At 72.0% G+C, this 55,953-nt stretch carries 49 protein-coding genes, 4 pseudogenes and 1 riboswitch (2 of these 54 running past the window's edge); of the genes and pseudogenes, 20 read left to right on the top strand and 33 right to left on the bottom strand.

Annotated features, from left to right (window positions below):
- From ACFV5H_RS07945 to ACFV5H_RS07920, 6 genes are all read right to left on the bottom strand, one after another.
- On the bottom strand, positions 1-199 hold the beginning of the coding sequence (locus tag ACFV5H_RS07945) for a hypothetical protein (protein WP_385193602.1). The gene continues 800 nt to the left of window position 1, outside the view; the window shows 199 of its 999 coding nt (coding positions 1-199); the start codon lies at positions 197-199; its stop codon lies off the left edge, out of view.
- 296 nt (positions 200-495) lie between these two features.
- Complete coding sequence (locus ACFV5H_RS07940; protein WP_385193421.1) at positions 496-1,767, bottom strand: ABC transporter substrate-binding protein; 1,272 nt, start codon at positions 1,765-1,767, stop codon at positions 496-498.
- Complete coding sequence (locus tag ACFV5H_RS07935; RefSeq protein WP_385052945.1) at positions 1,764-2,783, bottom strand: hypothetical protein; 1,020 nt, start codon at positions 2,781-2,783, stop codon at positions 1,764-1,766. The genes ACFV5H_RS07940 and ACFV5H_RS07935 overlap by 4 nt, the downstream gene beginning before the upstream one ends.
- Positions 2,780-4,174 (bottom strand): hypothetical protein, encoded by a 1,395-nt coding sequence (locus ACFV5H_RS07930; RefSeq protein ID WP_385193418.1) that lies wholly within the window; start codon positions 4,172-4,174, stop codon positions 2,780-2,782. Before ACFV5H_RS07930 ends, ACFV5H_RS07935 begins: the two co-directional genes overlap by 4 nt.
- Positions 4,175-4,243: 69 nt before the next feature.
- Positions 4,244-6,553, bottom strand: a complete 2,310-nt coding sequence (locus tag ACFV5H_RS07925) for a tetratricopeptide repeat protein (protein ID WP_385193415.1) — start codon at positions 6,551-6,553, stop codon at positions 4,244-4,246.
- 46 nt (positions 6,554-6,599) lie between these two features.
- Positions 6,600-7,922, bottom strand: coding sequence for a serine protease (locus tag ACFV5H_RS07920; protein ID WP_385052937.1), 1,323 nt, complete (start codon positions 7,920-7,922; stop codon positions 6,600-6,602).
- Positions 7,923-8,013: 91 nt separating this feature from the next.
- Between ACFV5H_RS07920 and ACFV5H_RS07915 the strand changes: the two genes are divergently transcribed.
- Positions 8,014-8,367, top strand: a complete 354-nt coding sequence (locus ACFV5H_RS07915) for a trypco2 family protein (protein ID WP_385052934.1) — start codon at positions 8,014-8,016, stop codon at positions 8,365-8,367.
- A 37-nt stretch (positions 8,368-8,404) separates the two neighbouring features.
- On the opposite strand, the gene ACFV5H_RS07910 is transcribed toward ACFV5H_RS07915, so the two are convergent.
- The 3 genes and pseudogenes from ACFV5H_RS07910 to ACFV5H_RS07900 all read right to left on the bottom strand — a co-directional run.
- Positions 8,405-8,710: a hypothetical protein gene (locus tag ACFV5H_RS07910; protein ID WP_385193412.1), complete on the bottom strand. Its 306-nt coding sequence runs from the start codon at positions 8,708-8,710 to the stop codon at positions 8,405-8,407.
- A 261-nt stretch (positions 8,711-8,971) separates the two neighbouring features.
- Positions 8,972-9,427, bottom strand: coding sequence for a hypothetical protein (locus ACFV5H_RS07905; RefSeq protein ID WP_385193409.1), 456 nt, complete (start codon positions 9,425-9,427; stop codon positions 8,972-8,974).
- A gap of 436 nt (positions 9,428-9,863) precedes the next feature.
- Positions 9,864-10,294: pseudogene (locus tag ACFV5H_RS07900) on the bottom strand (ATP-binding protein); the annotation flags it as partial.
- A gap of 242 nt (positions 10,295-10,536) precedes the next feature.
- On the opposite strand from ACFV5H_RS07900, the gene ACFV5H_RS07895 reads away from it, so the two are divergent.
- Together ACFV5H_RS07895 and ACFV5H_RS07890 are read left to right on the top strand one after the other, a co-directional pair.
- Positions 10,537-11,046: a DinB family protein gene (locus tag ACFV5H_RS07895; protein WP_385193406.1), complete on the top strand. Its 510-nt coding sequence runs from the start codon at positions 10,537-10,539 to the stop codon at positions 11,044-11,046.
- A gap of 166 nt (positions 11,047-11,212) precedes the next feature.
- Complete coding sequence (locus ACFV5H_RS07890; RefSeq protein ID WP_385052923.1) at positions 11,213-12,283, top strand: hypothetical protein; 1,071 nt, start codon at positions 11,213-11,215, stop codon at positions 12,281-12,283.
- 350 nt (positions 12,284-12,633) lie between these two features.
- Here the strand turns inward: ACFV5H_RS07890 and ACFV5H_RS07885 are convergent.
- Together ACFV5H_RS07885 and ACFV5H_RS07880 are read right to left on the bottom strand one after the other, a co-directional pair.
- A pseudogene (locus tag ACFV5H_RS07885) lies at positions 12,634-12,843 on the bottom strand (DUF397 domain-containing protein); the annotation flags it as partial.
- Between the two features lie 507 nt (positions 12,844-13,350).
- A complete protein-coding gene (locus ACFV5H_RS07880; protein WP_385052920.1) occupies positions 13,351-13,983 on the bottom strand; it encodes a TetR/AcrR family transcriptional regulator in 633 nt (210 codons plus the stop codon).
- A gap of 128 nt (positions 13,984-14,111) precedes the next feature.
- Between ACFV5H_RS07880 and ACFV5H_RS07875 the strand changes: the two genes are divergently transcribed.
- The 3 genes from ACFV5H_RS07875 to ACFV5H_RS07865 all read left to right on the top strand — a co-directional run bounded on the left by ACFV5H_RS07875 (position 14,112) and on the right by ACFV5H_RS07865 (position 16,215).
- Positions 14,112-14,780: a hemerythrin domain-containing protein gene (locus ACFV5H_RS07875; protein ID WP_385052918.1), complete on the top strand. Its 669-nt coding sequence runs from the start codon at positions 14,112-14,114 to the stop codon at positions 14,778-14,780.
- Positions 14,777-15,757 (top strand): hypothetical protein, encoded by a 981-nt coding sequence (locus ACFV5H_RS07870; RefSeq protein ID WP_385193403.1) that lies wholly within the window; start codon positions 14,777-14,779, stop codon positions 15,755-15,757. The genes ACFV5H_RS07875 and ACFV5H_RS07870 overlap by 4 nt, the downstream gene beginning before the upstream one ends.
- A gap of 170 nt (positions 15,758-15,927) precedes the next feature.
- Entirely contained in the window at positions 15,928-16,215 is a 288-nt protein-coding gene (locus tag ACFV5H_RS07865; protein ID WP_385052912.1) for a hypothetical protein, read from the top strand.
- Positions 16,216-16,384: 169 nt separating this feature from the next.
- Here the strand turns inward: ACFV5H_RS07865 and ACFV5H_RS07860 are convergent, their stop codons facing one another.
- Positions 16,385-18,292, bottom strand: a complete 1,908-nt coding sequence (locus ACFV5H_RS07860) for an SMI1/KNR4 family protein (RefSeq protein ID WP_385193401.1) — start codon at positions 18,290-18,292, stop codon at positions 16,385-16,387.
- 158 nt (positions 18,293-18,450) lie between these two features.
- Here ACFV5H_RS07860 and ACFV5H_RS07855 point away from each other — a divergent pair, with 158 nt between their 5' ends.
- Positions 18,451-19,515, top strand: coding sequence for a tellurite resistance/C4-dicarboxylate transporter family protein (locus tag ACFV5H_RS07855; protein ID WP_385193398.1), 1,065 nt, complete (start codon positions 18,451-18,453; stop codon positions 19,513-19,515).
- A gap of 90 nt (positions 19,516-19,605) precedes the next feature.
- Here the strand turns inward: ACFV5H_RS07855 and ACFV5H_RS07850 are convergent, their stop codons facing one another.
- The 6 genes and pseudogenes from ACFV5H_RS07850 to ACFV5H_RS07825 form a co-directional block, all read right to left on the bottom strand.
- Positions 19,606-20,214 carry a dihydrofolate reductase family protein gene (locus ACFV5H_RS07850; protein WP_385193395.1) on the bottom strand — a complete coding sequence of 203 codons (609 nt, stop codon included), beginning with the start codon at positions 20,212-20,214 and terminating at the stop codon, positions 19,606-19,608.
- An 82-nt stretch (positions 20,215-20,296) separates the two neighbouring features.
- Complete coding sequence (locus ACFV5H_RS07845) at positions 20,297-21,877, bottom strand: transporter (protein WP_385193392.1); 1,581 nt, start codon at positions 21,875-21,877, stop codon at positions 20,297-20,299.
- Positions 21,874-22,212, bottom strand: a complete 339-nt coding sequence (locus ACFV5H_RS07840) for a hypothetical protein (protein ID WP_385193390.1) — start codon at positions 22,210-22,212, stop codon at positions 21,874-21,876. Before ACFV5H_RS07840 ends, ACFV5H_RS07845 begins: the two co-directional genes overlap by 4 nt.
- Before the next feature lie 539 nt (positions 22,213-22,751).
- A pseudogene (locus ACFV5H_RS07835) lies at positions 22,752-22,942 on the bottom strand (hypothetical protein); the annotation flags it as partial.
- Positions 22,878-23,384: a DUF4357 domain-containing protein gene (locus ACFV5H_RS07830; RefSeq protein WP_385052998.1), complete on the bottom strand. Its 507-nt coding sequence runs from the start codon at positions 23,382-23,384 to the stop codon at positions 22,878-22,880. The pseudogene ACFV5H_RS07835 and the gene ACFV5H_RS07830, both read right to left, overlap by 65 nt.
- Positions 23,381-23,647 (bottom strand): hypothetical protein, encoded by a 267-nt coding sequence (locus tag ACFV5H_RS07825; protein WP_385052895.1) that lies wholly within the window; start codon positions 23,645-23,647, stop codon positions 23,381-23,383. Before ACFV5H_RS07825 ends, ACFV5H_RS07830 begins: the two co-directional genes overlap by 4 nt.
- A 164-nt stretch (positions 23,648-23,811) precedes the next feature.
- Between ACFV5H_RS07825 and ACFV5H_RS07820 the strand changes: the two genes are divergently transcribed.
- The 3 genes from ACFV5H_RS07820 (at position 23,812) to ACFV5H_RS07810 (ending at position 27,101) form a co-directional block, all read left to right on the top strand.
- Entirely contained in the window at positions 23,812-25,002 is a 1,191-nt protein-coding gene (locus ACFV5H_RS07820) for a helix-turn-helix domain-containing protein (protein ID WP_385052892.1), read from the top strand.
- Complete coding sequence (locus ACFV5H_RS07815; RefSeq protein ID WP_385193387.1) at positions 24,999-25,565, top strand: hypothetical protein; 567 nt, start codon at positions 24,999-25,001, stop codon at positions 25,563-25,565. Before ACFV5H_RS07820 ends, ACFV5H_RS07815 begins: the two co-directional genes overlap by 4 nt.
- A 219-nt stretch (positions 25,566-25,784) precedes the next feature.
- A complete protein-coding gene (locus ACFV5H_RS07810) occupies positions 25,785-27,101 on the top strand; it encodes a hypothetical protein (RefSeq protein ID WP_385052886.1) in 1,317 nt (438 codons plus the stop codon).
- A gap of 34 nt (positions 27,102-27,135) precedes the next feature.
- On the opposite strand, the gene ACFV5H_RS07805 is transcribed toward ACFV5H_RS07810, so the two are convergent.
- The 4 genes from ACFV5H_RS07805 to ACFV5H_RS07790 form a co-directional block, all read right to left on the bottom strand.
- Positions 27,136-27,588: an ATP-binding protein gene (locus ACFV5H_RS07805; protein ID WP_385193384.1), complete on the bottom strand. Its 453-nt coding sequence runs from the start codon at positions 27,586-27,588 to the stop codon at positions 27,136-27,138.
- 187 nt (positions 27,589-27,775) lie between these two features.
- Complete coding sequence (locus tag ACFV5H_RS07800; protein ID WP_385052876.1) at positions 27,776-28,771, bottom strand: hypothetical protein; 996 nt, start codon at positions 28,769-28,771, stop codon at positions 27,776-27,778.
- A 127-nt stretch (positions 28,772-28,898) separates the two neighbouring features.
- Positions 28,899-29,366, bottom strand: coding sequence for a hypothetical protein (locus ACFV5H_RS07795; RefSeq protein WP_385052873.1), 468 nt, complete (start codon positions 29,364-29,366; stop codon positions 28,899-28,901).
- Positions 29,367-29,434: 68 nt separating this feature from the next.
- Positions 29,435-29,659, bottom strand: a complete 225-nt coding sequence (locus ACFV5H_RS07790) for a DUF397 domain-containing protein (RefSeq protein WP_385052871.1) — start codon at positions 29,657-29,659, stop codon at positions 29,435-29,437.
- A gap of 279 nt (positions 29,660-29,938) precedes the next feature.
- Between ACFV5H_RS07790 and ACFV5H_RS07785 the strand changes: the two genes are divergently transcribed.
- Positions 29,939-30,829, top strand: coding sequence for a Scr1 family TA system antitoxin-like transcriptional regulator (locus tag ACFV5H_RS07785; RefSeq protein WP_385052868.1), 891 nt, complete (start codon positions 29,939-29,941; stop codon positions 30,827-30,829).
- Positions 30,826-31,017, top strand: coding sequence for a DUF397 domain-containing protein (locus ACFV5H_RS07780; protein WP_385052865.1), 192 nt, complete (start codon positions 30,826-30,828; stop codon positions 31,015-31,017). The genes ACFV5H_RS07785 and ACFV5H_RS07780 overlap by 4 nt, the downstream gene beginning before the upstream one ends.
- Before the next feature lie 81 nt (positions 31,018-31,098).
- Here ACFV5H_RS07780 and ACFV5H_RS07775 read toward each other — a convergent pair.
- The 4 genes and pseudogenes from ACFV5H_RS07775 to tsaD all read right to left on the bottom strand — a co-directional run.
- Positions 31,099-31,908, bottom strand: a pseudogene (locus ACFV5H_RS07775) (serine/threonine-protein kinase); the annotation flags it as partial.
- A 698-nt stretch (positions 31,909-32,606) separates the two neighbouring features.
- A complete protein-coding gene (gene alaS, locus ACFV5H_RS07770) occupies positions 32,607-35,249 on the bottom strand; it encodes an alanine--tRNA ligase (RefSeq protein ID WP_385058170.1) in 2,643 nt (880 codons plus the stop codon).
- A 17-nt stretch (positions 35,250-35,266) separates the two neighbouring features.
- The gene (locus ACFV5H_RS07765) at positions 35,267-35,839 is read right to left on the bottom strand and encodes a GNAT family N-acetyltransferase (RefSeq protein ID WP_385058172.1); all 573 of its coding nucleotides are present in this window, start codon (positions 35,837-35,839) and stop codon (positions 35,267-35,269) included.
- Positions 35,836-36,891 carry a tRNA (adenosine(37)-N6)-threonylcarbamoyltransferase complex transferase subunit TsaD gene (gene tsaD / locus ACFV5H_RS07760; protein WP_385058174.1) on the bottom strand — a complete coding sequence of 352 codons (1,056 nt, stop codon included), beginning with the start codon at positions 36,889-36,891 and terminating at the stop codon, positions 35,836-35,838. The genes ACFV5H_RS07765 and tsaD overlap by 4 nt, the downstream gene beginning before the upstream one ends.
- Positions 36,892-37,044: 153 nt before the next feature.
- On the opposite strand from tsaD, the gene cbiE reads away from it, so the two are divergent.
- The 3 genes from cbiE to ACFV5H_RS07745 are packed head-to-tail and all read left to right on the top strand — an operon-like array spanning position 37,045 to position 39,388.
- Positions 37,045-38,301, top strand: a complete 1,257-nt coding sequence (gene cbiE, locus ACFV5H_RS07755) for a precorrin-6y C5,15-methyltransferase (decarboxylating) subunit CbiE (RefSeq protein ID WP_385058187.1) — start codon at positions 37,045-37,047, stop codon at positions 38,299-38,301.
- Positions 38,298-39,047, top strand: a complete 750-nt coding sequence (gene cobM, locus ACFV5H_RS07750) for a precorrin-4 C(11)-methyltransferase (RefSeq protein ID WP_385058175.1) — start codon at positions 38,298-38,300, stop codon at positions 39,045-39,047. The genes cbiE and cobM overlap by 4 nt, the downstream gene beginning before the upstream one ends.
- Positions 39,044-39,388 carry a glyoxalase superfamily protein gene (locus tag ACFV5H_RS07745; protein ID WP_385058189.1) on the top strand — a complete coding sequence of 115 codons (345 nt, stop codon included), beginning with the start codon at positions 39,044-39,046 and terminating at the stop codon, positions 39,386-39,388. The genes cobM and ACFV5H_RS07745 overlap by 4 nt, the downstream gene beginning before the upstream one ends.
- Positions 39,389-39,401: 13 nt before the next feature.
- On the opposite strand, the gene ACFV5H_RS07740 is transcribed toward ACFV5H_RS07745, so the two are convergent.
- Complete coding sequence (locus ACFV5H_RS07740; protein ID WP_385058177.1) at positions 39,402-40,520, bottom strand: cobalt-precorrin-5B (C(1))-methyltransferase; 1,119 nt, start codon at positions 40,518-40,520, stop codon at positions 39,402-39,404.
- 38 nt (positions 40,521-40,558) lie between these two features.
- Between ACFV5H_RS07740 and ACFV5H_RS07735 the strand changes: the two genes are divergently transcribed.
- Complete coding sequence (locus ACFV5H_RS07735; protein WP_385058179.1) at positions 40,559-41,347, top strand: cobalt-precorrin-6A reductase; 789 nt, start codon at positions 40,559-40,561, stop codon at positions 41,345-41,347.
- Here ACFV5H_RS07735 and ACFV5H_RS07730 read toward each other — a convergent pair.
- From ACFV5H_RS07730 to cobG, 3 genes are read right to left on the bottom strand one after another with little or no spacing between them, the layout of a single operon-like run.
- Positions 41,332-42,828 (bottom strand): precorrin-2 C(20)-methyltransferase, encoded by a 1,497-nt coding sequence (locus ACFV5H_RS07730; protein ID WP_385058180.1) that lies wholly within the window; start codon positions 42,826-42,828, stop codon positions 41,332-41,334. The genes ACFV5H_RS07735 and ACFV5H_RS07730 overlap by 16 nt on opposite strands.
- The gene (locus tag ACFV5H_RS07725) at positions 42,825-43,499 is read right to left on the bottom strand and encodes a precorrin-8X methylmutase (RefSeq protein WP_385058182.1); all 675 of its coding nucleotides are present in this window, start codon (positions 43,497-43,499) and stop codon (positions 42,825-42,827) included. Before ACFV5H_RS07725 ends, ACFV5H_RS07730 begins: the two co-directional genes overlap by 4 nt.
- Positions 43,496-44,791, bottom strand: a complete 1,296-nt coding sequence (gene cobG / locus ACFV5H_RS07720; RefSeq protein WP_385058190.1) for a precorrin-3B synthase — start codon at positions 44,789-44,791, stop codon at positions 43,496-43,498. Before cobG ends, ACFV5H_RS07725 begins: the two co-directional genes overlap by 4 nt.
- 102 nt (positions 44,792-44,893) lie before the next feature.
- A riboswitch (cobalamin riboswitch) is annotated at positions 44,894-44,971 on the top strand.
- 52 nt (positions 44,972-45,023) lie between these two features.
- On the opposite strand from cobG, the gene cobN reads away from it, so the two are divergent.
- Positions 45,024-48,650: a cobaltochelatase subunit CobN gene (cobN, locus tag ACFV5H_RS07715; RefSeq protein ID WP_385058184.1), complete on the top strand. Its 3,627-nt coding sequence runs from the start codon at positions 45,024-45,026 to the stop codon at positions 48,648-48,650.
- A 4-nt stretch (positions 48,651-48,654) separates the two neighbouring features.
- Here the strand turns inward: cobN and ACFV5H_RS07710 are convergent, their stop codons facing one another.
- A complete protein-coding gene (locus ACFV5H_RS07710; protein ID WP_385058185.1) occupies positions 48,655-49,074 on the bottom strand; it encodes a Fur family transcriptional regulator in 420 nt (139 codons plus the stop codon).
- Positions 49,075-49,347: 273 nt separating this feature from the next.
- Between ACFV5H_RS07710 and ACFV5H_RS07705 the strand changes: the two genes are divergently transcribed.
- Complete coding sequence (locus ACFV5H_RS07705; protein WP_385193381.1) at positions 49,348-49,989, top strand: superoxide dismutase; 642 nt, start codon at positions 49,348-49,350, stop codon at positions 49,987-49,989.
- 687 nt (positions 49,990-50,676) lie between these two features.
- Here ACFV5H_RS07705 and ACFV5H_RS07700 read toward each other — a convergent pair.
- Positions 50,677-52,206, bottom strand: a complete 1,530-nt coding sequence (locus ACFV5H_RS07700; protein ID WP_073930877.1) for a UDP-N-acetylglucosamine 1-carboxyvinyltransferase — start codon at positions 52,204-52,206, stop codon at positions 50,677-50,679.
- 75 nt (positions 52,207-52,281) lie between these two features.
- Positions 52,282-52,488 (bottom strand): DUF4236 domain-containing protein, encoded by a 207-nt coding sequence (locus tag ACFV5H_RS07695; RefSeq protein WP_385048520.1) that lies wholly within the window; start codon positions 52,486-52,488, stop codon positions 52,282-52,284.
- Positions 52,489-52,818: 330 nt separating this feature from the next.
- On the opposite strand from ACFV5H_RS07695, the gene acnA reads away from it, so the two are divergent.
- Positions 52,819-55,536 (top strand): aconitate hydratase AcnA, encoded by a 2,718-nt coding sequence (gene acnA / locus ACFV5H_RS07690; RefSeq protein ID WP_385048524.1) that lies wholly within the window; start codon positions 52,819-52,821, stop codon positions 55,534-55,536.
- A gap of 123 nt (positions 55,537-55,659) precedes the next feature.
- Positions 55,660-55,953, top strand: partial view of a hypothetical protein gene (locus ACFV5H_RS07685; RefSeq protein WP_385048527.1) — the 5' portion only. Its footprint extends 93 nt past the window's final position; 294 of the gene's 387 nt are visible here — the first part of the coding sequence; the start codon lies at positions 55,660-55,662; its stop codon lies off the right edge, out of view.

Here is a 55,953-nt window from a genome sequence, read left to right as displayed (position 1 = left end):
GCACCGACAGGGAGATCCGCGCGTCGCTGAGCAGTTCGGCGATCTCTTCGGGCATCGCGTCCTCGGGCGCCGACCCGGCGTCCAGCGCCTTCAGCGACGCGGCGTCGGTGTCCAGGTCCAGCTCGAAGGAGAGCGAGCGCTCCTTGCCGAGCTTCTCGAAGGCCTGGTCGAGCTTCTGTCCCGCGGACAGGTTCTCCACGGTGCCGCAGGCGGCGGAACCCGCCAGGACCGCGGTGGCGACGGCGGTGGCGGTGAGGGTCTTGCGTATGGCGGAAATGACGGTCTCCTCGTGAACGCGACCGAAGTGGTCGCTGAGAAGACGGGCCAACGCCCCAAAAGGTTGTACCGGTCGAGGGTATGGCTGTCGTCACATCTTCGAAGAAGGCAGGGGCTGTTCGGCGGCTGCCGGGATCCACGCGGACGAGATCACCCGGATCCCGGCGGGTCCTCGTCCGCGGGGGAGCCCACCACGTCCTCCCGCCGGGCCCCGACCGGTCACCGCGTACTGCACACCGTCCTCGGAGCCGCCCTGCCGCCGGCCCCCGGCGTGGACTGCGCGTCCTGCACCCGCTGCACGTCCTGGAGGAGGCCCGGAACGTCGGGGTCCTGGCCGCCGGCGGCCCGTGCGATGGTCAGCAGCACGGCCTCGTAGAAGGCGTCCCGCACGGCGGGTGCCATGACGTCCGAGGCGTCCAGACAGCGGGGCCCTTCCCGGAGCCGCCGGGCGATCTCGCCCTTGACCGCGTCGCCCTGCGGCTTCACCTGACGGTTCGCCGAGAAGACGCCCGCCCGGTCGGCCCATTCCCGCTGGCCCTCCTTCGAAGCCAGCCGTTCGATCAGTTCCTGCGCCTCGGGGCGGTCACTGAACAGCGCCGCGAAGTCGCCGGTCACCTCGTGGGCCCGGACCCGGCCGCCGCCGTCGGGCAGGAGCGGAGCGGAGTCCGCCAGGCGCGCGTGCTTCGCGTCGGACCGGTAGAAGGAGAGCGCGAAGGAGCCCTGGTGCTCCAGGGCGCACCTGCCTTGAGGGCCGTCGAACAGCAGGCCGTGGCCGTCCGGGTCGCCGCGGTGATCGGTGAGCAGAGCCTCCTTGGCCGCGTGCTCGTCCTGCCGCAGCAGACCGGCCCAGGCCTCCCAGGCGGTGCGCACCGGATCACTTCGCCACCACTTCACCTCGCCCGTGCCCAGCGCCCACTTCTCGTAGACCTCCGGGCCCTCCCGTTGCAGCACGAGGTCCTCGATCCAGTCGGTGCCGGGCCAGCCGGAGGCGCCGTCGTCCCCCATGCCGATGCACCAACTCCTCAGCGGAGCGGGTGAATCACCCGGCTCCTCACCCTCGCGGTACCAGACGATGCTCTTCAGGTCCGCCTTGACCGGCACCCAGTACACATGCCCGGAGGACGAACCGGCCGTCATCCAGGGAGCGCCGTACTCCTGCGGCTCGTAGAACTCGTCCAGCGGCTCCAGGAGGCGGCCCTCGGCGTACTCGGCGAGTTCGCCGAGGCCCGGCATGATCACGATGTCCGGGGGCTCACCCGACTGCACCTTGGAGAGCAGTACCTCCCGCTGGGCCGCGGTGCCCTGGTAGCGGAAGGGGATGCCGAAACCCCGCAGCACGTCCTCGAACTGCTCCGCCTGCTCGGCCGTCCACGTCCCGAGGATGGTCACCGGCTCCTCGTCGTCGTGCTGCGCCCAGACCACCACCATGCCGCCGGCCGCGATCAGCAGCATGACCACGCCGAACACCAGCATCCTGAACCGCCGGGTCACCGTCGCCTCCAGTAGTCGTGGTCGAGCCGCAGACCGAGCCCCAGCGCGGGCAGGACGACGGCCAGCAGGCTCCCGACGAGAGCACCCCGGTACACCGACTCGGTCCACGCGCCGTCGGCCAGTCGCAGCCGGACCTCCTCCGACATCCCCGTGACCTTCTGCTGCGCTTCGTCCGGCGGGCCGTTCCCCCAGGACTCCTCGGTGATCCGCCGCAGATCCGCGAGCGCCCCGGCGAGATCGTCCTGGGTGGAGTACGCCGTCATCAGCGGGAACACCGCGAGCAGCACGGTGAGGACGAAGGCCGCGAGCAGATACGGATTCCAGTCACGGCCGCAGCGGTCGCGCAGCACGAACAGCGCCGAGAGGAGGGTCAAGGCCACCGCGACCAGCGCGAGTTCGGCGATCCACCACCCGGCGCGCTGCCACCACCCCATGGCGGCCGTGGACTCGGCGTGCTCCAACTGGGTGCGCTGCAGGACCTTCAGACGTGGTGCGACTCCCACCGTGTCGCGGGTGAGCAGCGACTGGGCCTCCTTGAGCCGCAGCTCCCGCATGAGGGGCTGGTCACGGTAGAGGGAGGTGCCGAGGGCGAGGGAGTCGCTGTAGGTGGCGAGCAGACCCTTGACCGTGCCGAGGTCCTGGTCCGTGCGGTCGGCGATCCGGGACAGGCCCTGGTCGGCGGCCGAGAGCTGGGACCGGTAGACCTCGCCCGAGCCCACGACGCCGATGAGGTTCCTCTCCACCAGGTGGTCGACCTCCTCCTGGGCACGCAGGGCCGCGAGCCGGCTGGCGGCGAGCCCCTGCACGGCCGGCGCCTCGCGGGACGCCAGTGCCTCGGCACCGTGCTGGACCTGACGGCTGGAGAGGAACAGGGCGGTCGACGCCACGGCCGTGAGCAGGAACAGCACCAGCAGATGCGCCTCCAGCAGCCGGCGGGTCCGCCAGGAGCCCAGGCGCCCGCGCCAGAAGGCGGCGGGGGAGTACCGGCGTCGGGAGGCGGCGCGTCCGGCCGTCACAGCAGCCTCTTCCCGCACGCGATGCAGTAACGGGCCTCGCTCCCCGCCGGGGCACCGCAGTCGCCGCAGCCCGGACCCGGCCGGGAGCCGACGGCGTCGGCCAGGGGGCCGCCGGGACGGGACCCGGCGCGCAGGATCATCGGGCCGAGAGTGCCGGCGTCGACGGTGCGCAGCCGGACCCGCCCCCCGGCCGCGTCCTCGATGTGGGCGACCGCGCGGATCTCTTCCAGCACCCAGTCCGTGCCGAACCGCACCGCCAGCCGGGCGGCCTGCCCCAGACGGTCCTCCGCGGTGTCGCGCCGGTGTTCCCGCAGAGCCACGAGCCCTTGGCGCAGGGCGCTCCGCATCCTGGCGGTGGCGTTGAGGGTGCGTACGCTGTCGGCGCCCGCCGGGGCGTGCGGCGGTGACTGCTCGGGGAGGTGCCAGCGGGCGGTGACGGGCGCGTGGACGTCACCGATGGAGACCATGGCGAACTGCAGCTCGGTCTCCAGCGGGTCGCCGTCGGAGTCGGCGACCAGGGTGAGCAGGTAGTCACGTCCGCCCTGCTCCCACTGGTAGGTCGGGAAGCTCCAGCAGTGCGGCCGGCCGGGCTCGGGCAGACCGCCGAGACGGTGCGGCCGGGGCGCCTTCTCGCTGAGCGAGACCTGGCGCACGGAGGGCCGTACGGTCACCTCGATCGGCAGCTGGGGAGTGTGCACCCGGCGCAGCCGCTGGATGGCGGCGGTGATCGCACGGCCGAGCCCGTCGTCCACGAACTCGGCTGTCCCGTGCAGCCGTTCGGCGAGGACGAGCAGGGGATCGGGGGTCCAGTCCGAGCCCACGGCGAACACATCGCACGTGAACTGCCCCGCGCAGGCGTCCAGTTCCTCCTCCAGCCGGTCCTCGGCGGTGGCGGCGGCACTGCTGCCGTCGGTGATCAGCACCAGATGGCGTACGGACACCGGCCGGCCGGCGAGCAGGGAGCGCGCCCCGGCCACCCAGGCGGCGTACCCCGCGGGACGCGGCCCCTCCCGGTGCAGCGGGAGCGAACCCGCGACGAAGGCGGCCCGGCGTCTTGCGCCCTGGTCGGCGACGGCCCACTCGTCGTCGCCCCGCGGATAGCAGCGGACCGGCTCGGGGCCGCTGCCGAGCACGGCGAAGGAGATCCGGTCGGGCAGGGCGCGCAGCGCCGCCGGCAGGGCGTGCCGGACGGCCTCCCGGTTGGACTCGGCGACGTCCACCGCGATGATCACCGCGAGCTGGACCGCGGGCAGGTCGGTGGGGGCGCCGCCGGCGGCCACGTTGACCCGCAGATGCGCCTCGATCTTCGCGCTGCGGTGCGGACGCGGATCACCGCCGAGGTCGACGTGGAGTCGGATGCCCGGCTGCGGCGGCCGGGTGGGGCTGCTCATGTCGTACGTCACCGCTCCTTTTCTTCACCTTCGTCGCCGGGTGCTGTTCCGTTCCGTCGTGCCGTGCGCTCAGAACACGGTCTGCGGCCGTACCGCGTGCATGAGGTCCACCAGGTGCTCGTGGGCGGCGGCCGGCTCCTGGTGATGTGCCGCCAGGCGCCGGTAGAGCGACTCCAGCCGCTCGCGCGACGCGCGCTCCGGCGCGCTCAGACGGCGCAGGGCGCGGGCGGTGAGCCGTCCGGCGCCCCCTCCCGGGGAACCGGGACGGTCGCTGAGGCCGTGCACCGCGTCCAGTTTCCACTCGTGGAGTTCGGTGCGCAGGCGCAGCGCCTCGTCCTCGGACAGGCTCGGCTCCCCGTCACCCGGACGCCGGCCCACCAGACCGTGCAGTTCGGCCAGCGCCGCGTCGACCTCGGTGGGCAGGGGCAGCGGATCACCGTCTCCGGGCAGCCGGGCCGCGCGGATGCGCAGGGCGGCGATCCGGGCGACGGTGTGGTCCAGGGTGCCCTGCCGGACCCGGCCGAGCACGTCGATGGCGGTCCGGCGGTCGCGCGCGCGGAGCGCGAGCCTGGCCAGGCCGAGGGCGGCGCCGCCGTGCGCGGGGTTGCGGGCGAACACCGCCTCGTACAGTTCCTTGGCCGTGGGTCCGGCGGTGTCGTCGCCGAGCCACTCCGCACAGTGGGCGAGGGCCAGTTTGGGCGCGTACTCACCGGGCAGCTCGAGGTGGACCTGGGTGAAGTGGTGGCGGGCCTCGGCGACCTGCCGGGGGTCGTCGTCGAGTTCGGCGCTGCACAGCGCGAGCAGGGCGCGGTGCCACTCCAGCCGCCACCGGCGCACGGCGGACGGCCCCGGGACGGAGTCGGCCGTGTCGAGTTCCTCCTCGGCCCGCCGCAGGTCGTCGAGGGTGTTCCGGCCCAGGAGGACGCGCACGTTGTGCAGGCGGATCTCCACCGAGGGCGGCTTCTCGTCCTCCTGCTCCAGGAGCCGACCCGGGTCGTAGCCGCTGCTCACCTCGAACCGCGTGGCCTGCGGATCGCCCGGATAGGGCCTGGGCACCGGCAGACAGGCGGCGATCTCGGTGGGGGTGGGTGTGCCGAGGTCGAGGACAGGTGCCACGGGCGGCTGGTACCGGTCGCGGCGGGGCCGGTCCAGCCAGTGCCCGATGTCCGGCACCGTGCCGAGCCGGGCGCCCGGCAGCCGGGTGGACGGCCGGAAGTGGTCGGAGGGCTCCGGCGGATCGTTCTTGCCGCGCAGCGCGCGGATCTCCCGCAGGGCGCCGCGCAGTTGGCCGACCATCTCGCGGGCGTCGGAGAAGCGGCGGTACGGGTCGGTCCGTACGGCACGGTCGACTACCCGGTCGAAGGCGGCGGTGCCGAGACCGGGTACGTCGGCGACGGCCCAGCGGGCGAGTTCCCGCAGGGTGACGCCGACGGTGTGCAGGTCGTGGGCGACGGTGGGCACGGCGGACGTCCCGGTCTCGGGCGCCATGTAGTCGGGTGTGACATGGGCGGGCGGCAGGCTCTGCCCCTGTTCGCGCATGCCGCCGAGGTCGATGACCTTGATGCCGTTCCGGTGGTGCACCACGTTGGAGGGCTTCATGTCCCCGTACACGAAGACCCGTTCGCCGTCGGCGTGCAGATGGACGAAGGCTTCGAGGATCTGGCAGCCGTACGCCGCGACGTGCTCGATGTCGAGGACGGACTCCCCGCGCCGGACCTCCTCGGCGACCTTCGCGAGGGTGCCGTCACCGACGTCGTCCATGACGATGTAGCCGCCGGTGACCTGACCGGTGTCGTCCCGGCGGGCGACGAAGTCGCGGATCTGGACGATGCGGGGGTGACGGATGGCGACGAGGTTGCGGCGTTCGACGTCGGCGAGGCGGGCGCCGTCGTGCTCGTACCGGTTGAGCAGTCCCTTGACGGCGACGACGTCACCGAGGTGGGTGTCCTCGGCGAGGTAGACCCAGCCCTGGCCGCCGTGCGCGATGGGTCCCATGACCCGGTACTGGTCGCGCAGCAGGTCGCCCTCGACGAGTTCGGGCCGGTACGAGTAGCGCTCGCCGCACGCCGGACAGAACCCCTCGATCGGCACCGGGCCCTCGGTGTAGGGCGGGGCGAAGGTGATGCCGCAGTCGGCGGACGAGCAGCTCATGCGGATGCGCGGCAGTGCCTCGGGCCGGACGAGGCGCTCCTCGGCGGGGCGCGGCTCGCGCTCGGGGAGCGCGAGGAGTTCGCGGGGGCCGAGTTCGCGGGGGTCCTCCGGCAGTACGGGCAGCCCGGGGCCGTCCTGCGCGCGACCGCAGACGGCGCAGTAGCCGGTGGGCAGTACGGCGCCGCCGCAGGGGGCCCCGGTGAAACGCCGGTGCGGGCAGGTCGTCATCCTCTCGTGCTCCTCCTTCCCTGCCCGGCCCGGACGGTGCACGGCGTCACCGGTCCCCGCAGCGTCTCAGGTCGGCGCGCAGGGTCCTGATCAGCGCGCGCAGCCGGGTGAGTTGCTGTTGCGGGTCCCGTACGTCGTCGAGCAGGCGGCGGGTGGCGCGGTGCCGGTCGGCGGTCTCGGTCACGGAGCTCAGGGAGGCGCTGTCGACGATGTCGCGGCGTATCGCCCGGCTGAACTCCGCGCGCTGCAAGCGGTCGAGCAGGGTGTCCGCGTGGTGGAGGAGCGCGGGTCGCAGGAGGAGGTCACGGGACGCGGCCCAGCCGGGCCCGCCCTCGTGGCGGAAGACGATCAGCAACCGGAAGCCGAACGCCCGTAATCGGGCCAGGATCTCGATGAGGGGACCCGGCTGCGGCTCCTCGTCGAGCCCGTCGACGAGGACCGTGACCGGCCGTACGGGCACGCGGTCGGCCGCCCGCGCGGGCCGGGCCTTGGCGCCGCGCAGCCAGTCCCAGTACGCCAGGTACTCACCGGCCGGGAAAGTGACCTGGTCCAGGGCGTGGTCGATGAGATCGGGTCTGCTGGCGCCGCCACGATGGACGACATGGGCACGGTGCAGCAGATGGCGCAGCGACCGGTCCTTGCCACTTCCCGGAGGCACCACGGTGATCTTCACCGGGTCCTCGTCCGGATCGCCGAACCACCGGGACAACCGCTCCTCGAAGCCGTGATCCCAGGCGCCCGGACTGCTCAACTCCTTGATGACCGGCGAGAGTTCGGCGATACGTCCGACGGGGATCAGATACGAGAAGGAGAGCCGGTTGTCCTCGGGCAGAGCCGCTCCCAGGTCCCCGCGCCAGCTGACGACGAGGCCCACCACCCGGGCGGGCCGGCCCTCCTCGGGCCGGGTGCACACACCGGCGCCGCTGAACCCGGCACGCACCACCTCCGACCTGGTGACGGCGTCGAGCTGCACCCGCTCACCGCTGGCGCCGCCGATCCGCCCCCACAGGCTCATGCCGTCGTCGAAGCCCTCCGCGTAACCGGTCGCGTACACCTCCATGCCGCCCCACAGCCCGGTCTCCAGCGGAGCACGGCGCGCCTGCGGACGAGGACTGTCCAGCCGCAGCACGGCGACGTCCTCACCACCGGCGCCCTCCGCCAGCCAGCCGCCGGGCATGACCCGCGCGGCGACCGGTTCGAGCCCGCCGTTCTCGGCGAACTCCAGCCACATGACGGCGTCCGGCCGGCGCACCACGTGCGCGCAGGTCAGCGCCGTGTACTGGTCGACGAGCACGCCGGCGCCGCAGACGGGGCCGTGCGCGTCCTCGCGTCGCAGCCTGAGTCTCCAGTCCGCACGCAGTTCCCCCATGCCGTCTCACACTACGTGCAAAGGGTGGGGCGTCCCTAGACTTGTGAGCAGGGTGGATCGGTCAATCAGCCGAAAGTGGCGGTGTGTTGATATGGCGAATGCGGAACCGATCGGTCTGGCGGAGGCCATCGGCACGGTGCGCGCGGAGCTGGCGCGGGCCCAGGCGGAAGGCGCGGAGAGCGACTGGCGGTTCCACGTGGAGCAGGTCAGCCTGGAGTTCTCGGTCCAGTTCCACCGGGCCGGCGAGGGCGGCGCGGGCCTGCGCCTGGGCGTCGTCGAGGCCCGCCTGGGCGCCTCGGTGAGCCACGACTCCACCCACCGCATCGAGGTGTCCCTCAAACCCCTTCCCCGCCCCGACGGCCGCCACCACGAGGTCGGCCGCGAGGACACCGCCGCCCGCCGTCTGCCGGGACCGCACGACGGCTCCCTCCTGCGGGACCGGTGACCCGAGCCGGGGTTCCGGGCCTTCCGGTGGCCACCGGTCAGCCCGTCCCGGGAGGGCCGAGCGTCCCGCGACCGACGGACCCCCGATCGCATACGGTGCCGGAGTGCCCGGCCGCGTACACCGGGTGCGCCTCGCGCGGACCGGGCACGGTGGTGCGCGCGAGTGCCCGGTACAGGCCGGTGCTGAGGGGACCGTCGGCCTTCCCGGTCTTGTGCCCGGCGTCGACGACGGCGAGCGGACCGGCCGCCGGCGGCTGGTGGTCCGGTGAGGAACGGTGCAGGACGGCCCCGGCGAACCGCAGCGCGGGCTGGTGGCGGGAGCCGATGCGGGACGGCCGGCTCACCGTGATCCGAACAGTCGCGGCGGCCTCGGCAGTCGCTGTTCGTCCGTGGACCGCTCCGGTGCCACTCGCACGGCCGTCGCCGGCCTCGTGCCCGGGCACACCCGGGCCGACCACGTGCGTCGTCTTCGCCGGGCGTCCGGAGCTTTGAGCTACCGCGCAACGTTTCTCAAGTGTCGGAGGACCGCTCGGTGCGAGAGGTGACGGGCGGCCGGCGTGGTGGATCCCGCCGGCCGCACACCGCGCCTGTCGTCCCGCCCCGGGCTACCGTCGGTTGATTCCGGGCAGGCGAACGTCGGCGTCGTCGAGCATCAGCAGGGTACGTGCCCGGGTCCGCTCCTTCATGTAGGGCCAGGCGGCCTCCACCAGACCGCTGTCGAGAAGGAGTTGATCCAGTACCTCGAAGTAGACGGCACCGCCGACGTGCTGCGTGGAGTGGTCCACGATGCGCTCCACGAAGTCCCAGCACCGGGTGAGCAGCTGTGTGTCCGGGCTGTCGCTCCTCAGCTGCGGCATCAGCACCGGCGTGGTGAAGCATCCGGCCAGCAGTTCGTACAGCATCACGGTCGCGTCCGTGGTCAGGACGGCCGCTTCCGCGGGTTCGTGGAACATCTCGGCGATGGGGCCGGCGGATTCGGGGATCATGCGCAACAGCAGCGAGGGGATCTCCTCGAACGGGATCTCCTCGACCGGACCGTCCCCGGTGGGGGTGTCGCTCATATCTTCCTCAGCAGGTGTGTGTCGTTCGTGCTCATGGGCTCGGGGCCCGTCGTGCGAGGTGCACGACGGGCCCCGCCCTCATCGTCCGGTACGGCGTGCCGGACTCACCGTCAGGCGCAGTTCTCGGGAGGGCACGCGCCTCCGCCCGTCTGCGGTGGCTCCACGGCCTCGTGGAACCCGAACGGGTCGGGGCGGTGAAGCCGGGAGCCGGGTCCTAGTCCCCGCGGATGGCGCGGGGCCCTCACCGGAGAAGGACACCCGGACGAGGGCCCCGCATGGGTCCGCGGTGTGTGGTCGGTTCAGACGGCGTACGGCAGGAACGGGCTCGGAACTCCGCTCCACGTCACGCTCAGGGCTTCGCGGGCGCGGGTGCAGGCGACGAAGAGGAGGCAGCGTTCCCGCAGCAGGTCGGCTTCGTGCTGCAGGGGGTCCGCCTCAGCACCGCCCGGACGGTCTTGCCGCTGGGCGGGTGGGGGACGCAGTCCCAGTGGTCGGCGAGGGCGGCCACGAGGGTCAGGCCGCGTCCGCCGGTGGGGAGGGGGCCGGGCGCGGTGTCCGTGGGCGGCGGGGGTGCGGGCGGAGGTTTCCGCGGGCGTCGCTGACCTCGACGCGGAGACGGTCGGCGGCCGGGTCGAGGACGAGGGTGAGCCGGAAGCAGCGGCCGGGTACGCGGCCGTGCAGGACGGCGTTGGCGGCGAGCTCCGCGACGACGGGTTCGGCGCGCTCGGTGAGGTCGTGCGAGGCGCCCCGGGAGCGCAGTTCGGTCACCGCGAGGAGCCGGGCGAGACGGGCGCCGCGCCGGGTGGACGACAGCAGCTGGGTGAAGGTGTGAACGGGCGCACCGACGTGGGGTGTTGCGTGGTTCATGGCGTCAGAGTGGCGGCCGGACGCGGGCGGGGGCGAGTGCCGCGCCCCGTACGGGGAGCAGGCGTACGGACGGAGGAGGCGGGCGGTACGCCGGATCCCTGCGACGCTGTGTGAGGAACGCGGGAAGGCGGCGAAGGGTTCCCGTGTTCGGCGGCCTCCGGGGGAGCAGTCAGGTCCGGTTGACGGCCGACGGGAGTGGATACTGGCCCCTCGACGCAGGCACGCACGAGGGGATACGACCGGTGACCGGCGACAACCGCGCAGGACCGCCCAGTTTCGGCAGCGAACGCGACATGCTGCGGGCTTTCCTCGACTACCACCGCGCGACCCTCGCCATGAAGTGCGAAGGGCTCACCGACGAGGAGCTGCGACGGCAGTCGATGCCGCCGTCCACGCTTTCGCTGCTCGGTCTGGTGCGGCACATGGCGGAGGTGGAACGTGCTTGGTTCCGCCGGGTGTTCGAGGACCACGACGCACCCATGGTCTGGTCCGACGAGGTCGACTTCCAGGCGGCGTACGACGCGAGCGCGTCGACCAGGGACGAGGCGTTCGCGGCCTGGGAGGCCGAGGTGGAGAACTCACGCCGTGTCGAGCGGGAGGCGGAGTCCCTGGACCGGGCCGGGTATCAGCCACGGTGGGGCGAGGAGGTGTCGCTGCGGATGGTGATGGTGCACGTGCTCCTGGAGTACGGCCGCCACAACGGGCATGCGGACTTCCTGCGAGAGGGTGTCGACGGGACCGTGGGCGCCTGAGCCCGCGAGTGCCGTACGCCCTGTGCCGGCGCCTTGACGCCGGCGGGTGGAAGGCGGGCGACGGGCTTCCGGGAACCGTGGCCGTCGCTGCCGAGTGCGACATGGGCCGTTTCGCCACCGATCGGGGTGGCAGGGACTGTCGGTGGCGGGTGGCAGGATCACCGGCATGGTTTTCGTACGGACGACTCCACCGCGGCCCGTCGAGGTGACCGCGGTCTTTCCCGAACTGGCTTCCCTGGCGCGTCCCGCGATACGGCTGCACCCTCGTCCCGGGGCGCCTTCGGCCAAGGACAGCTCGGTCGGGGGCCCGCTGCTGTGGCCGGCCGACGAACCCTGGCCGCACTGCGAGGACTCGCACCTGCACGGTGACAGCGGGTTCCGCGAGTCGCCGGCGGAAGTGCGGCTCAACAGGTACAGCCGGGCCCAGCGGTACGAGGCCCCCCACGGTCCCTCGTTCACTCCCGAGGAGGAGGCGGCCCTGCACCAGAAGGCCGAGAGGGCCGCGGAGCGACTCGAGGCCGGCCCTCCCTGGCCCGCGGAGTGCCCGGTTCCCCTGTTGCCCGTGGCCCAGCTGTATCTGCGCGACGTACCCCTGCTGCGGCCGCCCGGAGGGGCCGATCTGCTCCAGGTCCTCTGGTGTCCCTACGACCACGAGCCGGACTGGAAGCCCGCGACCGCGGTGTTCTGGCGGTCCGCCGCCTCGGTCGTCGACGTCCTCACCACGCCACCGGAACCGGATGAGGCCAACTACTCGGGCTACGTGCCGGAGCCGTGTCTGCTGGCACCGGAAGCGATCACCGAGTATCCCGACAGCCTCGATCTGAGCCCGGAGTTGAGGCAGGTGGTGGGGGACTGGAGCAGATGGCAGGCAGCCGGCGCGGACGTGGACGGCTCGTATGCGGACTACCCGGCGGAGTTCTACGACGGCAATCTGGCCAACGCCCCCGGTTGGAAGGTCGGCGGCTGGCCGCCGTGGGGCCGCACCGACCCGTACCGCCGGTACTGCGCCGTCTGTGAGGCGCAGATGGTCCCGCTGCTGACCATCGCCTCCTTCGAATGGGACAGCAACAGGCACGGCTGGGTGCCGTACGAGGACCGGGCCGCCTGCGCCGCCGGTAATCGTGCCGGCCTGTACCCCGCGCAGCCGACGAGGGTGGAAGTGGGCAGCACCGACAACATGCAGCTCTACGTCTGCCCGACCTCCCCCGAGCACCCGCACACCGACCTGATCCAATGAACCGTCGGCTCCGGGGCGGGCGGGCGCAGAAGGGCCGGTCACTGAGACGTTGCCCAGGAGCATCGAGGTGAAGGAGGCCCGCAGGGTGTCACGCGGCTCCATGTGGAGCACGCCGAGGGCGGGCTCCTCCGCGTGGGCGGGCGTCGCCCACGACGGTGCCTCGCCCGAGGGTGAAGAGGGTTTCCATCAGGTTCCTCCAGATCTTCCGGGCGTGTTCGCTGCCCAAGCCGCGTGCGGGGCAGGGTGGGGCAGGTGTCGGGTCTGCTCTACGCGCACGGGCAGGCCAGTTCCGGCCTGCTTCCGGGCGGTGGCGCGTCGGGGTGCGGGGGCCGTCGCAGGGCCTCGTCGTCGAAGCGCGCCGGGTCGATACCGGCCGCGTCCAGCTCCTCCGTGGTGAACCGCAGCGGCTGCGCGTCCGGCCGCTTGCTGTCGCCCAGCGCCCAGGCGTCCTCACCGATCCGGGCCAGGGTCACGCAGCCCTCCGTGCAGGGGCCGCCGCGCGCCTTCGTGAACGAGGCCCCGCTGATGTCGAGCGCGTAGAGGTCGGTTCCGTTCCGCATGACTGCACCTTCCGGTTCGTCCGATGCGGCCGGGTCCGGCCGCCGCCGCCCGTGGTGGGCGGGAGGGAGACGGGCGCCCGGTCGTTTCCGCAGGTGAGCGGTGGACGCGGACGGTTTCTCCTGGCTCGCCGTGACCTCAGGGTGGCGGTCGGACGGGGGCGGGGACGAGTGTGGCACCCCGTACGGTGAGTAAGCGTACGGACGCGAAGAGTAGACGGTGCGTCTGATGATCCGTCAGGCTGGAGGTGGGCACGGGCGGTGCGAGGAGCCGTCATGGTGCGCGGACCGTCGCCGACGTGCCGGTGGGCGACCGCCGGGTGGTGGTCCGTGTGCGGGTGCGGCGTCCGGTGTGTCCCCCCACGCGGCTGCCGACAGGCCTTCCGTGGGCGGACGCCCGGGGGCTGGACCGAACATGGGGCAGGGCCGCTCGTTCGACGGGCCCCCGGCCGGCCCGGACTGCCGTCCATGCCGCGTGGTGGCGGCGCGAGAAGGGAACGCCCGCCTCGCCTATGCCGGGACAGGGTCCTCGAGCATGTTCAGCGCCTGGCGGGAGAGCAGGTGCTCCGCGGCGTCGTAGCTCCAGCCGCAGTCGACGACAAGCGATCGCCATGCCGACAGCCCGAAGCACAGCCACAGACGGTCCGCCGCACCGTTCACGTCAAGATGCGGAGCCACTGCGCCGATGGAGACCAGGTGCTCCGCGGCTTCGCGAAGCGCCTGGCGGTACTGCGTGACGACGTAGTCCCACACCTCCCGCGCTTTGGCGTCGCTCGCCATGGAGGAGTAGAGCAGGTCGATGGACGAAGCGAAGCGTTCGGTGTTGTTGCGGACACCGTGCGCCAGGCATGCGACCGCCGAGGCGAGGTCCTCGCTCCGGAACACCTCCTCGTGGATCCCGGTGGTCCGCGAGTCCGCCACGTCCGTGGCCAGGAGGGCATGCAGGAGCTCCGTCTTGGTCCCCACGCTCGCGTACAGCGTCTTGGTCGCGACGCCGGCCGCGCGAGCGATGTGCCCCATCGTCACCTGTGCGTAGCCCTGCGCGATGAAGAGCTCGCGCGCGGCCGCCAGGATGTCCTGCCGGGTCTGAGCCGCGCCCCGCTCGCGCCGTGGCGATCGATAACTCCGGGTCGGTGCGGACATGCTCCCACCTTACCCCGAGGTAAGGGCAAGCGTATTCATTGCAGATGCTGTAACTTCAAAATGGGACTTCCCTTCCGGACGGGAAGGCCCTGCACCATGCACCCCTCAACCCGAAGGTTTCGCACCCCATGGACATGAACGCCGGGCGTGACTCACAAGCCGTCGTGGAAACGCGGCTCACCCATGAGACACACAGACTGGCCACCGGGCTGCTCGTGGACGCCGCCGGGCACCCCTCCGTGCCTGGCGAAGCGCTCGCGCAGTTACGGGACTTCCTCGTGGTGAACCTGCGTCACCACCACGAGACCGAAGACGAATGGCTGTGGCCGCTCGTCCTGACCGCGGCGCCCGAGGCGAAGCGCGCACTCGACGACCTGAGCGAAGAACACGAACGTCTGGACGTCGCGCTCGACCGCCTCGCCGACATCGGCCTCACCGGCGCGAAGGACCATGACGGCGAGAATCCGAACGAAGACGACCGGCACGCACTGCGCGAGGCGGCCGTCGCGGTGCGCGACAGCGTGCGCGACCACCTGGCCCACGAGGAACCGGTTCTGTTCCCCGCCCTGCGGGCGCACATCACGCCCGCGCAGTGGGCGGAGTTCGCCCAACGAGTCATCGCCACCACGCCCCCGGTGGCCGGGCATCTGATGATCGGCCTCCTCGACGAGGTGGGCACACCGGCAGAGGTGGAATCGATATTCGTGAACATGCCGCCGCCGATGAAGTCGCTGCTGCCCGCCCTGCGCGACCAGGCCGCCGCCGACCTGCGGGTGCTGCGAGGTATCGGCTCGTGACGGACACACACCTCCGCTGGCCGGACACGGCGTACGAGGCGATCACGGGCGACCTGACCGTCGCGGTCGCCTACCTCACCCCCGCCGGAGGCGCGGTGGTCACCAGCGTCTCACCGGTGGGGCTCGCGAACCGGGCGGCCAACCAGGTCAGCTTCACCACCTCGCTGGGCTTCCCGAAGAAACTGGAACGCATCCTGAACAACCCCCGCGTCGCCCTCGCCTATCACACGCGCACGCACGGATTCGCCGCCCACAGTCACTACGTCCTCGCCCAGGGCAAGGCATCGGTGGACCTTCAGCCCTCGGCACAGCGGCTGGCAGAGCTGATGGACGCCACGGAGCCGTTCTTCGGGAAGACCAAGCACGGAAGAGTGTGGGACTGGCTGCTGCGCGAGTACCACCAAGAGCGCGTCTTCGTCGACGTCGGCCTGGAACGCATCAGCACCTGGCCCCACCTCTCGGCACACGGACCGGCAACCGTGACCGGCCCGTCCTGGCCACGGCATCCCGCCGAACAGCGCCCCCCGAAGAACGGCACGACACCCCGGATACCCGTCTCCCAGCTCGCCCGGCGGATCGCCGCCCTCCCGCATCGTCTGCTGGCGTACGAGGGGGCCGACGGCAATCCCGTCATCCTCCCGGTGACGGTCACCGGACACGACGGGACCGGGCTGCGCCTCGGCGCACCGCCCGAACTCCTGCCACCAGGCGGACGCCGAGCGGGATTCCTCGCCCACGCGTTCCGACCGCAGTGCGTCGGCGTGAGCATGCGCACCGCCACCGGCTGGCTGACCGTCGACGACGGAGAGGCGTTGTACGCCCCCCACACATCGGTCGGCATGACAGCGCCACCCAGCAGGACGGTCATGACCGTGGCCAACGGCCTGCTGGCCAAACAGGGACTGCGCCGCGCACGACGCAACGGCACCACCGCGCACCTGCACGACCTCGCAGCCGGCGTCCGCCCCGGCGCGTAGCCCGGATTCCGGAGCGACCCGGGATGACGAGACTCCCGGCGGCCCCGGGCGGGGGTGAGCCGGCGTGGTCCTGAACGTGAGGACGCCGCCATGCCGACGGGGACGCCCGCCCCGGGGACCCGACAGCGACGCGGGCGTACGGGTTGACGGCTGGGACCACGTCTTCCCGGGTGAGTACCTGCCAGTCCGGAATCACCAGCGCCCGGGCCACGGGCGGCCCGGTCTGCAACATCAAGGTCCTCTTCTTCTGCAACGACTCCGAGGACCTGGTGGAGGCGGAGCAGATGAACGGCCAGACAGTGGCCCGGAGCGGTGACAGCGGCGGCCCGGTGTACACCGCCTCGGCCGCCGGCGGCGCGATAGCCAAGGGCACGCTGACCCGTAGCGCGGGGTCACGCCTGGGCTTCCAGGACTTCTACACGGCCACGCGGGACTTCGGAATCTGGATCAACAAGTAGGTCCGTCCTCGCGGCCCGTGCCGCGGCGCGCTCGGCGTCCTCCCGGCCGTGAAGGCCCGGGAGGACGCCGACTCCCGTCGCGGCAGTCCCGGCAGCCGCCGCCCCCACGGACCTCGAAGCCGGGGCGAGTCCCGGCGACCGGGGACGTGCTGGGCGGCGTGCGTCCTCGTCACCGCCCCAAGCGGACCGTGACGTACCCGTAGAACTCGCCCTCCCGCGGCGCGCGGTTCCAGGACCGGGTGGTCAGGTGCGGCAGGACGCCCTCGGCCAGGGCGTGCCGGGGCAGGGAGAGGCCGAACTCGTCGTGTACGGCGGCCAGCAGGCACCGCTCGCGGTCCGCGTCGTCGACGCCGCGCAGGACGTGGTCCGGGTCGAGGGCCTCGGGCACCGGGCCCGTGCGTTCGACGTCCGTGCCGCGCAGGGTGTACGCGTACAGCTCCTCGCCCCGCTCGGCGACCGAGAGGTGGAACACCGCCGGGGTGTCGTCGCGACCGCGGCGTACCCACAGCACCACCGCGCGTCCGTCGTACGAGGCGGCGGCGGCCGGGGAGACGAAGAAGTTCCCGGGTTCCGACGGCCGCGGGGCCGTGTCGAAGCCGAACGCCCATCCGGAGCCCGTCCGGCCCACCGCCAGCACGGCCCGGTCCTCCCACGGCGCCGAGTCGTCACGCTTCCTGACGTCGTAGGGGAACCATCCGGCAGGACGGACGGGCGGCGCGGTCAGGCCCGCGCCCCCGTCCTCCCCGATCAGACCCGGCAGCGCCTCCGGCTCCGCGCCCTCCACCCACAGGCACCGGTAGGAGCCGTGCGGGGCGTTCCACCGCTGGGTCTCCGCCAGCCAGCACAGCCCCGGCGGATCCAGGTCCGGCACCGGATCGGGCACCGGGCCCTCCCGGCCGGCCCGAGGCGTGGCCAGCAGCTCCAGGCCGCGCTCCCGCGTCACCACCGGGCCTAGCACGGGGTCCCCCAGCAGACCGAGCGGTGCCAGCAGGTCCGGCCCCGGCGGCGACCACGACGGCAGCGCGGCACGGATCACCCGCCACGCCGTGTCCGTGTCACCCCGCCTCGCCGACTCCCACGCCTCGGCCACCGCCCGGCCGAAGGCACCGCCCGGCGCGTAGCGGTGGGTGCGGTCGAGTACCTGGGCGAGGATCGCGTCCGCGGCCGACGTGACACCGTCGTCGGTCTCGGTGCCCAGCACGAACCGGCGGGGAGAAGCGCCGGGGCGGTGGTCCCACAGGTGCGCGACGGCCATCACGGGCACCAGCTCGCCCGTGTAGCGCGGATCGGCGACGAGCTCACCGAATCCGTGGTACCCGTGCCCGACACCGTGCGACAGCGCGTCCAGCTGTTGCCGCATGCCCCGGGCGCGGGGCCGTCCGTAGCGCTCCGCCTCGGTGAGCAGCTCCCGGGCGGTCTCCCACCTCCCGCCCAGGGCCTCCTCCCGCGCACGCTCCACGTCGGCGTCCAGGGCACGGGTGGTGTCGTTCACGAAGTCGGGATCGCGCGCCCGGCCGGAGTGGAAGTCCTGGTACATCCGCTGCATATAGGCGCGGAACGACGGATACCGGTCCGGGAACTCGCCGCTCCACCCCTTGTAGACGTACAGGGCCCACTCGCCGTCCTCGTCGGTGTCACCCGGGTCCAGCAGGGCGTAGGACATGTCCGAGTCGGTCTCCAGCTGCAGCGCCCGCTGCCACATCCCGGCCAGCAGCACCTCCTGCTCGGTCGAACGCTCGGTCAGCCCCTGCCGGTAGGCCGGGGTCATGTCGAACGGATCCCCGAACCAGTCGATCTCGTGGGCCGCGCCCAGCCGGTAGACGGACCCCTCGTCGAGCCGCCAGCCGTTGCTGGCCTTGAGGAATTGCCGGTAGGACGGAGGGAGCCGGACTCCCAGGCGCTCCTCGGCGGCGGCTGTCTCCGCCTCGGCCGCGGGCGGCGCGGCGAGCGCCAGGTCGGCGAGGGTCGTGCCGCCCTCCGCCAGGTCCTCCACGTCGTCCTCGCCCGGGACCCATTCCTCCTGCCAACGACGGAGGAACTGCTGCCAGTCGAAGTGGTTCTCGGTCTCCTCGATCACGGGCCGATCATGGCAGCCGCCACTGACAACGACGCGGGTACCCGGATCCGGAGGCCGTGCCCCGGAGCTCCGCCCGGGGCCGTGCCGCACGCCCGTCGGCACCGAGAGGGCCGAGCCTCCCGGGACGGCAGGGGGCCCTGATCACATACGGTGCCGGAGTGCTCTCCACGCCACCGCCCCCGCCACCCCGGCTGGCCGGCCTGACACCGGCGCGTCTGTCCCCCGGGTACTTCGCCCTCGTCATGGCCACGGGCATCCTCTCCGTCGGCTGCCAACTGCGCGGCTGGACCCTGATGTCCCGGTCCCTCCTCGTCCTCACCGCCGTCGAGTACGGCCTGCTGGTCGTCCTCACCGTCCGGCGCTTCGTCGCGCACCGCCGTGAACTCGCCGCGGACGCCCACGACACCCGCAAGGCGTTCCTCTTCTTCACCTTCGTGGCGGGCACCGACGTCCTCGCCGTCGGCCTGGCCGGCCAGGGCCACTTCTTCCCCGCCACCGTCCTCCTCGTGATCGCCGCGCTCACCTGGGTGGTCCTCGGCTACACCATCCCCTGGGCTGCGGTCCTGGGCCGCAGCGAACGCCCGGTCGTGGCGGCCGCCAACGGGACCTGGTTCGTCTGGGTGGTCGCCAGCCAGTCGGTCGCCGTGGCCGCCGCGACCCTGGAGCCCCATTACGAGGCCGCACGCCATGGCCTGGCCGTCGTCGCGGTCTTCTCCTGGTCGGTCGGCTGCGTCCTCTACGCCGCCTCCGCGATCTTCGTCTCGCTCCGCCTGATGCTCTACCCCCTCGAACCGCGCGAACTCGACCCGCCCTACTGGGTCTCCATGGGCGCGGTCGCCATCACCGTGGTCGCGGGAGCGCGCATCGTGGAGATGGAGAGCGCCCCCATGGTCGACGCGGTGCGCGGACTGGTGGCCGGCATGTCGGTCGTCTTCTGGTGCTTCGCTACCTGGCTCGTCCCCGTCCTGATCGCCGTCGGCGTCTGGCGCCACTACGTCCACCGGGTGCCCCTCGTCTACGAGCCCACCTGGTGGAGCATCGTCTTCCCCCTCGGCATGTACGCCGTCGCCGGCATGTACCTCGGCCGCGCCGACGACCTCCCCATCGTGGAATGGATCGGCGAGGCCTGGCTCTGGGTCGCCCTCACCGCCTGGACCCTGGTCCTCCTGGCCATGCTCCGCACCCTGTTCACCACCGGGTCGCGGGAGCCGGAACGGACGTGACCCACCGAGGGCCCCGGAACGGTCGGGGCTTCCCGCGGCTTCTGCGGCCTCGGTGTCACCGGTACGAGAACCGGTGACACCACCGCGCGCTCACTCCCCGAGCGTGGTGACGGCCTCCTCGTAACCGCCCGTCGGCGGTGCGGTGTCGGGGCCGTACACGAGGTTCAGCACGCCCGTCGTGAACGTCTGGGACTTCAGCAGCTTCAGCGGGATCGACGGCTGGCCCTCGTCGAAGAGGCGCATGCCCTTGCGTACGGCGACGGGGTGGACGAGGAGGTGCAGTTCGTCGAGGAGGCCCGCGGCCAGCAGCTGCCGGACGACGGAGACCGAGCCGCTCAGCGAGATGTCACCGCCCGGCTCGCTCTTCAGCGCGGCGGCGACCTCGGCCACATCACCCTGAGCCTGCTCGGAGTTCCGCCACCGCAGGTCGAGCCGGCTGCGTGAGAACACGATCTTCCGCATGTCGCCGAGCTGCTTGGCGAAGCCCGCGTCCTCGCCGCCCGCCGCCTCCCGCTCGGGCCAGGCGCCGGCGAAGCTGTCGTACGTCCTGCGGCCGAAGAGCAGGACCTCCGTGCTGCTCATGCCCGCGCCGACGGCGGCCCCCATCTCGTCGTTGAAATACGGGAAATGCCACTGATCGGGCGCCTCGACGACGCCGTCGAGCGAGATGAACAGGCTGGCGGTGATCTTCCGCGGCATGGTGTCCTCCGAATCCTGGTGCGTGTACCGGGTATGACCGTGCCACCCACCGAAAGTCATCGGTAGGCGGCACGCGGACCGTTCAGACGGTGTCCGGTTCCCTGCGGCGCTCCGAACCCGGTACGTCACCCGCCGCCCGGCGCGGATCCGTGACACTGCCCAGCCAGCCCAGCAGGAACCCGGCCGGCACCGTCACCAGGCCCGGGATCGTCACGTCCCAGATCCTGAAGTCGTACTCCGGGAAGATCGACCCGGGGGTGCCGGACACGTACGGCGACAGCGCGAGCGCCACGATGCTCAGCGCCGTGGCCCCCCACAGGCACCACAGCGCACCGCGGGCGGTGAACCCGGGCCAGTACAGGGCGTACAGCAGGACGGGCGCGAGGGCGGCGCCGCAGACGGCGAGCCAGAGCGTCGAGACGACCACCAGGTTCCAGTCGGCGGCGACGACCGCCACGACCGCGGAGAGGGCCCCCGTCAGCGCCGCCGACCACCGCGACGCGGCATCGTCCGCCCTGCCCGCCGGGCGCCTGCCGGAGAGCCTGCCGGACGCACCCAGCACGTCCCGTCCCAGGGCGATGCCGGCGGCGAGGGTCACGTCCACCACGGCCGCGAGCGCGGTGAGGAAGAGGACGCAGGCCAGGGCCGCGACCAGGACGCCGCCGCTGTCGAGCGCCCGCCCGAGCAGCAGCGGCGTGAACACCTGCGCCGCCGGACCGGCCTCGTGCAGCGCCTCGCCGACGAGGGCCGCCGCGCCGACGCCGACGACGGCGAGCGCGCCGTACAGCAGGGTGAGTTCGCCGAGCATCCAGCGGCCGCCGGACCGGGCGCCGCGCGGGCTCTTCGCCGAGATCGCCCGCATCAGCACGGCGGGCATCGCCAGCGTGGCCATCGACATGCCGAAGGTCTGCCCGATCCGGTTCACGGCCCCCACCCACCCCTCACCGGTGTAGCCGCCCGGACGCAGGTACGCCCCGCCCGTCCGCGAGCCGTGCGCGGCGGCGTCGAGCAGCCGGCCGGGATCCCCGCCGAAGCGGTAGAGCACCAGCACGGCGGCGACCACCAGCACCGGCAGCGCGATCACCGACTTCGCGATCATCACCACGCCCGTGCCCCGGATCCCGCCGCTGACGGCCAGCGCCGTCATCACGCAGCCGATCACCACGATGCAGCCGGTCCGCACACCGGGCTGCCCGATCAGCGCCGCGGCGACGTTGCCGACCACCACCAACTGCACGACCAGCAGCGGGAAGCAGACGAGCAGGGTCACCACGCCCCACGAGACGCGTACGGCGGGCCCGCCGCTGCCGCGCGCGTCCAGCATGTCCGCGGCCGTCAGCGAGGCGTGCCCGCGCAGCGGCCCGACGACCAGCACGAGGAGCAGCATGACCCCGATCAGGCTGCCCAGCATGACGCCGAGCCCGTCGAAGCCGGTCGTGGAGACCATGCCCACCAGTACGGTGACCGTCGCGACCGTGGTGGTGTCGCCGCCCATCGCGATGCCCTGCTGCCAGGAGCGCAGCCGGCGGCTGTCGGACCGTACGAGGGCCCGGTCGTCCTCGTCGGCGCCGGTGACGACGCACAGCATCAGGCAGATCACGACGAACACCGAGAACACGGCGAGGACGAGGGACCGGGACGAGGGATCGAGCAGCGTGGTCACGACCACCTCCGGGCGCCCGGCCGCGGTTCGAGCCGGTCGACCCGTCGCCCGTACACCACCAGCGCGTGCACACCGACGGCCAGGGGCACCACGGCCAGGAGCGCGCCGAGGCTCACCGGTCCGGCGATCCGCGTGCCGTACACGGCCGGTACGAGGGCGGCGGGCAGCACGTAGAACAGCCAGACGACGGCGATCCGGACACCGAGCCGCAGCCCGACGGCCAGCCGCGCCGCCTCCCCGTCGTCGTGTCGCTCGTGCTCCGCCGGAGGCCGGGCGCTGGCCGCGGGCTCGTCATGGTGCGGCGGCCCGTGCCGGGGCTGCGGTCCGAAGGGCATGTGGGTGGCTCCGCTCACGTCGATCCGGCACCCCGGAAGGGGCGCGGGTACGGGTGTGGGGGGTGGGCGCGGAGTCAATCAGACACCCGCGCGGCCCCGCACGCCCCGGGAGCGGATCTGTTCCGCTGCCCAATCCGGAGCCGTGCGGACGGTGAACGGGCACCGTGTGATCAGGGGTTGGGGCGGCCGGCTGGTTCGGCCGTGTGATGATGGGCCGATCACCTCGTGGACACCTGGGCGGCGGCCGTCCGGGTGCGCCGTGCCTTCCCACGGTCACATGGGCGGTGTGCGGGGCGACGGAGACGTCTCACGGTCCTCCTTCCGCGAGGGCGGGCCCGGTACGGGTTCCGGGCGCTCGCACACGGGGCAGCGGAGCCGGGAGTCGGGTCCTCGCCCCCGCGGACGGCACGGGGCCCTCACCGGAGAAGGACACCCCGGTGGGGCCCGCACGGGTCCGCGGCGTGTGGTCGACTCAGGCGGCGTGCGGCAGGAACGGGCTCGGAACTCCGCTCCACGTCACGCTCAGGGCTTCGCGGGCGCGGGTGCAGGTCCTGCGCCTCGTCGACGACGACGTGGGCGTACGGAGCCGGCCCGTCCGCGAGGAGTTCCGCCGCGCGGGGCCGAGACCGGTGCCGCGGCGGCTCGCGCCGAGGCAGGCGTCGAGATCACGGAGGTTCTGGCCGAGCACGACGTGCCGGTACTCCTGGGCCAGGAACCGGGCTCTGCACGGCCTCCCCGGTGATCCGCCCGAGGTGCAGCCGGTCGTCGTCGAAGGTGGCGACCGTGTCCCCGACGCGCATCTGGGTCAGGAAGGCGTGCAACTCGTCGACCAGGCCCTGCTTCTGGTGGTACGAGGCCGCCCCCTCATACCCCTCCTCGACGAAGCGGCGCAGCGCGCTCTTGGTCGGGTCGGACTCCTCCAGCGGAGGCAGGTGCGCACCCGCGAGCGAGACGAAACCCTCCTTCAGCCACGACTCCCGCACCAGGTTGCGCCCCGACACGTTGGAACCGCGCACCAGCCACGCCTTGTGCGGGGCGCGCCAGCCGGTGGACAAATAGTCGGAGAGCGGATGGCCCTCGGCGGTGCGCCAGGACTCCGGGCCGGAGGCGTCGTAGCCGTACACCAGCGCGGCGGCGGACGAGGAGGAGTCGCACTCGATGTCCCGGGTCACCACCCAGCGCGCCGGCGCGTCCTGCGACCGGCCGGGGCGTCCACGAGCGCGCCGCCCCCACGCAGTTCCGCCCGGAACCGACGGGCGTGGCGGCCGAGCCCCGGCCACTCCTCGGCGGTCACGACCGAACTCTCGCGCAGCGCGAACTTGTACGTCCCGTTCCCGCCGAACTCGGTGAGCAGGTACCCGCGCGCCTCGGCGCCGTCCGGGGAGAGCTTGATGCGGAACTCGGGCGTGCCGGGGAGACGGCCGGGCTGCGGCATGGAGGACCTTCCGGGTAAGGCCAGGTCTGCGCGGACACCCCACACCTTACTTGTTGACATTGTCAATTGATCCAGGCTTCCAATCGGTCGAGAACGCTTTCGTCGAGGGGGCGGTGCGGGACAGGGGCGTTGCGATTTTCGCAACACGTCGCTATGGTGTGGGAATGACTGAGACTGTGATCGGCCGTGTACGCAAGGTCATGGACGCAGCCTCCCTCTCCCAGGCCGCGTTCGCCGAGCGGATCGGCCTCTCCCCGGACAAGCTCTCCAAGTCGCTCGGCGGCGTGCGCCGCTTCAGCTCGCTCGACCTCGCCCGTATCGCGGAAGCCACCGGCACGACGGTGGACTACCTGCTGAGCGGACGCGAGCCGGTGCGCCCCCGGGCCGCCGCCCGTCCTCTCAGGACGGTGGCCGAAGGGGCAGGGTGGGCCGAGATCGAGGCGATCGCCTGCCGTTTCCAGAACGCCTACGAGGTTCTGGAACTGCTCGGCCGGCCCCGCTCGATCCCCGACCTGCCCGCACCCCGACCGGAGCTCGAACGGTACGTCGACCAAGGGGAACGCCTCGCGGCCGACCTCACGGAACACCTCGCCCGGCGAGGTGCGGGATCCCCCGCCGGCATGGATCTTCCGGCCCTCACCCGGCTCCTCGCGGACCACTGCGGAATCGACGTGGCGCTTGTCGAGTTCCCATCGCAGGCAGCTCTGTCCGGCGCGACGTGGCAGTCCGACGCCTTCCGCATCGTCCTGCTCGCGACCACCCAGGAGTGGACCCGGGCACGCTTCACCCTGGCTCACGAGGTCGGACACCTCCTCGCCCGCGACGCCCAGGACCTGCGTGCCGACGCGGTACCGCAGCCCGGCAGGCAGAAGGACCACACGGAGGTGAGGGCCAACGTCTTCGCCGCTCACTTCCTGATGCCCGAAGTCGATGTGCGAGCAGCCTGGGAGCACACGGTCACCGACCCGCACGCCCCCACCGACGCCGAACTCGGCGAACTCGTCGTCGCTTTCAAGGTCTCACCGAGCGCGCTGGCCGCGCGGCTCAACCGGCTCGGACTCCTCGACGCCGCCCGCCGCGACCGGTTCCGCGGTTTCACCACCGAGATCTGCCACGTCCTCGCCGGAAGGCTCGACGACCACTACCGCCACCGCGCCGAATCCGCGGTGGCCCGCCCGCCGCTCGTCCCGATGGCGGAGCTGCTCGCCGCGTACGAGGCCCACGAGACGACCCTCCGCCCGCTGGCCGCCTACCTGGACCGCGACGTCGACGATCTGAGAGCCGTACTCGAACCCGCACGCCGCCCGCGCCCCCTGCCGGAGGACGAGAAGGGCGATCCGGTATTCCAGCCATGACAGCTCCCCTGGACCCTTCGGGCCGCGTCAGCCTGTTTCCCGACAACACGGTCCTGTGCAACTTCGGTACCGTGGGCCGTCTGGATCTGCTCCGCAAAGTGCTCGACGGATGCGGCCGCTGGACCGAAGCGGTGGCGGAGGAAGCCCGCCGCTCCGCCGCCTACGTACGCGACCTCTCCCGTCTCCCCGCCGAGGGCTGGCTGGGCGAGCCGATCGAACTGTGCACCGATGCCGAGATCGCCCTCGCGGACCGGCTGCGCCGCGCGGTCTTCGGCGGCACCCCGACCGAGCCTCTGCGCCACCTCGGTGAAGCCGAAACCCTCGCGCTCATCCAGACCCGGCAGGAGTTCGCCAGGGCCGTCTGGATCACGGACGACCGCGACGCCGGCGAATACGCCATCGCGCGCGGCATCCCCGTCAAGAACACCGTCACCCTCATGCGCGAGGCCGCCGTGTCCGGGCAGATCGACTACGCGGAAGGCCATCGTCTCCTCCTCGCCATGGTCGCCGACGGCCGGCACATCCGCGGCGTCCCGGAACGCGCCGAGCGGCTGCTGGACTGACGGAACGGGCACAAGGAGGTGCGGCCGGCCCTTGCGTGCCGCAGCTGGCGCTCGTCAGAGGAAGTGACGCGTGGCGAGTGACGTCCGGGTGTTGCGATCCGGGAGGACGAGAGTCCACTGTTCTCGTCGGACGTCGGACGTCGGACGTCGGACGTCGGACGTCGGACGTCGGACGTCGGACGTCGGCCGTAGGCTGTGGTGGGAAAACTAGGGGAGACGATGATCGACTACCGCAAGGCGACACCCGTTCCGGTGTGGACGCTGGCGACGGGTGACGTCCAGGTGCCGGCGGTGGCCGGGGACGGGCCGATGACGGCTGAGCGGCTGGCCGAACTGCGCGGCGTGCTGGCCGCGTTGGCCGACCGGCCGATCGCCACACTTGAGGTGCATCCGCTGCCCGACAAGCTCGACCGTGGCCGGGGCATCTCGCTCGACGCCGCGAGCCCGCTGGCGCAGCACCTGTCGCAGCTGATCACGCAGTCGGCGCGGAGTTCCGTGGCGGCCAAGGCGACGGCTTCCGGCGAAGGGCTGTACCGCATCGTGGTTCCGGCGAAGGTCGCCAAGCAGTTCGGTCAGGGCATCTTTTGTTCGATGCAGTCGAAAGCGGTGGCCGGTGGTATCCGCAGCCCCATCGTGAACGCACAGGGCACCATCGTCGCCGGTGCGACGTTCGTGCCGGTCGGTACAGCGGCGACGGCGGGCGCAGCCGGTGGAGCCGGCGCGACTGCCGGCGTCGCGGCCGCCGGCGGTGCGGCGCTCACCGTGGCCGCACCGCTCGTCCTCATGGCCGTCGCCGTCGGGGTGAGCGCGCACGCCGACGCCAAGCGGCAGGAGGCCATCGCGCACATCACGGAACTGCTGGAGCAACTCCAGGCGGACAAGCTCGACGACGAGCACAGCGCGCTCAACGGCTGCCGTCCCGCCATCGACAAGGCCACGGCCATCCTGCTGGACCAGGGCAGGCTCGGTGTCTCACTGGGACTCGACTCGGCGGTGCACGCCATCGACACCGCACTGGGCAAGGCCGACATCCGCCTGGCCCGGTGGACGAGCGCGCTCGACAAGCTTCCCGACGGCGAGCCCGTCGAGATCGGCACGCTGACCGAGTCGTTCCCCGGTGTGGACGAACAGGGGGGCAGGTTCCGCACTCACCTCGAACTGGCCGCCCTGGCCATTGCGTTGAAGCGGCGTGTCAACGTCCTCCAGGCGGTCGAGCTGGCCCAGAGCGACCCCGACAACCTGTTCGAGAACTTCACCCGTGCGCTGCGGGGCGACGAGCAGCGCCTCGACGAGCTGGAGTCGGGCATCGCCGGTGTGCTGATGCGCCTGTCGGCGCTGGTGCTGGCGCGCCCGAACAGCAAGCTCCCCGTCCTCACGGCCGGTGAGGTCGACCGGCTCCTGCGCGTGGCGTACCAGATCCGTGGGCTGGGCGACGGCGTCGCGGTGGGCGGCCGTCCGACGGATGTGGCGATCGAGATCGCCCGCGACAAGGACGGCTCGGTGGTCGTGTTCCCCGCGCTGGCCGCGGCGGCGTAGGCGCGGGGGGTTCGGCTCTCCTCGGGCGACGCGGTCACGCGCCGGCCGGTGTCGTCAGCACCGCCCGGACGGTCTTGCCGCTGGGCGGGTAGGGGACGCAGTTCCAGTGGTCGGCGAGGGCGGTGACGAGGGTCAGGCCGCGTCCGCCGGTGGGGAGCGGGTCGGACGCGGTGTCCGTGGGGCGGCGGGGGTGCGGGCGGAGGTCTCCGCGGGCGTCGCTGACCTCGATACGGAGGCGGTCGGCGGACGGGTCGAGGACGAGCGTCAGCCGGAAGCAGCGGCCGGGCACGCGGCCGTGCAGGACGGCGTTGGCGGCGAGCTCCGCGACGACGAGTTCGGCACGTTCCGTGAGGTCCTGCGAGACGCCTCGGGAGTGCAGTTCGGTCACCGCGAGGAGGCGGGCGAGACGGGCGCCGCGCCGGGTGGACGACAGCAGCTGGGTGAAGGTGCTGACGGGGGCGCCCACTTGGGATGTTGCGTGGTTCATGAGGCCAGAGTGACGGCCGGGTGCGGGCGGGGGCGAGTGCCGCGCCCCGTACGCGGAGTGACCGTACGGAAGCGGAGAAGAGTCGGCGCGCTTTCGGAGCGGGTATTCACGAGGCGTTGGGGGCCGGGCCGTGAACCGAATGGGCCGCACCCCGGAGTGGGGTGCGGCCGGGTGTGCGCCCTTGGTGTCAGTCGGCCGAGGGCCTGGGGTCCGTCTGCCCTTGGCCGAGGACCGCGGTGTGCTCCGGGCTCTGGGCGGGGGCGGGGACGCGGTCGGTGGTGGAGGGGGCGGCGAAGACCTCGTCGAGGGTGGTGGCTTCGATGGCGCGGTCGAACCAGAGATCCAGGAGCGGCGCGTCTGCGCAGGTGGTGACGCGCTGTCGCGTCTCTTCCGTCAGCGAGAGGCCGCGGCGCTCCATCAGATGCAGCAGTCGCTCGGCCTTTTCTTTCACGCGTCCTTCCTCCCGTCCTTCCTCCCGTCCTGCGAGGCGGGCGTCGCCCACGATGGTGCCTCGCCTGGGGGTGAAGAGGGTCTCCATCACGTTCCTCCAGAATTTCCGGGCGTGTTCGCTGCCCAAGCCGTCCTCGATCAGTCCCGCCAGGTCGTCCCGCGCTTCGCGGTCCGTGTCCTGGGCCAGGGCCTCGCCCATGACCGTCAGTATGCCCTCGATGTCCGGGTCGTTGCTGTGGATCCACAGGCAGAACGCGGCGAAGTCCAGGTCGGCCGAGGCGTCCTGGATCCGGCTCACCCGCGGAACGTTCGCCGGGCCCAGCACGTGAGGCACGGTCACCTGGGTGGCGCGCCCCAGACCGGTGCGCAGAGGTCTGGCCGCCCATGCCGCCGTCGCCGTGTCCACGCACAGGACCAGCAGGACGACCTCGAGTCTGTACCGGTCACGCAGGTACGCGACGTAGTACGGCCAGGAGGTCTCCTTCTTCGTCTCGATGCGGGTCTGCGCCTCGACCAGCAGGATGAACGGATCGTGCCCGTCGGGGCGGACCACCCGCAGCGCGGAGTCCATCTGCCGGGTGAACATCTTCGGGGCACCGGACGCGTCCGTCGGGAGGGTCTCGGTGGTGACACCGGGCGGGATTCCGAGGTCCAGGAGGTCCAGCGCACGGTTCAGTGCTTTCGGACGTCCCGGCAGGAAGCCGTGCAGGGTGTCGTGACTGACGTTGGGCATGACGGGAAACTATGCGCGAAGCAAGAACATTCGTTGGCTTTTGAGATGTGATCACCCGTTTGGTGTAGTCCTCTGAGGTTGACACCGAGGCGTGCGGGGCAGGGCGGAGGCGAGTGTCGGGTCTGCTCTACGCGCACGGGCAGGCCAGTTCGGGGAGTGTGCGGTTCGGGGAGCAGGTGACCACGGCCAGGGTGAGGTAGGAGGGGCGTTCGAGGTAGTGGCCGTACGACATGTCGGCGCCTGAGCGCAGGCGTTCGGCGGCGGTGTCCACCAGCCGGGCCAGGCGTGCGGTGTCCCGGTCGGCTTCCGCCGCGAACCGGGGCGTGTACTCGGCCAGTCGCTCGCCGAGCCAGGCCGCCGCCTCCTTCGCCTCGTCCCAGGTGCCCCGGACCAGTGTGCGGGGCTTGACGAGCCAGTACGCGGTCTCCAGGGGCGGGAGGTCCGAGGTGCGGAACTCCGCGGCGACCTGGCGGTAGCGGTCGATCAGTTCCGGCCTGCTTCCGGGCGGTGGCGCGTCGGGGTGCGGGGGCCGCCGTAGCGCCTCGTCGTCGAAGCGCGCCTTCGGGCCGGTCCAGAGGTAGGCGTGGTGGTGCATGGGCTGTTCCCGCTTCGAGAAGCGCCGGCCGGGCGTGGCCCGACCGGCGGGAGAGGGGAGGAGGGGTGTCAGGCGCCGATGCCGAAGCGCGCCGGGTCGATACCGGCCGCGTCCAGCTCCTCGGTGGTGAACCGCAGCGGCTGCGCGTCCGGGCGCTTGCTGTCGCCCAGCGCCCAGGCGTCCTCACCGATCCGGGCGAGCGTCACGCACCCCTCGGTGCAGGGGCCGCCGCGCGCCTTCGTGAACGAGGCCCCGCCGATGTCGATCGCGTAGAGGTTGGTTCCGTTCTGCATGACTGCACCTTCCAGCTCGTCCGACGCGGCCAGGTACGGCCGCCGTCCGGGTGTTTCCGCAGGTGAGCGGCGGACGCGGACGGTTTCTCCTGGCTCGCCGTGACCTCAGGGTGGCGGTCGGACGGGGGCGGGGACGAGTGTGGCACCCCGTACGGTGAGTCAGCGTACGGACACGAAGAGTGGACGGTACGTCTGATGATCCGTCAGGCTGGAGGTGGACGCGGGCGGCGTGAGGAGCCGTCGTGGTGCGCGGTGCGGAGGAGAGGAAAGGGGCGGCGGATGGACGTGGTCGGGGTCGAGGGGGAGGCGGCCGGGAGCGCCGGTGGTGCGCGGGCGGTGCCGGTGGGAGAGTGGGAGCGGGAGCCGCATCCGTCGGACAGCCTGCGGACGTTCGGGGCCGTCGTCCAGGCGTTGCGTGAGCACGCGGGGTTGAGTCGGGCCGACCTGGGCGCCCGGGTCCAGTACTCCAAGCACACGGTCGAGTCGGTGGAGTTGGGGCGGCGGATGCCGGACGAGGCGTTCGTGGAGCGGGCGGAGGAGGCACTGGGAAACACGGGGGCGTTGCGGAAGGCCGCGCGGCATCTGACGCGGGGGGAGGCGGGGCTGGCGGCGTGGTTCCGGCGGTGGGCTCGGCTGGAGCGGGAGGCGGTGAGCCTGTGCACGTATGAGTGCCGTTTGGTTCCGGGCTTGTTGCAGTCGGAGGCGTATGCCAGGGCGGTGTTCGAGGGCACGATCCCGCTGCGGACCGATGAGGAGCTGGAGGTGCAGCTCGCCGCGCGGATGGAGCGGCAGGTGATGATGCGGGAGCGGCCGACGGTGCCGTTCAGCTTCATCGTCGAGGAGCATGTGTTCCGGCGGGGGTTCGGGGATGCGGAGGCGATGCGCGGGCTGGTGGACCATGTCCTTGAGCTCTCCGCCCCGCGCAACGTGACGCTTCAGGTGGTGCCGGTGGAGGCTCGGTTGCACGCGTGCCTGGATGGCCCCCTACAGATCCTGGAGACCTCGGAGGGGCGGCGGCTCGGGTACTCCGAGGGGCAGCAGAACGGTCGGTTGATCTCCGACCCGAAAGAGATGATTCTGCTCTGCCAACGCTATGACACACTGCGCTCGCAGGCCCTGAACCCGACAGAATCCCGGGACCTGCTGGAGCGACTGCGAGGAGAGCTATGAACAGCGGTACGTCGGAACTCGCCTGGTTCAAGTCCAGCTACAGCGGCAGCCAGGGCGACAGCTGCGTGGAGATCGCGATCGCCGAACAGGCCGTCCACGTACGGGACTCCAAGGACGTGACCCGCCCGGCCTTCGCCGTCGGCCGTGAAGGCTGGGGCCAGTTCGTGCGGTTCGCGTCGGAGCGCTGAGCGACTTGAGGGCGTGCCGTCCGCTGGCGTGGCGGACGGCACGCCCTCACCGCCCAACGCGGCCTTTTCTGCGCGCAGTTCGGCGTCCTTCTCAAGGAGGAGCTCCACCAGCCGGACCAGTCCGGCAGGCAGGTCCGGGCGCACCGGGGTCAACTGCGGCGGCCGCTCGCGCAGGTGCTGTTCGGAGAGCTCGTAGTGGGTGCGGGCGGAGAACGGCGGGCGCCCTATCAGTAGTTCGTACAGGATGCAGCCGAGCGCGTAGAGGTCGGCCGGGGCGGAGACCCGTTCGGCGCGGAACTGCTCGGGCGCCATGTAGCGGGCCGTGCCGAGGCTGACGCCGGTGCTGGTCAGCCGCGTCCGGTCGGGGTCGTCGACGAACGAGCCCATGCCGAAGTCGAGGATCTTGACGGTGCCGTCGCCGGTCAGCATCACGTTGGCCGGCTTCAGGTCACGGTGGACGACCCCGGCGGTGAGCCCGGCGGCGATCTGCGCCCCGATCGCGGCGGCCCAGGAGACCGGGAGCTGGGGCTCCTCGTCGATGAGGTCGGCGAGCGGATTCCCGTCCAGCAGCTCCATGGCCAGGTAGGGCAGGCCGCTGCCGCCCGGGGCGTCGTCCACGCCGCCGTCGATCAGCAGGGTGAGGTTCGGATGGCCCTGGGAGAGCATCCGCATGATCCGCACCTCGCGGCGGAAGCGGTCGACCTCCTTGCCGGACCCCGAGGTGTCGACCGCGATCCCGGTCCGGCCGCGCAGCACGGTCTTGACGGCGACCCGGCGGTGCGGGGAGTCCGGGCCGGCCTCGAGGTCCTCGGCCCGGTGCACCTCCCCCATGTTCCCGCGCCCCACAACCCTCGTGATCCGGAACCGCCCGCCGATCGTCTCCAGGCCCACTGTCCCTCCCCGTTCCACCCGTCACGTGCAAGATGGGTGCATTGCGCAGGGAACGTACACCTTCACCCCTCTGGATGGGAGGCGTATTCACGTTTACGTTGTCAACGTTTTATCTCTTCCGTGAACCTTCGATGACGGGGTGCGGGCTCGTCCGCGGATCGCGCCCGCACCGACCGGGACGGCGCCGGTCGGCCCCGCTGCCTGATGGAGTCCGTACCCGGTCCCGCCCTTGGGGGCGGACAGTCGAGGCGCTGCGCATCGACGGGGAGGTGACCTACTGGGCCTTGACCCCTGATGTTGGACACGCGAGACACTGGATCCTGAGGATCTGAGGACGACATCTTGTGGTCCTGAAGAACCACCCGTCGGAGTTCAAGGCGGACGCGGTCGCGTTGTACGGGTCGCGGTCCGGAGCGACGACCGGGTCGGTCGCCGCCGATCCGGGATCGACCCGGAAACCCTGCGCAACCGGGTCCGGGTGGCAGGAGCGAGCCGGCCCGGGGGACGTCGGACCCAGGAACCGTCCCGGCCGCCGACCCCGCTGGAGGCTGAGAACGCGGCCCCGCGGAAGCGTGCCCGCAGGCTGGAGGAGGAACGCGAGACCCTGCGCAAAGTGTCCGTCAGGAGTGCAGCCGCCCGTCATCCGGGCGGTGACCCGTGGCACGCCTCCGGAACCGCGGCGGAATCATGCTCCGTGGTCAGGCACCGGTGAGCAGGGCGGGGACCGAGGCGAGAGTCCCCGGGAGCCGTCCGGCCGGGAGACCGCCGCCCTGGGCCACTTCGGGGGAACCGCCGCCCTTGCCGCCGAGCAGCCGCTTCACCAATGCCGAGGCATCCCGCCCCGCGCTCCGGGCCGCGCCGTTCACCGCGGCCACCAGCGTCGCCCGATCACCGGCCGGTGTACCGATGACCACCACACCGGGGCGAGCGGCGGGCAGGCGGTCCCGTACGGCGATGGCGAGGGCCCGGGCGTCGCCGTCCGTTACGGCCGTGACCAGCAAGGTGCCGTCGATGTCGGCGGCGTCGGCCGCGAGATCACCTGCGCGGGCCCGGTCGGCCTGCTCGCGGAGGCGTTGGTTCTCGCGATCGGTGGACTTCAGTCGGTCGAGCAACCCGGCGATGCGGTCGGGGAGTTCGGCGCGCGGTGCCTGGAGCTGTTCGGCGATGCGGCTGACCAGGTCGCGTTCGCGGGCCAGGTAGCCGAAGCCCTCGACGCCGACCGCGGCCTCCAGACGGCGCATGCCCGCGCCCACCGACGACTCGGAGGTGAGGGCGACGGTGCCGATCTGTGAGGCGTGTTCGACGTGGGTGCCGCCGCACAGTTCCCGGGACCAGGCGCCGCCGATCTCCACGACACGGACCTTCTCGCCGTAGGTCTCGTCGAACAGGGCGAGCGCGCCCAGCTCCTTGGCCTCGGGCAGCGTCATCCAGCGCACGCCCACCGGCAGGTCACGGCGCAGAGCCTGGTTTGCGGCCTCCTCGATCTCGCTGCGCACGGTGGAGGACAGGGCGCCGCGCCAGGGGAAGTCCAGGCGCAGGTGTCCGGGACGGTTGTAGGAGCCCGACTGCAGGGCGTTCGGGCCGAGGACCTGGCGCAGGGCGGCGTGCAGGACGTGGGTGCCGGAGTGGGCCTGGCGGGCGCCGATCCGCCACTCCGGATCGACGGCCGCGTGTACCTGGTGCCCGGTGGCCAGTTCGCCGGACAGGACTCGGACCTGGTGGACGACGAGTCCGGGCAGCGGCCGCTGCACGTCCAGCACCTCTGCCTCCACCGACGGGCCGGACAGGCGGCCGGCGTCGCTGTCCTGGCCGCCGGACTCGGCGTAGAAGGGGGTGCGGTCGAGGACGACGGTGGCGAGGTCGCCCTCGCCGGCTACGGCCGCCGGGCCCGTGGCGCCCAGAATCGCCAGGACTCGGGAGTCGGTCGTCAAGGTGTCCCACGCGCGCCAGTCGGTCGGGCCGTGCTCGTCCAGCACTGGGCGCAGGGCGGAGAGGCCGGTGCCGCCCGCCTTTCGGGCGCGGGCGTCCGCCCGGGCCCGTTCCCGCTGCTCGCGCATGAGCGCGGTGAAGCCCTCACGGTCGACCCGCAGGCCCTGTTCGGCGGCCATCTCCAGGGTGAGGTCGATCGGGAAGCCGTAGGTGTCGTGCAGAAGGAACGCCTGCGCGCCGGGCAGCGCACGGCCGCCCTCCTCCTTCACCTTCGCCACCGCCGTGTCCAGCACGGTCGTGCCCTGCCGCAGGGTGGCCCGGAAGGCCTCTTCTTCGCTCGCCGCCCGGTCGGCGATCCGTTCGTACGCATCGGTCACCTCGGGATAGCTGGGCGCCATGCAGTCCCGCGCGACCGCCAGCAGGTCCATGAGCACCGGCTCGGCGTGGCCCAGCTGACGCATGGAGCGGACGGCGCGGCGCAGGATGCGGCGCAGGACGTAGCCCCGGCCCTCGTTGCCCGGGCTGGTGCCGTCGGCGAGCAGCATCAGGGCGGTGCGGACATGGTCGGCGACCACGCGCAGCCGTACGTCGGCCTCCGCGTCCGCGCCGTAGCGCACCTCGGCCAGCGCGGCGGCCCGGTCCAGGAGCGGGCGGGTCTCATCGATCTCGTAGAGGTTGTCGACGCCTTGGAGGAGCGTGGCCATGCGTTCCAGGCCCATGCCGGTGTCGATGTTGCGGCGGGGGAGTTCGCCGAGGATCGGGTAGCCGGACTTGCCGGGGCCCTCACCGCGCTCGTACTGCATGAAGACGAGGTTCCAGAACTCCATGTACCGGTCCTCGTCGACCGCCGGGCCGCCCGCCCGGCCGAGCGCCGGGCCGCGGTCGTAGTAGAGCTCGGAGCAGGGACCGCAGGGGCCGGGTACGCCCATGGACCAGAAGTTGTCCTCGTCGCCGCGCGCCACGATCCGATCGTCCGGCAGGCCGGCGATGCGCCGCCACAGGGCCCGGGACTCGTCGTCGCTGTGGTGGACCGTGACCCAGATGCGGTCCGGGTCGAGGCCGTAGCCGCCGCCTTCCACCGACGCGGTCGACAACTCCCAGGCGAAGGCGATGGCCTCCTCCTTGAAGTAGTCGCCCAGGGAGAAGTTGCCGTTCATCTGGAAGAACGAGCCGTGCCGGGTGGTGCGTCCCACCTCCTCGATGTCCAGGGTGCGCACGCACTTCTGCACGCTGGTCGCCCGCGGCCAGGGCGCAGGGACTTCGCCGGTCAGGTACGGCTTGAACGGGACCATGCCGGCGTTGACGAACAGCAGGGTCGGATCGGGGGTCGGCAGCGGGGCGCTGGGGACGACGGTGTGGCCGCGGTCGGCGAAGAAGTCGAGGAAGCGGCGGCGGATTTCAGCGGTACGCAAGGCGGGGCTCCGGGGGCTTACAGGGGGAGAGGGGCGAGGGACCGGGCGGGGTGGCGCGGGCCGACGAAGACGACGATGCCCTTGCCTCCGGGGGACGGGTGGGTGACCTGCGTCCAGCCCTGGCGGCGGTAGAAGGCCATGGCCCGGCCGTTCTGGACGGAGGTCAGCAGCCAGGCCCGGCCGTCGGGCGCGTGCGCGGTCACCGCTTCGAGGAGGTCACCGGCAATACCGGTGCCGCGGGCGGCGGTACGGACGGCCAGTTCGTCGATCTCCAGGGCGCCGCACAGCCAGTCCGCCGTGTACGCAGGGCCGAGGCAGGCAGCGGCCTGCGGGTAGCAGCGGTCGGCGGGGAAGGGGGAGGGGGTGGTCCAGGCGGTGGCGAAGCCGATGACGTCCCCGCCGCGTACGGCGGTCGCGGCCCTGAACCCGGGCCGGTCCACGTTCGTCGGCAGCCGGTCCACGAACTCCGTCGCCCTCTCCTCGTCCTCGTTCCAGGGCGGGGCGCAGAAGGCGTCGACGTAGACCGAGCGCAGCGCGCCGGTGTGCGTGAGCAGTCCGGCGTCCGTGTGGACGCGGATCTCGACGCTCATCGGGCGGCCACCGCCCGCCCCGTGGCGACCGGGTGCAGGGCGGCGTACTCCAGCGGCGCCGACGGGTCGATCGACACGTCCAGCGGCGCCGCCCCGGCCCCGGCCCGGACGAGGAGATCGCCGACGGCCGCGATCATCGCTCCGTTGTCGGTGCACAGCCGCAGCGGCGGCACCCGTAGCTCGATCCCGGCCGCCCGGCAGCGCTCCTCGGCCAGCGACCGCACCCGCGAGTTGGCCGCGACGCCGCCCACCACGACCAGGGTGCCCACCCCGTGCTCCTTGCAGGCGGCGACCGCCTTGCGGGTCAGTACGTCCGCGACGGCCTCCTGGAGCGAGGCCGCGCCGTCGGCCACGGGCAGCTCACGGCCGGCGTGCCCCTCCGCCCAGCGTGCGGCGGCCGTCTTCAAGCCCGAGAAGGAGAAGTCGTACGACCCCGGGAGCGGGCGCGGGAAGGGGACAGCGCGAGGATCCCCCGCTCGCGCTGCCCTGTCGATGGCCGGACCACCGGGATACGGCAGCCCGAAGACCCGCGCCACCTTGTCGAAGCACTCACCGGCTGCGTCGTCCAGCGTGTCCCCGAGGTGCGTGATCCGGTCCCGGGCGAGGTCGCGGACGAGGAGGAGTGATGTGTGGCCGCCGGAGACGATCAGCACCATGCACGGGTTCGGCAGCGGGCCGTGCTCCAGTGTGTCGGCGGCGACGTGCCCGGCCAGGTGGTGGACCCCGTACAGCGGGACGCCGAGCGAGTAGGCGATGCCCTTCGCGCCGGCGAGACCCACCTGCAGGGCGCCCGACAACCCGGGGCCCGTGGTCACGGCGACAGCTCCGACGTCGGACAGCCGCAGCCCGGCCTCGTCCAGTGCCTGCCGGACGACCGGACGCAGCGCGTGGAGGTGGGCGCGGGAGGCGATCTCGGGCACCACACCGCCGAAGCGGGCGTGCTCGTCCATGCTCGACGCCACCGCGTGTCCCAGCAGCCGCCCGTCCCGGACCAGGCCCGCGCCCGTCTCGTCGCAGGACGACTCGATGCCCAGCACCACCGCAGACCTCATCGCCCGCCCTTTCCTGCACTGCATAAGTTGTTGCAAACAGTGTGCAATAAGATTGCGGCTGATGTGCACCCGATCGGCTCCGCGCAGGTGGCCGCCCCGTAAAGTGCCTCCCCGACGCCCACCCCGATCCCGAGGTACCGAGCCGTGACCGCCATCCGATCCGCACCGACCCCCGCCGTGCTCGTCGTGGGGATCGGCGCCGACGGCTGGGGCGGACTGCCGGACGCCGCGCGCCGGGCACTGCTCGACGCGGAGGTCGTCGTCGGGGGACCGCGTCAGCTCGGCCTGCTGCCGCCGGAGTGTGCCGCCGAGCGTGTGCCCTGGCCCTCCCCGCTGCGTCCGGCGGTTCCCGGCCTGTTCGCCGCGCACACGGGTCGCCGCGTCGCCGTCCTGGCCAGCGGCGACCCCATGTTCCACGGCATCGGACGCGCCCTCACCGAAGTGCTCGGTCCCGGCGCGGTGCACGTCCTGCCGCATCCCTCGTCCGTCTCCCACGCCTGTGCCCGCCTCGGCTGGCCCGTGGAGGACGTCCAGGTCGTCACACTCGTCGGCCGCCCCACCGCAGGCCTCGCCGCGGCCCTCCACGACGGCCGCCGCCTGCTCGTGCTCAGCGCGGACGCCGGCACGCCCGGCGAGGTCGCCGCCCTGCTGCGGGACCGGGGTTTCGGCCCCAGCCGGATACGGGTGCTCGAACAGCTCGGCGGCGTGAAGGAACGGATGGGCGATGCCGTCACCGCAGACGGCCGGCCCGAGCACCCGACGTGCGATCCGCTCAACATCGTCGCCGTCGAGTGCCGCCGTGCCCCCGGCGCCCTGCGCCTGGGCGCCGTCCCCGGACTGCCGGACGAGGCGTACGAGCACGACGGGCAACTCACCAAGCGGCACGTCCGCGCCGCCACCCTCGGTGCTCTGGCTCCGTCCCCCGGCGAGCTGCTGTGGGACATCGGCGGCGGTTCCGGCTCGATCGCCGTCGAGTGGATGCGCACCCACCCCTCCTGCCGCGCCGTCACCGTCGAACGCGACCCCGCACGCGCCGAGCGCATCGTCCGCAACGCCGACCGGCTCGGTGTGCCCGGTCTGCGCGTCGTCACCGGTGCCGCGCCCGAGGCCCTCGCCGGGCTTCTCCGGCCGGACGCCGTGTTCATCGGCGGCGGGCTCACCGAGCCCGGACTGCTTCAGGCGTGCTGGGAAGCACTCCCCGTCGGTGGTCGGCTGGTCGCCAACACCGTGACGCTGGAGTCCGAAGCGCTGCTGGCCGACGCCCGCAGACGTCACGGGGGCGAACTGGTGCGCCTCGCGGTGGCGCACGCCGTGCCCGTGGGCGGCTTCACCGGGTGGCGGCAGGCGATGCCGGTGACCCAGTGGGCCGTGGAAAAGACCGCCGACCCGTCCCCAGGAGCAGACAGATGACCGTGTACTTCATCGGTGCCGGCCCCGGAGCCGCCGACCTGATCACGGTGCGGGGCGCCCGGACGCTCGCCGCCTGCCGTGTTTGCCTGTACGCGGGCAGCCTGGTCCCGCGCGAGCTGCTGACCGAATGCCCGCCGGACGCCCGGCTGGTCGACACGGCACAGCTCACCCTGGACGAGATCACCGCCGAGCTGGTCCGCGCCCACGAGCAGGGCCACGACGTGGCCCGGCTGCACTCCGGCGACCCGTCCGTCTTCAGCGCGGTCGCGGAGCAGATGCGGCGCCTCGATGCGGCCGGAGTGCCGTACGAGGTCGTCCCCGGTGTACCGGCCTTCGCCGCGGCGGCGGCCTCCCTGAAGCGGGAGCTGACCGTGCCGACGGTCGGGCAGACCGTCATCCTCACCCGGATCGCCAACCGGGCCACCGCCATGCCGGAGGGCGAGGACCTGGCCACCCTCGGCCGCAGCGGTGCGCTGATCGTGCTGCACCTGGCCGCCAAGTACGTGGACCGCGTGGTCGGCGAGCTGGTGCCGCACTACGGCGCGGACTGCCCCGCGGCCGTCGTCGCCTACGCCTCCCGCCCCGACGAACTGATCATCCGCGGGACCCTCGACGAGATCGCCCTGAAGGTGAAGGAGGCCGGGGTGCTGCGCACAGCGGTGATCATGGTCGGCCGGACCCTGGGAGCGGATCAGTTCCGCGACAGCCATCTGTACTCGCCGGAGCGCGAGCGGCATGTCTGCTGAGGACCCCGCGCGCCGAGGAGGTCGTCCCGGTCATCCGGGTGCGGGACGCCGCGGTGGCCGTGCGCCGGTACGCCAGGCTGGGGTTCGTCCAGCAGTGGGAGCACCGGTTCGAACCGGGCTTCCCGGTGTTCACGGAGGTGGCCCGCGGCCGGGTCCGGCTGTACCTGTCGGAGCACGAGGGGGACGCGCGGCCGGACACCCTGATGTATCTGAGGGTCGCCGATCTCGACGCGGTTGCCGCCGAGTTCGGTGTCCATCCCGAGGAGGCACCGTGGGGGCGGGAGCTCGGACTGCGTGACCCGGACGGCAACCGCCTCCGGGTGGGGCCGGTCACCGAGTAGGCGGGCCGGGCGCTCAGGCGACGGTACTGCGGCCCACGACCGTGCCCGCGCGGTCGATACAGATCACGTCGACCACGACGGGTGCCCCGCGCAGCACGGACAGGGCCTCGTCACGGGCCGCCGTCGCGACCAGGTCCCCCAGCGGTACCCCGGCCGCTTGACAGAGCTGGAGCGCGGCGAGACCCGTGTTGGCCTCCGCCACCTCGCGGGCGAGGGTTTCGGCCGCGCCGCCTCGCCGGGCCAGTTCGGCGAGGAAGCCCTTGTCGACCTGGGAACGGGCGGAGTGCAGGTCGAGGTGCCCCGCGGCGAGCTTGGACAGCTTGGCGAAGCCACCGCAGACGGTGAGCCGCTCCACCGGGTGACGGCGGACGTACTTCAGCACGGCGCCCGCGAAGTCGCCCATGTCCAGCAGGGCGTCCTCGGGCAGCCCGTACTCGGCGACGACCGTCTTCTCCGAGGTCGACCCGGTGCAGCCGGCCACGTGCGTACGGCCGGCGGCCCGTGCCACGTCGACCCCGCGCCGGATCGAGTCGATCCACGCCGAGCAGGAGTAGGGGACGACGATGCCGGTGGTGCCGAGGACGGAGAGACCTCCGAGGATGCCGAGGCGCGGGTTCCAGGTGGACCGGGCGATCTCCTCGCCGTGGTCGACGGAGAGGGTGATCTCGACGTCGCCGCTGCCGCCGTGCCGCTCGGCGACGCGGGCGACGTGGTCGCGCATCATCTGGCGGGGGACCGGGTTGACGGCCGGTTCGCCGACCGGGAGGGGCAGGCCGGGCCGGGTGACGGTGCCCACGCCGGGACCCGCCCGGAAGACGACGCCGGAGCCCGCGGGCAGCCGTCGCACCGTCGCCCGGACCAGCGCACCGTGGGTGACGTCCGGGTCGTCACCGGCGTCCTTCACGATCCCCGCCATCGCGTACGCGTCCGTCAGCTCCTCGGCCGCGAGCGCGAACGACGGCGTCTGCCCCTTGGGCAGGGTGATCGTCACGGGGTCGGGGAAGTCACCGGTCAGCAGCGCGGTGTACGCGGCCGTCGTCGCGGCGGTCGCGCAGGCGCCGGTGGTCCAGCCGTGGCGCAGACCGGTGTGCTTGAGTTGGGCGCTGCGACCGCCCCTGGCCTCGCCGCTCATACCTGACTTCCAGAAGGGAACCGAATGAAGGACCTGTCGTGCACGTGCTGATCCTCGGTGGCACCACCGAGGCCCGCCGTCTCGCCGAACTGCTGGCGGCCGAACCGCTGCCGGGGCTGCGGGTGACGAACTCCCTGGCGGGACGGGTCTCCGCGCCCCGCACACCGCCCGGTGAGGTGCGCGTCGGCGGCTTCGGGGGAGCCGAGGGGCTCGCGGCCTGGCTCCGTGAGCACACGGTCGACCTGTTCATCGACGCCACGCACCCTTTCGCCGGCACCATCAGCTTCAACGCGGCTCGGGCCGCCGCCACCACCCATGTTCCCCTGCTCGCACTGCGCCGTCCCGGATGGGCGCCGGTCGAGGGAGACGTCTGGCACGAGACCGGCTCCCTGACGGAAGCCGCCGAACTGCTGCCCTCCCTCGGACGACGCGTCTTCCTGACCACGGGGCGGATGGGTCTGGCCACCTTCGCCGGCCTGGACGCTCTTTGGTTCCTCGTCCGGTCCGTCGACGCGCCCGAGCCACCGTGTCCGTCCCGCATGGAAGTGCTGCTGGAGCGCGGCCCGTTCACCCTCGACGGGGAGCGCGAGCTGCTGCGCAGGCACCGGATCGACGTCCTGGTCACCAAGGACAGCGGCGGCGCGGCCACCGCACCGAAACTGACCGCCGCCCGTGAGGCCGGCCTGCCCGTGGTCGTGGTGCGCAGACCCGCGATGCCCGAAGGGGTGCCGGTGGTGACCGAGCCCGATCAGGCGGCACGGTGGGTACGAGAAACCCTCGCACGCCACCCGTGCGCGCGGCGGCGCGGCCCTCACGTCTCCGGATAGCGGCGAGGCGTCCAGACGACCTCCTCGCCGTTCCCGCGCCGTACGACCCGGGTCTGGGACGAGCCGACCAGCAGGATCGTGCGCATGTCGACCTCGGCCGGATCCAGCTCCGCCAGCCGCACCACCCGCACCCGCTCGTCCGCACCGCCCACGTCCCGGGCGACCACGACCGGTGTGTCCGGATCCCTGTGCTCGAGGAGCACTTCGCGGGCCTTGCCCACCTGCCAGGTCCGGCTGCGCGACCCGGGGTTGTACAGGGCCAGCACCATGTCGGCGGCCGCGGCGGCGCGCAGGCGTCCGGCGATGACCTCCCAGGGCTTGAGCCGGTCGGACAGGGAGAGCGTGGCGTAGTCGTGGCCGAGCGGGGCGCCCGCGCGTGCGGCTGCCGCGTTGGCGGCGGTCACCCCCGGCAGGACTCGCACCGGCACGTCCGTGTACGCGTTCGCCGAGGCGGCCTCCAGCACGGCGGTGGCCATGGCGAAGACGCCCGGATCGCCTCCCGACACGACTGCCACGCGCCGCCCCCGCTGGGCGAGTTGCAGGGCGAACTCGGCGCGCTCGGCCTCGACCCGGTTGTCGGAGCCGTGCCGGCGCTGGCCGGGGCGTACGGGCACCCGGTCGAGGTAGGTGGTGTATCCGACCAGGTCGTCCGCCGCGGCGAGGGCACCGCGCGTCTCGGGCGTCAGCCACAGCGGACCGGCAGGACCGGTCCCCACGACGACGACCTCACCCGCCGACCCCGGTTCGGGGGTGGTCGGTTCGGCGTCGACCTGGCTCGGCAGCACCGCCACCGAGAAGTACGGCACCGACTCGGGTTCCACATCCGCCAGTTCCGCGAGACGTTCTCCCGCCATGGTGGCGCGCTCCACATACCGGGCGGCATCGAGCCGTCCGGAACCCTCCAACGCCCGGCGCACCTTGGGGAAGGTGCGCCCCAACTTCATCACGACCGCGGCGTCGGTCGAGGCGAGTCGTGCGGTCAGCTCCTCCTCGGGCAGGGTGCCGGGCAGGATGGTGAGCACCTCCTCGCCCTCGGCGAGCGGAGTGCCCAGGCGGGCCGCGGCGGCGGAGACGGAGGTGACGCCGGGTATCACCTCGGTGTCGAAGCGGTCGGCGAGCCGCTTGTGCATGTGCATGTAGGAGCCGTAGAAGAGCGGGTCGCCCTCCGCCAGGACCGCGACCGTCCGGCCCGCCTCCAGGTGGGCGGCCAGCCGGGCCGACGCCTCGGCGTAGAAGTCGTCGATGGCGCCCTGGTAGCCGCCGGGATGGTCGGTGGTCTCCGTGGTGACCGGGTAGACCAGCGCCTCCTCGATGTGGTCGTCCCGCAGGTGCTTCGCCGCGATGGAGCGCGCGATCGACCGGCCGTGGCGGGCGCTGTGGTACGCGATCACGTCGGCCTCGGCGATGGCCTCGACGGCCCGCACGGTCATCAGGGACGGGTCGCCCGGGCCGAGCCCGACTCCGTACAGCTTCCCGCTCATTCTTCCTCGCTCGCGATCGCGTTGAGCGCGGCGGCGGCGATGGCGCTGCCGCCGCGACGGCCCCGCACGACCAGGTGCTCCAGGCCCGAGGGGTGGGCGGCCAGGGCGTCCTTGGACTCGGCGGCACCGACGAAGCCGACGGGTACGCCGATGACGGCGGCCGGGCGGGGCGCCCCTTCCTCGATCATCTCCAGGAGGCGGAAGAGCGCGGTGGGCGCGTTGCCGACGGCGACCACGGCGCCCTCCAGCCGGTCCCGCCACAGTTCCAGGGCGGCGGCGCTGCGCGTGGTGCCGAGCTTGGCCGCCAGCTCGGGGACGGCCGGGTCGGACAGGGTGCACAACACGTCGTTGTCCGCGGGCAGCCGCTTGCGGGTCACGCCGCTGGCCACCATCCGCACGTCGCAGAGGATGGGCGCGCCGGCGCGCAGGGCCGCGCGGGCGCGTCCCACCACGGCGGGGGTGTACGAGAGGTCGCGCACGAGGTCGACCATGCCGCAGGCGTGGATCATCCGGACCGCGACCCGGCTGACGTCCGCGGGCAGCCCCGCGAGGTCCGCTTCCGCGCGGATGGTCGCGAAGGACTGGCGGTAGATGGCCGCGCCGTCCTTCTCGTAGTCGTAGGGGGTCACGGTGCTGTTCTCGCTGTTCTCGGTCGTCGTGGTACGGCTCATGAGGTGATCGCCGCCAAGGCGGTGGGGAGGTGGGAGACATCGCTGAGTTCAATGGCGCGCGGCAGTCCGCCCCCGCCCGGCCCGGCGAGGCGGTAGCCGCCCTCCGGGGTGGCGATCACGTCGACGCGGTCGCCCCGGGGGTGGCCGCAGCGCCGCTCGCAGCCGGACCAGTACAGCGGGAGGCGTGATGTGCTCGCGGTGGCGAGGGCGCGGGCCGCGTCGGCGCGGACATCCGCTCGGGACTTGCCGCACCCCGGGCGGCCGATGCACGCGCCGACGCGCAGCCAGGGCGAGGAGGGATCGGTGACGAGACCGGCGGCGGAGAGAGGGGAGAGGGAGGCGCTCCGGTCGGACGCGGTCATGTCCGGGGTGGGGACGACGATGCCGCGCCAGGGGGTGAGACGCAGTTCGCTGGGGGCGACTTCTGCCAACTCCTGCCACTGAGGGACGGTCAGGCGCCCCAGCGCGGCGTGGACGGAGAGGGCTGATCCGATGACTCCGGGAGGAGGTCCGCCGGTGGTCGTCGTGTCCTTCCGGTCCTGGACGCAGCCGATCCCCGACTCCGCCAAGCGGCGCCGTATGACGGATATCAACTCGGCTGACTGCGGCCCAAGTTCGTCAATCCGCCAGACCCGCTCACCGGCCTGCCGGGCGAACTCCAGGAACACCTCGGCGGCCAGCAGTGCTGCTCTTGGGGCGTCGTCCCCGGCAACCCGCAGCGCTTCCTGGGCAGAGCCCAGGGAGATCAGCGCACCGCCATCGGCCGCGGCTCGCACGGTCACGTCGGCACCGAGCGCGGCCACGTCTCCGCGCCCGTCGTCGAGCGCGAACAGGAACCGTCCCGATAGTTCACGCGCCGCTTCGCTCGCGCACAGCGCCGCGTCCAGCGCCGAGAGCCAGGACCGCACCTCTCGTGACCCTTGCCCGTCCAGCCCGGACAGCGGCGAGGCCACGACGTTGCGCACCCTCTCGTGCCCCGGGGAGGGAAGGAGCCCGGCCGCGTTCAGCAGACCGGCGAGTTCCCCGCCGCACGCGTCGCGGAGCCCACGCAGCTGCACGTTGCCGCGTGAGGTCAGGTGAAGCTCACCATCGCCCAGTTGCCGAGCTGCGTCCGCGAGGGCGTGAGCCTGACGGATGGTAAGAACACCGCCGGGCACGCGGACCCGGGCCAGGGCGCCATCGTCGGCGGCGTGCAGCCGCAGCGTTCCCGGACAGGCGTCACCGCGATCCCGCAGAACCGGTGTGGCCTGGGGCAATGAGGGCGGGGAAGCTGTGGGCACGGCGGCGAGCATACCGACCATCACACCGGATGTATGCCCCGCCCTCTTGTCACGACCCTTACTATGCTCCTCAGGTGGATCATCCGGTCCACCGCCGCCACGACGGCGACAGGGGAGGAAGCCCGGTGCGAATCCGGCGCGGTCCCGCCACTGTGAGTCCGGCCACTGCGAGGCCGGGCGAGCCAGGAACTCCCGCCGTCTTTCACCGCCCGGGGCGCGGACCCCGAGGAAGGCCAGACGCCGCATGCTGCCATCGTCCGGGGGTCCCCTCGTCTCCCCCCGCATCCTGCTCCTGTCGACGTCCGACACCGACCTGCTCAGCGCCCGCGCGGCCGGCGGCCCGGTGCCCTACCGCTTCGCCAACCCCTCCCGTCTCCCGCTGGACGACCTGCCCGCGCTCCTCGACGGCGTCGGCATGGTCGTCGTACGCCTCCTCGGCGGGCTGCGCGCCTGGGAGGAGGGCCTGGACCTGTTGCTCGCCGACGGCCGCCCGGTCGTCGTCCTCACCGGCGAACAGGCCCCCGACGCCCAGCTGATGGCCGCCTCCACCGTCCCCGTCGGCATCGCCGCCGAGGCGCACGCCTACCTCGCCCACGGCGGCCCGGCCAACCTGGAGCAGCTCGCCCGCTTCCTGTCCGACACCGTCCTGCTCACCGGCCACGGCTTCGAGGCGCCCGCCCCCGCACCGACCTGGGGCCCGCTGGAGCGCGAACCGGGCGGCGGGGACGGCCCGACGGTGGCCGTGCTCTACTACCGCGCCCACCACATGAGCGGCAACACCGCCTTCGTGCACGCGCTGTGCGATGCCGTGGAGACCGCCGGCGGTCGCCCCCTGCCCCTCTACGTGGCCTCCCTGCGCGCCCCCGAGCCCGAGCTGATCGCCGAGCTGCGCGCGGCCGACGCCATCGTCACCACGGTCCTCGCGGCCGGCGGCACCAAGCCCGCCGAAGCCTCCGCCGGCGGCGACGACGAGTCCTGGGACGCGGGCGCGCTCACCGCCCTGGACGTCCCCATCCTCCAGGCCCTGTGCCTGACCGGATCCCGCGCCGCCTGGGAGGAGAACGACGAGGGCGTCTCCCCGCTCGACGCGGCCAGCCAGATCGCCGTGCCCGAGTTCGACGGCCGCCTGATCACCGTCCCGTTCTCCTTCAAGGAAATCGACGCCGACGGCCTCCCCGCCTACGTCGCGGACCCCGAGCGCGCCGCCCGCGTCGCCGGCATCGCCGTGCGCCACGCCCGCCTGCGGCACATCCCGGCCGCCGACAAGCGCCTCGCGCTGGTCCTGTCCGCCTACCCGACCAAGCACTCCCGTATCGGCAACGCGGTCGGCCTCGACACCCCCGCCAGCGCCGTCGCCCTGCTGCGCCGGCTGCGCGAGGAGGGATACGACTTCGGCACCGGCGGCGAGGTCCCGGGCCTCGTCTCCGGCGACGGCGACGAGCTGATCCGCGCGCTCATCGAGGCGGGCGGCCACGACCAGGACTGGCTGACGGAGGAGCAGCTCGCCCGCAACCCGGTGCGCGTACCGGCCGCCGACTACAAGCGCTGGTACGCGACCCTCCCGAAGGACCTGCGCGCGTCCGTCGAGGAGCACTGGGGCCCGCCCCCGGGCGAGATGTTCGTCGACCGCAGCCGCAACCCCGAGGGCGACATCGTCCTGGCCGCCCTGCGCCACGGCAACCTGTTGATCCTCATCCAGCCCCCGCGCGGCTTCGGCGAGAACCCCATCGCCATCTACCACGACCCCGACCTGCCGCCGTCCCACCACTACCTCGCCGCCTACCGCTGGATCGCCGCCCGCACCGAGGACGGCGGCTTCGGCGCGGACGCGATGATCCACCTGGGCAAGCACGGCAATCTGGAATGGCTGCCCGGCAAGAACGCCGGCCTGTCCGCGGCCTGCGGCCCCGACGCCGCCCTCGGTGACCTGCCGCTGATCTACCCGTTCCTCGTCAACGACCCCGGCGAGGGGACCCAGGCCAAGCGCCGGGTCCACGCCACGCTCATCGACCACCTCGTCCCACCGATGGCCCGGGCCGACTCCTACGGCGACATCGCCCGCCTGGAACAACTCCTCGACGAGTACGCCCAGATCGCGGCCATGGACCCGGCCAAGCTCCCGGCGATCCGCGCCCAGATCTGGACCCTGATCCAGGCCGCCAGGCTCGACCACGACCTCGGCCTGGACGACCGTCCCGACGACGAGGGCTTCGACGACATGATCCTCCACGTCGACGGCTGGCTCTGCGAGGTCAAGGACGCCCAGATCCGCGACGGCCTGCACGTCCTCGGCAACCCGCCCACCGGCGCCGACCGCGTCAACCTCGTCCTCGCCATCCTGCGCGCCCGCCAGATCTGGGGCGGCGCCACCGCCCTGCCCGGCCTGCGCGAGGCCCTCGGTCTGGACGAGTCCGCCGCCACCCGCACCACGGCCGACGAAGCGGAGGAGCGGGCCCGCGCCCTGGTCCAGGCGATGGAGGACACCGACTGGGACCCGGCCGCCGTACCCACCGCGCACGGCGAACAGGTGGCCGCGATCCTGGAGTTCGCGGCCCGCGAGGTCGTCCCACGCCTCGCCGCCACCACCGCCGAGATCGACCACGCCGTCCACGCCCTGAACGGCGGCTTCGTCCCCGCCGGCCCCTCCGGATCGCCGCTGCGCGGCCTGGTCAACGTCCTGCCGACCGGCCGCAACTTCTACTCCGTCGACCCCAAGGCCGTCCCCTCCCGCCTCGCCTGGGAGACCGGCCAGGCCCTCGCCGACAGCCTCCTGGAGCGCTACCGCACCGACAACGGCGACTGGCCCGCCTCCGTCGGCCTGTCCCTGTGGGGCACGAGCGCCATGCGCACCGCCGGCGACGACGTCGCGGAGGCCCTCGCCCTGCTCGGCGTCCGCCCCGTCTGGGACGACGCCTCCCGTCGCGTCACCGGCCTCGAACCCATCCCGTACGAGGAACTGGGCCGCCCCCGCATCGACGTCACCCTGCGCATCTCGGGCTTCTTCCGCGACGCGTTCCCGCACACCGTCGGCCTGCTCGACGACGCGGTGCGCCTGGCCGCCTCGCTGGAGGAACCCGCCGAGGCCAACCGCGTCCGCGCCCACGTGCAGGCCGACCTCGCCGAACACGGCGACGAACGCCGGGCCACCACCCGCATCTTCGGCTCCCGCCCCGGCACCTACGGTGCCGGACTGCTCCAGCTCATCGACTCCCGCGACTGGCGCACCGACGCCGACCTCGCCGAGGTCTACACCGTCTGGGGCGGCTACGCCTATGGCCGTGAACTCGACGGCCGTCCGGCCCGCGACGAGATGGAGTCGGCGTACAAGCGCATCGCGGTCGCCGCGAAGAACACCGACACCCGCGAGCACGACATCGCCGACTCCGACGACTACTTCCAGTACCACGGCGGCATGGTCGCCACCGTCCGCGCCCTGCGCGGCACGGCCCCCGAGGCGTACATCGGCGACTCCACCCGCCCCGAGACGGTCCGCACCCGCACCCTGGTCGAGGAGACCTCCCGCGTCTTCCGCGCCCGCGTGGTCAACCCCAAGTGGATCGAGGCGATGCGCCGCCACGGCTACAAGGGCGCCTTCGAGCTGGCCGCCACCGTCGACTACCTCTTCGGCTACGACGCCACCACGGGCGTCATGGCCGACTGGATGTACGACAAGCTGACCGAGACCTACGTCCTGGACCCGGCCAACCGCGAGTTCCTCCAGGAGGCCAATCCCTGGGCGCTGCACGGGATCGCCGAGCGCTTGCTGGAGGCGGAGTCCCGGGGAATGTGGGAGAAACCGGATCCCTCGGTCCTGGAAGCACTCCGCCAGGTGTACCTGGAGACGGAAGGCGACCTGGAGGGCGAGGACTGAGGACTCAGGCGGCGCAGCCGGAGCACAGGCCGTAGACCAGCAGCGAACCCGACATCCCGGGACGCAGCCCGGTCAGTTCCTCGATCCGGCTCACCGCGTCCACCAGAGGGGCGCTGGCCAGGTCGGAGACGTGGCCGCACCGCTGACACACGGTGTGGTGGTGCGGCTCGTCGGTGATGCCGTACCGCGTGGGTCCCGGCCCCGGCACCGCGTGGACCACGCCGAGCGCGGTCAGGGTCTCCAGGGAGCGGTACACCGTGGTGGAGTGGTGGCCTTCGCCCGTGTGCTCCAGGCGGGCGTGGATCTCCGTGGCGGTGAGGTGCTGCCCCGATTCGCGCAGCAGGGCCAGGATCCTCAGCCGGCCGTGCGTGCAGCGCAGGCCGTGCCGCCGCAGCAGCGAACGGGGATCCGGCAGCTCTGTCATGTCGTCGTGCACTGCCCGCGCGTTCCGGTCCACACCACTGCCTCTCCAGGGCAGGCGGAGGACGCTGGCCCGGAGAGGCTGTCCCCATCTGCCGTTGTACGACGGCCACAGTCTCCGGCAGACTATTGCGCATCACTCGCAACAGCAAAAGACTGGCGGAAGCAGTAGGCTGTGCGACACCGGGCCTAGGACCAATGCCTGATCAACAATCACCGCTGCTGCTGTTAGCGTGCAGTTGCACATCAGTGGCAATAACGTCGGAGGATGTTGGACATGGCGGTGTACACGCTCCCGGAGCTTCCCTACGACTACTCGGAGCTCGAGCCGGTCATCAACCCGCAGATCATCGAGCTGCACCACGACAAGCACCACGCGGCGTACGTCAAGGGGGCCAACGACACGCTGGAGCAGCTCGCGGAGGCGCGGGACAAGGAGCAGTGGGGCTCGATCAACGGTCTGGAGAAGAACCTGGCCTTCCACCTCTCCGGGCACATCCTGCACTCGATCTACTGGCACAACATGACGGGCGACGGCGGCGGTGAGCCGCTGGAGAAGGACGGCGTGGGCGAGCTCGCGGACGCGATCGCCGAGTCGTTCGGCTCCTTCGCCGGCTTCAAGGCGCAGCTCACCAAGGCCGCCGCGACCACCCAGGGCTCCGGCTGGGGCGTGCTGGCCTACGAGCCGCTGAGCGGCCGGCTGATCGTCGAGCAGGTCTACGACCACCAGGGCAACGTCGGCCAGGGTTCCGTGCCGATCCTGGTCTTCGACGCCTGGGAGCACGCCTTCTACCTGCAGTACAAGAACCAGAAGGTCGACTTCATCGACGCCATGTGGGCCGTCGTCAACTGGCAGGACGTGGCGAAGCGTTACGAGGCCGCCAAGGCCCGCGCCGACGTGCTGCTGCTGAACCCCTGAGCCTCTGAAGCGTCCTGCCTCGTGATCGTCTTCTCACCCTTCGCGGCGGCAGGCGGAATGAGGGAAGCCCCCGCGAGGACGTGACTCGCGGGGGCTTCCTGCGCGCTCGGCTGGGCGTGCGGGCCTTTGGGTTACTGACCAGCGGAGGTTTCCGCGCCGAGGCGCTGCAGGCGGCCGACACTCTCCGGCCGGGCTCCGCGCCGGAGGTGGCGGCTGCGGCAGCTTCTGCTCGTGCACGTCCTCACCACCCGGGGTCCTCCCGGGGAGGCCGCTGTCGCCTGACAGCCGGATCACCGCCACCGCCCTTCGCGCGGCGGCGGATTCCGTCCGCGCCACCGCGCGACGGGATCTCTCCCTCCCCCGTGCGTCCGCCGCCGGTCACCGTGCCGTGCCCGGACCGGCGCCCGGGACCCACGAAAGACAAGAGGACCATGACCCCTGCCCTGCCCGCCGTGACCGACGAGACGGTCGACCGCCTGGTTTTGCGCGAGGCGCTGACCTGCGACTTCTTTCACGTGTTTCGGTCCTGCATGTTTCGCGATGACAGATCACGTGACGTGCGTGTCACTCGAAGACTCCGAGCCCGGCCAGAAGTCCCAGAAAAGTCCCAGGGCTGTCCGGAGACCTCCCCCTGTCCCGCGTCAGTGCAGGTCAGGAGGGGATTCGCGCTGCTTCTTCCTAGAGCTTTCAGATGTCCCGGAAGATCTCGATCTGCGCCCCGATCGAGTTCAGCCGCTCCGCCAGGTCCTCGTATCCGCGGTTGATGACGTACACGTTGCGCAGGACCGACGTGCCCTCCGCCGCCATCATCGCCAGCAGGACCACCACGGCCGGGCGCAGCGCCGGCGGGCACATCATCTCCGCGGCGCGCCAGCGGGTCGGGCCCTCGACCAGGACGCGGTGCGGGTCGAGGAGCTGGAGGCGGCCGCCGAGGCGGTTGAGGTCGGTCAGGTAGATGGCGCGGTTGTCGTAGACCCAGTCGTGGATGAGGGTCTTGCCCTGGGCCACCGCCGCGATCGCCGCGAAGAACGGGACGTTGTCGATGTTCAGGCCCGGGAACGGCATCGGGTGGATCTTGTCGATCGGCGCCTCCAGCTTGGAGGGGCGGACGGTGAGGTCCACCAGGCGCGTACGGCCGTTGTCGGCGAAGTACTCCGGTGTGCGGTCGTGGTCGAGGCCCATCTCCTCCAGGACCGCCAGCTCGATCTCCAGGAACTCGATGGGGACCCGGCGGACCGTCAGCTCCGACTCCGTCACCACGGCCGCGGCCACCAGGCTCATCGCCTCGACCGGGTCCTCGGAGGGGGAGTAGTCCACGTCGACGTCGATGGTGGGCACGCCGTGCACGGTGAGGGTGGTGGTGCCGATGCCGTCGACCTTGACGCCCAGCGCCTCCAGGAAGAAGCACAGGTCCTGGACCATGTAGTTGGAGGAGGCGTTGCGGATGACGGTGGTGCCGTCGTGCCGGGCGGCGGCCAGCAGCGCGTTCTCGGTGACGGTGTCCCCGCGCTCGGTCAGCACGATCGGGCGGTCGGGGGCGACGGAGCGGTCGACCACCGCGTGGTACTGGCCCTCCGTCGCGGCGATGTCGAGGCCGAACCGGCGCAGCGCGATCATGTGCGGCTCGACGGTGCGCGTACCGAGGTCGCAGCCGCCGGCGTACGGCAGCATGAAGCGGTCCAGGCGGTGCAGCAGCGGGCCGAGGAACATGATGATGGAGCGGGTGCGGCGGGCGGCGTCCGCGTCGATGGACGCGAGGTCCAGCTCGGCCGGCGGCACGATCTCCAGGTCGACACCGTCGTTGATCCAGCGGGTGCGTACGCCGATGGAGTTCAGCACCTCCAGGAGGCGGTAGACCTCCTCGATGCGGGCGACGCGGCGCAGCACGGTGCGCCCCTTGTTGAGCAGGGAGGCGCACAGCAGTGCCACGCACGCGTTCTTGCTCGTCTTGACGTCGATGGCGCCGGAGAGCCGGCGGCCGCCCACCACGCGCAGGTGCATCGGGCCGGCGTAGCCCAGCGAGACGATCTCGCTGTCCAGGGCCTCACCGATCCGGGCGATCATCTCAAGGCTGATGTTCTGGTTGCCGCGCTCGATCCGATTGACGGCGCTCTGGCTGGTGTTGAGCGCCTCGGCGAGCTGAGCCTGCGTCCACCCGCGATGCTGCCGGGCGTCACGGATGAGCTTGCCGATGCGTACGAGGTAGTCGTCTGACATGAGGATGAGGTTATCTCAGATATGAGATGGCGCCTCTTGGGGGGTCCATTCGGGTGATGGTCGGGTGATGTGACGTCAGTATCCCCTGGTGCGGCGGGTCTGGCGGGTCCGGCGCCATCCGAAAGGTCCGGGCAAATCCATCGATGTCGTACGACGTCCCGTACTGCTGCGCGTGTACCGGGGGCCGTTCCTGCTGCCGGTGGTGATGGACCACGACCGTTTGTTGATGTTCAGCCGTACTCCCGGAAGGATCCGAAAGCTCTTGCGAAACGTGAGCGGCATTCCTGTGTCCCTTCCCGTTCCGAACTGACTCCGTCTCAGTCGGTTACCCCGTCCGGGCGCAAAGATGGCGCCGGACCGCGGCGCGGCGGAGGGTGGGGGTGGCGCACCGGGCCGGGCGTACCGGGCGTACCGGGCCGGGCGCACCGGGCCCGGGCATGACCATTCGGCCCTTGTGTACTAGAGTTATCTCGACATCGAGATATCTGCCGAGGCGCACCGCAGCCGCCACCCTGGTAAGGGCTACCTAACTTAGCCTTACCTCAGCGGATAGGCCAGGGCGGCGTGGCGGCAGGATGCGGTGGTACGCGCACATCAATGAAGGAGACTGTCGTGTCGGCGAACAGCTTCGACGCCCGCAGCACGCTGCAGGTGGGCGACGAGTCGTACGAGATCTTCCGGCTGGACAAGGTCGAGGGCTCCGCGCGCCTTCCCTACAGCCTGAAGGTGCTGCTGGAGAACCTGCTCCGCACCGAGGACGGCGCGAACATCACCGCCGACCACATCCGCGCCCTGGGCGGCTGGGACTCCCAGGCCCAGCCGTCGCAGGAGATCCAGTTCACGCCGGCCCGCGTGATCATGCAGGACTTCACCGGCGTTCCCTGCGTCGTGGACCTCGCCACCATGCGCGAGGCCGTCAAGGAGCTCGGCGGCGACCCGAACAAGATCAACCCGCTCTCCCCGGCCGAGATGGTCATCGACCACTCCGTCATCGCCGACAAGTTCGGCACCAACGACGCCTTCAAGCAGAACGTCGACCTGGAGTACGGCCGCAACCGCGAGCGCTACCAGTTCCTGCGCTGGGGCCAGACCGCCTTCGACGACTTCAAGGTCGTCCCGCCCGGCACCGGCATCGTCCACCAGGTGAACATCGAGCACCTGGCCCGTGTCGTCATGGTCCGTGACGGCAAGGCCTACCCCGACACCCTGGTCGGCACCGACTCGCACACCACCATGGTCAACGGCCTCGGCGTCCTCGGCTGGGGCGTCGGCGGCATCGAGGCCGAGGCCGCCATGCTCGGCCAGCCGGTCTCCATGCTGATCCCGCGCGTCGTCGGCTTCAAGCTCACCGGCGAGCTGACGCCCGGCACCACCGCCACCGACCTCGTGCTCACCATCACCGAGATGCTGCGCAAGCACGGCGTCGTCGGCAAGTTCGTCGAGTTCTACGGCGAGGGTGTGGCGGCCACGAGCCTCGCCAACCGCGCCACCATCGGCAACATGTCGCCGGAGTTCGGCTCCACCGCCGCGATCTTCCCGATCGACGACGAGACCCTGAACTACATGCGCCTGACCGGCCGCAGCGACCAGCAGGTCGCGCTGGTCGAGGCGTACGCCAAGGAGCAGGGCCTCTGGCTGGACCCGCAGGCCGAGCCGGACTTCTCCGAGAAGCTCGAGCTGGACCTGTCCACGGTCGTCCCGTCGATCGCCGGCCCGAAGCGCCCGCAGGACCGCATCGTCCTCGCGAACGCCGCCGAGCAGTTCAAGGTCGACGTCCGCAACTACGTCAACGACGAGTACGAGGCCAGCAAGGAGTCCTTCCCTGGCTCCGACGCCCCGTCCACCATCCCGAACGGCGCCCCGTCCAACCCGGTCCAGGTCACCGCCGCCGACGGCACGACCTACGAGCTGGACCACGGCGCGGTGACGGTCGCGGCCATCACCTCCTGCACCAACACCTCCAACCCGTACGTCATGGTCGCCGCCGCCCTGGTGGCCAAGAAGGCGGTGGAGAAGGGCCTGACCCGCAAGCCGTGGGTCAAGACCACCCTCGCCCCGGGCTCCAAGGTCGTCACCGACTACTTCGAGAAGGCGGGCCTCACCCCGTACCTCGACAAGGTCGGCTTCAACCTCGTCGGCTACGGCTGCACCACCTGCATCGGCAACTCCGGCCCGCTGCCGGAGGAGGTCTCCAAGGCGGTCAACGACCATGACCTCGCCGTCACCTCGGTGCTCTCCGGCAACCGCAACTTCGAGGGCCGGATCAACCCCGACGTCAAGATGAACTACCTGGCGTCCCCGCCGCTGGTCGTCGCCTACGCGATCGCCGGCTCCATGAAGGTGGACATCACCAAGGAGGCCCTCGGCACCGACACCGACGGCAACCCGGTCTACCTGAAGGACATCTGGCCCTCCGAGGCCGAGGTCAACGACGTCGTCGCCAACGCGATCGGCGAGGACATGTTCTCCAAGTCCTACGCCGACGTCTTCGCCGGTGACGCCCAGTGGCAGGCGCTGCCCGTCCCGACCGGCGACACCTTCGAGTGGGACGGCGAGTCCACCTACGTGCGCAAGCCCCCGTACTTCGAGGGCATGGGCATGGAGCCGGCCCCGGTCGAGGACATCACCGGCGCCCGCGTGCTCGCCAAGCTGGGCGACTCGGTCACCACCGACCACATCTCCCCGGCCGGTGCCATCAAGGCCGACACCCCGGCCGGCAAGTACCTCACGGAGCACGGCATCGAGCGCCGCGACTTCAACAGCTACGGCTCGCGCCGCGGCAACCACGAGGTCATGATCCGCGGTACGTTCGCCAACATCCGCCTGCGCAACCAGATCGCGCCGGGCACCGAGGGCGGCTACACCCGCGACTTCACGCAGGACGGCGGTCCGGTGTCGTTCATCTACGACGCCTCCCGCAACTACATCGAGCAGGGCACCCCGCTGGTCGTCCTGGCCGGCAAGGAGTACGGCTCCGGTTCGTCCCGCGACTGGGCGGCCAAGGGCACGGCCCTCCTCGGCGTCAAGTTCGTCATCGCCGAGTCCTACGAGCGCATCCACCGCTCGAACCTCATCGGCATGGGCGTCCTGCCGCTGCAGTTCCCGGAGGGCCAGACCGCGTCCTCCCTCGGCCTGACCGGCGAGGAGTCCTTCTCCGTCTCCGGCGTCACCGAGCTGAACGACGGCACCACCCCGCGCACGGTGAAGGTCACCACCGACACGGGCGTCGAGTTCGACGCGGTCGTCCGCATCGACACCCCCGGTGAGGCCGACTACTACCGCAACGGCGGCATCCTGCAGTACGTGCTGCGCAGCCTGATCCGCAAGTAAGCGGTCCGGCAGGGCAGTCGAGGGCCGTATCCCCGGTGACGGGGATACGGCCCTCGCCGTTGCCGCCGTTGTACGCTGAGGTCTCACCGGATGACGGGGGTGGCGGTGGGCCGCACGGAACGCATGCGTCTTGTCCTGACCGGCGGTCAGGACAGCGACCAGGAAGAACTCGACCGGCTCACACTCCGGTTGCGCGAGCGGCTGCTCGAACTGGACGTCGACGACGTCGAACCGGTCCGCTCCGGGGACGTCCCCGACGGAGCGAAACCCGTGGACGCGCTCGCCGTCGGCGCGCTCGCCGTGACCCTCGCCCCCATCGCGCTGCGCTCGGTGCTCGACCTGGTGCGGACCTGGATCGAGAACCGTCCGGTGCGCACGGTCAACGTCACCCTGGGCGAGGACAGCCTGGACCTCGAG

Origin of the sequence: Streptomyces sp. NPDC059787, from assembly GCF_042732315.1 — a bacterium.
Classification (GTDB): Bacteria; Actinomycetota; Actinomycetes; order Streptomycetales; family Streptomycetaceae; genus Streptomyces; species Streptomyces atrovirens.
This window is presented reverse-complemented; position numbering and strand designations above follow the sequence as displayed.

Bases quoted from the DNA above. Each gene is read 5' to 3' on its own strand.
- ACFV5H_RS07930 (WP_385193418.1), bottom strand. From the start codon at position 4,174: ATGAGCAGCCCCACCCGGCCGCCGCAGCCGGGCATCCGACTCCACGTC.
- ACFV5H_RS07925 (WP_385193415.1), bottom strand. From the start codon at position 6,553: ATGACGACCTGCCCGCACCGGCGTTTCACCGGGGCCCCCTGCGGCGGC.
- ACFV5H_RS07920 (WP_385052937.1), bottom strand. From the start codon at position 7,922: ATGGGGGAACTGCGTGCGGACTGGAGACTCAGGCTGCGACGCGAGGAC.
- ACFV5H_RS07915 (WP_385052934.1), top strand. From the start codon at position 8,014: ATGGCGAATGCGGAACCGATCGGTCTGGCGGAGGCCATCGGCACGGTG.
- ACFV5H_RS07905 (WP_385193409.1), bottom strand. From the start codon at position 9,427: ATGAGCGACACCCCCACCGGGGACGGTCCGGTCGAGGAGATCCCGTTC.
- ACFV5H_RS07890 (WP_385052923.1), top strand. From the start codon at position 11,213: ATGGTTTTCGTACGGACGACTCCACCGCGGCCCGTCGAGGTGACCGCG.
- ACFV5H_RS07880 (WP_385052920.1), bottom strand. From the start codon at position 13,983: ATGTCCGCACCGACCCGGAGTTATCGATCGCCACGGCGCGAGCGGGGC.
- ACFV5H_RS07875 (WP_385052918.1), top strand. From the start codon at position 14,112: ATGGACATGAACGCCGGGCGTGACTCACAAGCCGTCGTGGAAACGCGG.
- ACFV5H_RS07850 (WP_385193395.1), bottom strand. From the start codon at position 20,214: ATGCCGCGGAAGATCACCGCCAGCCTGTTCATCTCGCTCGACGGCGTC.
- ACFV5H_RS07840 (WP_385193390.1), bottom strand. From the start codon at position 22,212: ATGCCCTTCGGACCGCAGCCCCGGCACGGGCCGCCGCACCATGACGAG.
- ACFV5H_RS07825 (WP_385052895.1), bottom strand. From the start codon at position 23,647: ATGCCGCAGCCCGGCCGTCTCCCCGGCACGCCCGAGTTCCGCATCAAG.
- ACFV5H_RS07820 (WP_385052892.1), top strand. From the start codon at position 23,812: ATGACTGAGACTGTGATCGGCCGTGTACGCAAGGTCATGGACGCAGCC.
- ACFV5H_RS07815 (WP_385193387.1), top strand. From the start codon at position 24,999: ATGACAGCTCCCCTGGACCCTTCGGGCCGCGTCAGCCTGTTTCCCGAC.
- ACFV5H_RS07810 (WP_385052886.1), top strand. From the start codon at position 25,785: ATGATCGACTACCGCAAGGCGACACCCGTTCCGGTGTGGACGCTGGCG.
- ACFV5H_RS07805 (WP_385193384.1), bottom strand. From the start codon at position 27,588: ATGAACCACGCAACATCCCAAGTGGGCGCCCCCGTCAGCACCTTCACC.
- ACFV5H_RS07800 (WP_385052876.1), bottom strand. From the start codon at position 28,771: ATGCCCAACGTCAGTCACGACACCCTGCACGGCTTCCTGCCGGGACGT.
- ACFV5H_RS07795 (WP_385052873.1), bottom strand. From the start codon at position 29,366: ATGCACCACCACGCCTACCTCTGGACCGGCCCGAAGGCGCGCTTCGAC.
- ACFV5H_RS07790 (WP_385052871.1), bottom strand. From the start codon at position 29,659: ATGCAGAACGGAACCAACCTCTACGCGATCGACATCGGCGGGGCCTCG.
- ACFV5H_RS07785 (WP_385052868.1), top strand. From the start codon at position 29,939: ATGGACGTGGTCGGGGTCGAGGGGGAGGCGGCCGGGAGCGCCGGTGGT.
- ACFV5H_RS07780 (WP_385052865.1), top strand. From the start codon at position 30,826: ATGAACAGCGGTACGTCGGAACTCGCCTGGTTCAAGTCCAGCTACAGC.
- ACFV5H_RS07765 (WP_385058172.1), bottom strand. From the start codon at position 35,839: ATGAGCGTCGAGATCCGCGTCCACACGGACGCCGGACTGCTCACGCAC.
- tsaD (WP_385058174.1), bottom strand. From the start codon at position 36,891: ATGAGGTCTGCGGTGGTGCTGGGCATCGAGTCGTCCTGCGACGAGACG.
- cobM (WP_385058175.1), top strand. From the start codon at position 38,298: ATGACCGTGTACTTCATCGGTGCCGGCCCCGGAGCCGCCGACCTGATC.
- ACFV5H_RS07740 (WP_385058177.1), bottom strand. From the start codon at position 40,520: ATGAGCGGCGAGGCCAGGGGCGGTCGCAGCGCCCAACTCAAGCACACC.
- ACFV5H_RS07730 (WP_385058180.1), bottom strand. From the start codon at position 42,828: ATGAGCGGGAAGCTGTACGGAGTCGGGCTCGGCCCGGGCGACCCGTCC.
- ACFV5H_RS07725 (WP_385058182.1), bottom strand. From the start codon at position 43,499: ATGAGCCGTACCACGACGACCGAGAACAGCGAGAACAGCACCGTGACC.
- cobG (WP_385058190.1), bottom strand. From the start codon at position 44,791: ATGCTCGCCGCCGTGCCCACAGCTTCCCCGCCCTCATTGCCCCAGGCC.
- cobN (WP_385058184.1), top strand. From the start codon at position 45,024: ATGCTGCCATCGTCCGGGGGTCCCCTCGTCTCCCCCCGCATCCTGCTC.
- ACFV5H_RS07710 (WP_385058185.1), bottom strand. From the start codon at position 49,074: ATGACAGAGCTGCCGGATCCCCGTTCGCTGCTGCGGCGGCACGGCCTG.
- ACFV5H_RS07705 (WP_385193381.1), top strand. From the start codon at position 49,348: ATGGCGGTGTACACGCTCCCGGAGCTTCCCTACGACTACTCGGAGCTC.
- ACFV5H_RS07700 (WP_073930877.1), bottom strand. From the start codon at position 52,206: ATGTCAGACGACTACCTCGTACGCATCGGCAAGCTCATCCGTGACGCC.
- ACFV5H_RS07695 (WP_385048520.1), bottom strand. From the start codon at position 52,488: ATGCCGCTCACGTTTCGCAAGAGCTTTCGGATCCTTCCGGGAGTACGG.